Below are 45,503 nucleotides of genomic sequence, written 5' to 3'. Positions count from 1 at the left end.
AGGCGGAACGCCTCATCGCCCGCCGCGCCCCCGACTCCGGCCGACCGCCCCGGCCCGCCGAACCCCCCGCCCGTCCCGGCCGCCCGGGTCCCCCTCCGTCTCCCCGCCTCCGCCCCCCGCACCTCCGGTGAGCCCGGCGCCGCCGCCGGCGGCCGGCCGCTTCTCGCGCCCACGCCTCCCATGCTCCCGCGCCCGCTCGCCCTGCAGCGCGCCCTGCGCCCGCTGAAGCGGACGGTGCCCTCGGCGCGCGCCCGGCTCCTCGACGAGCGGGCCACGGCCGACCGCATCGCCCGGCTGGGCGCCCACCCGGACGTCTGGCTGCCCGTCCTGCGCCCCGCGCGCGACCGTTGGCTGCGCCTCAGCCTCGTCCACGACACGGGCCCGACGATGCCGGTCTGGCGGCCCCTCGTGCGCGAACTGCACACCGTTCTGGCCCAGTCGGGCGTCTTCCGCACGGTCACCCTGCATCCGGCGACGCCCGACGGCCGGGCCCGGCACGTCCCCGACACGGCGGACGGCCGGACGGCCACCCTGGTCGTCAGCGACTGCATGGGCCCGCAGTGGCGGCCCGGCCCGGCGGGCGACCGCTGGCACGCCACCCTGCGGCACTGGGCGGCCCGGATGCCGCTGGCCGTCGTCCAGCCGCTGCCCGAGCGCCTGTGGCCCACTACGGCCCTGCCGGCCCAGCCCGGACTGCTGACCTCCCCGACCACGGCGGCCCCGCTCAGCGCGCTGCGGTTCACCCCGTACGACCCCGAGGCCGAGCCGCCTCCCGCCGCGGCCCTTGCGCTGCCCGTCCTGGAACCGGGCGCTCCCTGGCTGGCCAACTGGGCGGCGCTGGTGGCCGGGCCCGGCGGCGGCCGCACCCCCGGCGCGGCGGCCTGGCTGACGACGACTCCCGCACGGTCCACCGACCGGGAGGCCCCCGACCCGGCCGCGCTGCCCGCCCAGGACCTGGTCCTGCGGTTTCGCGCCACCGCCTCCCCGGAGGCGTTCCGGCTGGCCGGTCATCTGGCCCTCACCGTGCCCTCGGTCCCGGTCATGCGGCTCGTCCAGCGCGCCGTGAACCGCGACCCGCGGCCCCAGCACCTCGCCGAGGTGATCCTCAGCGGCATGCTCACCACCGCCCCCGGTCCGCCCGGCTCCTACGACTTCCGGCCCGGCGTGCGCGAGCTGCTGCTGCGCACCCTGCCGCGCACGACCCGCGGCCGCACCCGCGAGCTGCTGGACCGCGTCGGCGCCCTGATCGACGAGCGGGCGGGTCTCACCACCGGAGAGTTCCGCGCCGAGGCGGCCGGCCCCGTCGCCGGCGGCCGCCCCGGCACCGCCGCCGCGCACCCGGCGTTCGCGACGGTGTCCGAGGAGACGGTGCGCCGACTGGGCGGGGACGCGCCCGCGCCGGACGCCCGGCCGGTGCTGCGCTTCGAGACCGACACCGACCTCGCCGCCCGACCCGAGGCCCGTATCACCCTCGAACTGGCCGTCCACGAGGTCCTCGCCCGCGGGGATCTGACGCCCCAGCAGTACGAGATCGGCGTCCGCGGGAGCGGATACGTCGTGGAGATCCAGCCCGACGCCTACCTCCTGCCGGTCCTCGCCGCCGCCCTGCGCTGGCTGCCCGGCCCCCTCGCCGGCCTGTCCGAGCCGCCCCGGCTGCGCGTGACGTTCCAGAACGGCCCGCCCGCCCCCGCACCCCCGGAGAGCACCGCGCCCGTCCTGCTCACCGTGGAGCCCGCCCTCTACGACGACTTCGCCCGCAGCTCCGCCGCGGCCGGCCCGCACCGCTTCCGCCCCCTGTACGGCGACGCCCCGGACGGACCGCCGCTCGCCTGGTACTGCCCGCTGCCCGCGCCGCGCGGGGCGGACGAGGAGCGGGACCTGGTGCGCGGCCCCCTGCTCACCCGGGACCTGGGCCAGCTCGGCATCCCCGAGCCGGGCCGCACCGCGATCGTCCACACCCGTCCCGACGGGCCGCTCACCCAGCTCAACCCCGCCGATCCGTACGGCGGCCGCCCCCCGCGCCCGGCGACCTACTACGAGGTCGACCTGGTCGCGCACCACGCCGTCCACCGGATCTCCCTGCCGAGCTCCGGCAAGGGCGAGTTCACCGCCGCCGTCGAGCTGACCTGGCGGGTGGCCGACCCGGTGGCTTTCGTGCGGGCGGAGACCGCCGACGTGGCCCAGCGGCTGCTGACGCATCTGCGGGAAGTGGGGGCCGGCATCACCCGTCACCACTCCGTGCGCCGGGCAGCGGGCGCGCAGCGCGCGGTCAACGCGCAGCTCGGCAGGTGGCCGGTGCCGGGGCTGGCGGTGGCCTGTGCGGTCACGCTCGCGCCGGACTACGCCCCGCCGCCCGAGGCGCCCCGCCCGGACGCCGGTCCCGCCCGGACGCTGGTGGAACTGCTCGCCGACGCCGAGACCGTGCTGTTCGGCTTCGACGGCCCGCTGACCCGCCTGTTCACGGCGGCGGCCGCCCGTGAGGCGGCCCTCGACCTGCTCGCCGTCGTGGCCGAGCACCGCCACCCCGAGGACGCTCTCGCGCGCCGTCCGCAGGGCGACCCGGGCGGGGCCGGCCGGGAGCTGTTCGCGCACCCGCTGGACGTGCTGCGGGCCTTCGCGCGGGACCCGCTGGGGCCTCTCCTGCGGGACCGTCTCGACGAACTGGAGCTGAGCGCCGTGCCGGACGCGCCCACGACGCACCACTCGGCCGTCCTCGTGCGCACCCTGCAGGGCGCGGGCCGCCGGGTCGGGGTCGCCACGGACGTCTGCGAAGGGGCCGTCCGCCGCCATCTGGAGTCCCACCGGCTCACGCCGGCGGCCGGGATCCACGGCCGCGCCGACGACCTGGGCCTGCTCATGCCGAACCCGCAGCGCCTGCTCCGCGCCCTGCGCCCGCTCGGGACGCCCGCCGCCGGCGTGCTGATCGGCTCCACGCTCGCCGAGCTCACCGCCGCGCGGGCCGCGGGCCTGCGGTTCGTCGGCCTCGCCCGCAACCCCACCGTGGCCCGGGACCTGGCGCGAGCGGACTGCGACGTCACGGTCCCCTCCCTCACCCCGGTCCTGGAAGCGGCCCGCACCCTGTAGCGCCCGCGCCCGCGGCCCGCCTCCGCGCCCGGGCCTGCGTCCACGTCCGGGCCCGCCTCCGCGTCCGCGCCCGGCCCGCGCGCACCGGCGAAAGGCGCACCGGGCAGGGCCGAACTGCCTTAGGCTGACGCACATTTGAAGATTTCGTGGAGATCGATAGGTGGAATCGCGCATGCCTCGCACACCGTCAAGACGCACCGTTCTGCGCGGACTCACGGTCACCGGAGCGACCGTGATCGGCTTCGACACCGCCGCCCGGAGCTGGGCCGCGACCGCACCGGAGTCGGGCGCCGACCTGGCCCGGGTCCCCCGGCTGGACGGAACGCTCGTCACGGACGACGCCTCGCTCACCGCCGCGGCCGACGACTACGGGCACATCGTGCACCGCCGCCCCGCGGCGGTCCTGCGCCCGGGCTCCGTCCGCGACGTCGTCACCATGCTCCGGTTCTGCAACGACCAGCGCCTGCCGGTGGCGCCGCGCGGCCAGGGCCACTCCCCGTTCGGCCAGGCGCAGGCACAGGGCGGGCTGGTCGTGGAGACCGCGTCCCTCGCGGACATCGGCCCCGTGGACACGTCCGGCAGGACGGTCACCGTCGGCGCCGGCGCCAAGTGGAGCGCGGTCGCCCGGGCCACGCTCGCCCACGGCCTCACCCCGCCCGTCTTCACCGACTACCTGGAACTCTCCGTCGGCGGCACCCTGTCGGTGGGCGGACTGGGCGGCCAGGCCCACCGGGTCGGCGCCCAGGTCGACAACGTCACCGAACTACGGGTCGTCACCGGAGCGGGCGAGCTGGTGCGCTGCTCGCCGACCCGGCGCGCAGACCTGTTCCACGCCGTCCTGGCCGGTCTCGGCCAGTGCGCCGTCATCGTCGAGGCCACCCTGCGACTGGTGCCCGCGCCGCAGACCGTGCGCCGCTACCAGCTGACCTACGGCGACCTGGAGACCTTCCTCGACGACCAGCGCGTCCTCGTCCGGGAGGGCCGCTTCGACTACGTCGAGGGCCAGGTCCACGCGGACGCGGCCGGCGCGTTCGGCGTCCACGTCCTGGAGGCGGTGGCCTACGGCCCGCCGGTCGGACCCGCCCCGGACGACACCGCCCTGCTGCGCGGTCTGCGCCACGACCCGGCGTCCACTCAGATCGTCGACCAGCCCTACTACGACTTCCTCGACCGGCTGGCCCCGCTGATCGCGGCCATGAAGGAGGCCGGGATCTGGACGTTCGCCCACCCCTGGCTCAACCTCATGCTGCCCGGCGGTTCCGCGGCGGCCCTCGGCGCACAGGTCCTGGGCGGGCTCACCCCGGCCGAGGCGGGCCCCGGAGCGGTCGTCCTGTTCTACCCGTTGCTGCGCGACCGCCTCACCGCCCCGCTGCTGCGCACCTCGGACGACGACGTGTCGTACCTCTTCGACGTCCTGAGCGCCGCCCCGGCGGACGACACCGCGGCCGTCGACCGCCTGCTGGCGTTCAACCGCTCCGCCTACGACGCCGCGGCCGCAGCCGGCGGCACCCACTACCCCGTCGGCAGCATCCCCCTCACACCGGCCGACTGGCGTGCGCACTTCGGCTCGGCCTGGGCGGCCCTGGCGTCGGCGAAGTGCACCTACGACCCCCGGGGAATCCTGGTCCCGGGCCAGGGCGTCTTCGGCTGACGGCCCGACAGGCGGCGTGCCCGGCGGGAAGAACCACCCGTTCGGCGGCACCCCGCCCGGCCCACCAGAAAAGGCGTGCCTCCCCGCGCCCCCGCACGATGCGTAGAGGGCCGACCGCACGGCGGCCGCCACGGTCTGTGCTCTCGGGAGGACCTGCCATGACCGCCAGTCTGGAGCAGCTGCGCCGCTGCCATTTCGCCGTCGACCTGGGAGCGGCGCGGACGCGGGTGTACGTGAAGGGGGCCGGGCTCGTCGTCGACCAGCCGTCGGCCGCCGCCGTGAACACCCGCACCGGCGCGCTGATCGCGGTCGGCGAGTTCGCCGAGAAGATGACCGGGCGCACCCCGCACTACATCCGCGTGGTGCGTCCGGTCTCCGGCGGCACGGTCGTCGACATCGAGATGGCGCAGCGCATGCTGCGCCATCTCATCGGCGACAAGATCCGCCGCCAGCTGCGCCGCAAGCCGTTCCTGCGCGCGGCCGCGTGCACCCCGCACGACGCCGACCCGCTCGCCCAGCGCGCCGCGATCGAGACCCTGGTGGGGCTCGGTTCCCGGCGCGTGGAGCTCGTCGACACCCTGATCGCGGCCGCCGTCGGCTGCGGACTGCCCGTCGAGCGCCCCGAGGCCACGATGATCATGGTGTGCGGGGCGGCCGCGACCCAGGTCGCCGTCCTCTCCCTCGGCTCGATCGTGACCGCCGAACGGATCCCGGTGGGTGGTGAGGCGGTGGATCACGCGATCGTCCAACACCTGCGCCACGAACATGAGTTGATGCTGCCCAGCCAGTCCGTGCGACCTCTGCAGCTCGCCCTCTCCGGCAACGGCCTCACCCCGCACGGGCCCGCGTCCACGGAGATCCACGGGCGGGACGTCGCCACCGGCCTGGCCCGCTCCGTGCAGGTCGACACCGCGGCCGTCCGCGACGCCATCGAGACCCCGCTGACGGCCGTCCTGGACGGCATCGGCCGGGTGCTGCGCGAGTGCCCGCCCGACCTGGTCGCCGACCTCGCCGACCGCGGGATCATGATGGTCGGCGGCTCCGCCCTGCTCCCCGGCTTCGACCAGATGCTGCGCCAGGCCACCGGCATGCCGGTGCACATCGCCGAGCGCCCCGACATCTGCGCCGCACAGGGCCTGGGCGCGATGCTGGAGGGCAAGATCGAGCCGCTGACCCTGAACCCGCTGGGCGCCTGAACCGACCCGGGTCGCCCCGCCGCGCACAGGGGCGGCCCACCACGAGCCGGCGCACCCGAGCCGAGCCGACGGCGCCCGGCCCGGGCCGCCTGCGGGAACACGGCCGCCTCACGGCTTTACCCACGTAACACGCTCGACACCTTGACGAGCACCTGGCCGGGTGCCACGATTCCGGCGCCGCCATGTTTACGTAAACATCAGCCATCGCGGGGCTTCGATGTTTACGCAAACATCAGAGCCGAAAGGGCAAGTCGATGCGCAAGTCCCCCGCCACAGCCTCCCTGTCCCCCCGCGTGCGCGCCGCTCTCGTCGCGGTCGCCGTGGCCGCGGTCAGCGGCACCACCCTCGCCGCCACCCCGGCGTCCGCCGCCGCCCCGGCCACCGACACGACCCAGTTCAAGGGCGTGAACTGGGCCGACCCGCGCGACAACTTCGCCGACGACTACCTCCAGCTGTCCGGCCTGAAGACGACCGACAGCTACAAGCAGACCTACGCCAAGGCGAGCCGGATCATCGCGGCCTTCCGCGCGAACCTCGGCGCCAACACCGTGCGGCTGCCGATCAATCCGTACACGGTCAACGGCGCCTACTGGAAGTCGTACCGCGGAGTCATCGACGCCGCCTCCGACCAGGGCTTCAAGGTCATCGTCTCCTACTGGGAGGGCACGGGCGCGCAGAAGGACGGCTTCATCGACGACGAGGCCGCGTACTGGCCGATGTGGAACACCGTCGTCAAGGCGTTCAAGAACGACAAGCGCGTCTACTTCGAGCCGATGAACGAGCCGCACGGCTACACGGACGCCCAGTGGGCCGACATCGCCGCGAAGTGGCTGTCGACGTACTCCACGGTGCCCCGCAACCGCGTGTTCGTCAGCGGCGCCGGCTACAACGACCACGTCACCTCGGTCTGCGCCGACCCGCGCCTGAAGGGCACCTACCTCTCCCTGCACCACTACGGGTTCTGGAAGGACTTCGCGACCTACGACCAGTGGGTGGCCGACCTGAAGGTGCGCATCGGCGACTGCGCCGGCCGCACCGTCGCGGACGAGTTCGGCGCGCCGATGACGACCGGCCTGAACTACGACGTGAAGACTCCGGACGACAACTTCGTCAACTACGTCCAGGCCGTCACCGACACCTTCCGCAAGCTGAAGATGGGCTCCGTTTACTGGCCGGGCCTGCGCACCGACGACATCTACTCCGTCCAGAAGCTCGTCGGCCCCGCAGACCGCCCCTGGCTGGCCACCACCAACCAGTCCGGCGCCGACCGCCTCGCCTGGGCCTGGGGCCGCGGCAAGCCGGTCAAGAACTGACGCCCGCTCCCTCCCGCCCTCTACCCCCCCCCACCCGCGGGCCCGCCGGCCCTGAATCCGGCGGGCCCGCGCGCTCGCACGGGACCTCCGGCCCGGCCCTGACGTCCGCCCGGGCGTCCCGCCCGTGCACCCGTGCGTCCGCGCGTCCGTGGGCGGCTCTCTGTACGCCGTCCGTCGGGCGGACCGCGACCGTCCTGAACACCCGGCCCCCGATGCCTTGTTGATCGCTTCGCCGTTCGCCGCATAGGTTCCGACGCATGACGAACGTGGCGAACGTACGGATCGGTGTCATGTACGACCGCGACTGGGCGCCGGAGGGCCTGCCCGGGTTCGCCCGGCGGGCCGAGGCGCTCGGGGTGGACGACCTGTGGGTGGTCGAGGACCTCGGATGGAACGGCGGGGTGTCGGCGGCGGCCGTGGCGCTGGGAGCCACGGAGCGCCTCACGGTCGGCATCGGCATCGCCCCGGCCCCACTGCGCAGTCCGGCACTGCTCGCGATGGAACTGGCCACGCTGGCAAGGGTGTTCCCCGGACGGCTGGTGGCCGGGATCGGGCACGGGGTACGGGAGTGGATGGAGACGGTCGGTGTCGCGCCCCGGTCGCCGCTGGCCCTCCTGGAGGAGACGATCACCTCCGTGCGCGCGCTGCTGCGCGGCGAGCGCGTCGAGCTGGACGGACGGGAAGTGCGCCTGGACGGGGTGCAGTTGGTGCATCCGCCGACGCAGGTGCCGCCGGTGGTCGCGGGCGTCGTCCGGCCCCGCTCGCTGGAACTGGCCGGACGGGTCGCTGACGGCACGCTGATCGCCGAGGGCCACGGGCCGGGCGACCTGGAGAACACCCGGGCCCTGACCGCCAAGGGCGGCGCGGGGCCCGAACACACCCTGACCGTGCTGTCCTTCACCTGCGTGGGCGACGACCCGGACGAGGTCGCCCGTACCCTGCACCCGCACACCGAGGGGCACGGCGCGTGGCTCGGCCGTCCGCAGGACGAGGTGTTCACCGTGTCCGGCACCGCGGCCCGGGCCGCCGACGACGTCCGCGCCCTGCGGGACGCCGGCGCCGACACGGTCGTCCTGCGCATCGTCGGCCCGGAGCCGCTCGGCCAGCTCGAAGCGCTGCTGGCCCGGGTCAGGGGCTGAGACCGGGGAACCGCGGGACGGCGTCCGGACGTTCTCCCGCGGGGCGTCGCGGGCAGGAAGGCTCCGTGCACGTCGGACGAATCCCTCCAGGGAAGAGCGGGTGAGGCATGGCGCGCGTACTGGTCGTCGGCGGGGGGATCGCCGGCACGGCGGCCGCTCTGGCGCTGCGGAAGGCGGGGCAGGAGGTCGCCGTGTACGAGGCGCATCCGGACTCGGCCGAGGACATCGGCGCGTTCCTCACCCTCGCGAGCAACGGGCTGCGGGCGCTGGCGCAGATCGACGCCTCGGACGCGGCGACCTCGATCGGGTTCCCGCTCACCTCGATGCGCGTCGTGGACGCGACCGGCGCCGAGTCGGCCCACGTGCCGCTCGGCGAAGCCGGCGACCCCCTGCTGCGGTACCGGTGTCTGCGCCGCGGTGAGCTGAACGCGGCCCTGCAGGCGGAGGCCGTCCGCCGAGGCGTCGAGATCGTCCACGGGGCACGCCTCGCCTCCGTCGAGCAGGCCCCGGACGGCGGCGCCGACGGCCCGGGCGCTCCCGGTGCGGTCACCGCGCACTTCGCGGACGGCGGCACCGCCACGGGCGACCTCCTGCTCGGCGCCGACGGCCTGAACTCCACTGTCCGCCGGCTGACCGCCCCCGCCGCACAGCCCTGTTACGCGGGGCAGCGCGTCTTCTACGGATACACCGCCGACGCACCGGTGAGCGACGTCGACGAGACGGGGTGCATCACGATGATCCGCGGCAGCACGGCCGCCTTCGGCCACATGACGTCCCCCGAGGGGGAGACGTACTGGTTCGCCCGCGTGAGCGCCGACGAGCCCCTGACCGCCGACGAGATCGCGCACGCGGGCCCCGGCCACTGGCGTGACCTGCTCGTTCCGCTGTTGCGCGCGGATCCCACGGCGGCCGCCGGCATCGTCGCGGCCACCAAGGCCCCCGTCCTGGTCACCAACGCGACCGAGATGCCCAACGGCGCCCCCTGGCGCTCCGGCCGCACCCTGCTGATCGGCGACGCGGCGCACGCGGCCTCCCCCGCGACCGGGCAGGGCGCGTCGATGGCCCTGGAGGACGCGGTGATCCTCGCGAAGTGCCTGCGCGACGCCCCGGACCTCGGGTCCGCGCTCGCCCTCCACGAAGCGCTCCGTCGTCCTCGCGTGGAACACAACACGACGGTCAGCGGCAACATCTCCCGCGGCGTGCACACCTCCCGCACCCGCCCGTCCGGCGGCCCGCCCCCGAGCCGTCCCGGCGACGACGAGCTCATCGGCCAGCTGGAGTGGAGCACGAGCCTCGGGTAGCGGGTCCGTCCCGCCGCCGGACCGGCCGCGTTCGCCGGGGTCGCGTTCCCGGACGGGTTCCCGCCCGGCGGAGGACGCATGAACAGCTCTCCCCGGCGGCCTCGCGGCGTCACCGTCCGCCCCGGTCAGGTGGGGGTCCAGGTGGTGTCGTCGGGGGCGGCGGGGCGGGTGGATCCGAGGTGGGCACGGAGGGCGGCGAGTGCGGGGTGGGGGTTGTCGCGGCGCCAGACCAGTGAGTGCGGGTAGACCGGTGTGGGGTCGTGCACGACGATCCGTCGCAGGTCGTAGTGGGCGGGCCAGACGAGCCGGTCGTGCTCACCGACGAAGGTCGCCAGCGTCGAGGACCCGGCGATCGACTCCAGGAGGGCGTCGGAGCCGAAGTTGGGACCGACCGCGTCGATGATCAGTCCGAACTCGGCGGCGAGCCGGTCGTAGTAGGCGGTCCACTCGGTTCCGGCGGCGTTGCCGGGCATCCAGATCCGCTGCCCGGCGAGCTCGGCGAGGGTGACGGCGCCGGCCCCGGCGAGCTCGTGGCCCGGTCCGGTGAGGAGGCGGAGGGGGTCGTCGAGGACGCGAGCGGTCCCGATGTCGTCGGGGGGCTGCTGCGGGGGCACGTCGACGGCCCGGAAGGACGCGTCGATCGTGCCCGCCCGGACGGCGGCGACGGCCGTGTCGGCGTCGAAGAGCGTCACGACGTCCAGTTCCGTCCCGGGATGCGCGTTGTGGAAGCCGCGGAGCAGGGCCGCCGGTGCGATGCGCCGGTTGATCACGTCGACGCGCAGGGCGCGGCGGCCGGGGCGCACGGAGTCGGCTGCCCGCTCTTCGGCCCTCAGGAGGTCGCGGGCGTGCGGCAGGAACGCCTGGCCGTCGATGGTGAGCCGGGCTCCGCGCGCCGAGCGGGTGAACAGCCGTACGGCGAGGTTCTTCTCCAGTGCGGCGATGCGCTTGGAGACGGCCTGCTGGGTGATCGACAGGTCGACGGCGGCTTCCTGGAACCGGCCCGCGTCCGCGACGGCGACGAAGGTGCGTACGGCTTCGAGATCCACGCCGACGCACCCTAGTTCACAACGCGTGGTTGTGCCCTGCGGGCGCCGCGGTTGTTTGACCTGCGGTTGTCCCGCTCGCTTAGCTCTCCCCCACGGGCCGGACCCGACCGGCGCCGCGGCGGAGCCCGGCCGCCGTCAGGGGCGGGGCCCGGTCGCGGTCAGGGGCGGGGCCCGGTCGCGGTCAGGGGCGGGGCCCGGTCGCGGTCAGGGGCGGGCGGGGCGCCGCCCGGGGGTTCGGACGGATACGGCAGAGGAGCGCGCTGAGCATGGTGGGCGGGAGGCCGTTGGGCCGGCGGTTCGGGTGGCTGTGGGCGGCATACGCGGTCAGCGCGTTCGGCACCCGGCTCGCGTTCGACGCGTTCGCCCTGATCGCGATCCTGGTGCTGCACGCCGGGCCGACCGAGGTGTCGGCGCTCGCCGCCGCAGGGCTCGCGGTGGGGGCCGCGGTCGCGGTGCCGCTCGGGCCGTGGGTGGAGTTCCGCCGCAAGCGTCCGGTGATGATCGCGATGGACCTGACGCGGTGCGCGGCGCTGCTGAGCGTCCCCGCCGCCTACGCGGTCGGTCTGCTGACCTTCGTCCAGCTCCTGGTGGTGTCCGTCGTCGTCGGGGCGGCCGACATCGCCTTCAACGCGGCGAGCGGCGCGTATCTGAAGGCGCTCGTGCGACCGGAGGACCTGGTGGTCGCGAACGGTCGGTTCGAGTCCACGAACTGGACCGCCACCGTGCTCGGACCGCCGGTCGGCACGGCCGCGATGGGGCTGTTCGGGCCGGTGACGACCGTCGTGGCGGACGCGGTCAGCTATCTGCTGTCGGCCGCGGGGATCCGCGCGATCGGCGGCGGCGAGCCCCGTCCCGTGCGCGCCGGCGGTCCGGGTGCACGGCTCCGCCCGGGCGATCTGCTCGAAGGGTGGCGGTTCGTCCTGGGCCACCCGGTCCTGCGGCCCCTGTTCTTCAACACGGTCCTCGTCAGCGGTCTGATCATGGCGACCTCACCGCTGCTGGCGGTCCTCATGCTCGGCGATCTCGGCTTCGCCCCCTGGCAGTACGGTCTGGCCTTCGGTCTGCCGTGCCTCGGCGGCATCCTCGGCTCGCGGCTGGCCCGCCCGCTCGTGGCGCGGTTCGGGCGGCACAGGGTCATGCTCACCGCCGGGACGCTGCGCGCGTGCTGGTCCCTCGGGCTGGCCTTCGTCCGGCCGGGGACGGCCGGGCTCGTCCTGGTCGTGGCGGTGGAGTTCGGGCTGATCGCCTGCATGGGCGTGTTCACCCCGGTGTTCGCCGCCTACCGGCTCGACCGGACACCGACGGACCGGGTCGCCCGCACCCTGTCTGCGTGGTCGGTCACCAGCAAGGTGACCATCGCGGCCCTGACCGGTCTGTGGGGGCTGCTCGCCGCCGCCGTCGGCCCCCGCACCGCGATCGCCGTCGCCGGTGTCCTCATGCTGGTCACCCCCGTCCTGCTTCCCCGGCACGACCTCGTCCCGCAGCAGGACTCCGAGCGGGATCCGGCCCGCAGCCGGACCTGACACGCCGGGTCGCGCCCACCACGTCACCCCGCCCCCCGTCCCGGCCCCGACGACCCGTTCCCACCCCGCTGCCACCCCGGCCGGAATCGACCCCGTCTCCCCAACCCCCGGCAATGTGAAGCGGGTTGCCATACCGTGGGCGTATGGCGCTGCATCACCACAGTGACCGCCCGTGGCGCGTGAGAGTGGACGACGCGGAAGGCGCGCCCTGCGGCGCGGGAGTGCTGCTCGACGACCGGCATGTGCTCACCTGCGCCCATGTGGTCCGGTACGCCGGGGCCGCGCCCGGGTCCGCGGCCTCTGCGGTACGGGTCAGCAGTGTGGCGTGCCGCCCGGAGTGGAGCCGCACCGCGCACGTGGCCCCGGGCACATGGGTGCACGACCATGACACGCAGCGCGGCGACGTGGCGCTGCTCGAACTCGACGAGCCGGCCGGCTGCGGCACCCGGACCACGCTGTGGAAGGCGCCCATCTCCGGCGGCACGGTCCAGGTGTACGGCTTCCCCCAGGACGAGCCGTTCGGCATGGGGGCGGACGCGCGGCTGGCGGGGTCCGGCCACCGGCAGGGCGAGTGGGGCCTGTTGAAGCGGATGCGTGAGGGCGACCCGTGGATCGAGCGGGGGTACTCCGGCGCCGGGGCGATGGCGGTGGGCGGCGAGTTCGACGGCCGGGTCATCGGCATCGTGGTGGCCGACTACGTCAACGGCGACGCGAAGGCGGCCTGGATGCTGCCGACGGAGACGATCCTTACGTATCTGCCGCGGATCGAGGAGTTCACCGGCGGCGACCGCAACGACGAACTGGGCCCCTCGCGCGGCGAGCTGAGCGGCGACGTGCTGGGCGATCCGCTGCGGCTCGCGCTGACGCAGGAGCTGACCCGGCTGCTGGACAGCGGCTGGTGCGGCACCGTGGTCGTGGGCACCGGCGGCACGACCGCGGTGGGCGACTCCTGGCTCGTCCGTCTGGTGCGCACGGCCGATCCGGCGGCCCGGGCCACCGTCAGCGACGCCGAGCTCACCGGCGCGCCCGGGGACACCGTCCTCGGGCTCGGCACCATCGACGCGGCCTACGACGCGCGCGGCCGGTCGGTCGCCGACCTCGGCGGATACCTCACGCGCCGGTTCGGGCTGCCCGGCGGTGACCCCGGCGAGGTGGCGCGGCAACTGCTGCGCCGCAGGCCGCCCGCCTGTCTGGTGGTGGGCGGCGTCGACCGCGCCCAGGACCCGGAGGCGCTCCTCGGGGAGCTGCTGGGGCAGCTGGCCGCCCGGGCCCGGTCCCGCGGCATCCGCCTGGTCCTGGGCTTCGAGGGCGTGACGCCGGCCGATCTGGCCCACGACGTGTGTCTGGACCCCGAGCCGCTGCGCGGGGACGCCACCCGGAACGTGACCGCCGCGGCGGTCCACACGGTCGTCGGACAGCTCGCGGCGGAGGAGGACGCGGCCGCGGCGCTGCACCGGGAACGGGGCGTGCGGTTCTTCGCCGCGCCCCGGCTGCCGCCCCGCGCCGCACCCCGGCTACGGGTCCGGCTGACCGTGGCCCGGGCGACGGAGCCCAACCCCGAACTCGCCGTGATCCACGAGCGGGCCGACGACGCACGCGCCGTGCTGGCCCGGTTCGATCACGACCTGCGCCGGCTGCTCGGGGCGCACGAGGACCTCACCGCCCGCCTGGAGCTGCATCGCGTGCGGGCCGCGCGCTACTTCGGCGACGAGGACCGGCTCCTCGCCGACCGGCACGCCCCGGCCTTCCGCGCGCTGAAGACCGAGCCGATCGACCTGGGGGCCGCCCGCACGCTGGTCAGGCGCTACATCGACGAGGTCGACCGCCGGTTGGAGGAAAGACGATCAGAGGAAAGGTGACCGCCGGGGATGAGCCCTCCCATGTGCAACCGCCCCGACTGCGGGCGCGGCCAGATCGACGACCAGGGCTTCTGCCCGGCCTGCGACCGGCCGCCGCTGCCGCAGGACGACGTCGCGCCGCCGCGGCAGACGCGGGAGCCGGATCCGCCGGCGCGGGTCACCGCGGGCGTCGGCGTGGCGCACGTACGGCCGGATCCCTGGTACGGCCTCGGCCTGGTCGACTCCGATCAGCCCCCGGACGTGCCGCCGAGCCCGTCGGGCCCCGTCGCCGAGGAGCACCGCTTCTGCTCCTCTTCCCCCTGCGGGCTGCCGGTCGGCCGCGGTCAGGGCGACGAGCCGGGCCGGATCGCGGGTTTCTGCGCCGCCTGCGGCCATCCCTACGACTTCACCCAGCCCAACGGCCTGGTCATCGCGGGCCGTTACGAGGTCGAGCGCGTCCTCGGCTCCGGAGCGTACGGCGCCGCCTATCTGGCCCATGACCGCAATCTGGCGACCCGGGTCGTCCTCAAGGCCCTGCACAGGTCGGTGGCCAAGACCGCCCGGCACGAGCGGGACGTCCTGGTCGGGCTCCGGCACGACAGCATCGTCCGCATCCTGGGCTACGAGCACGACGGGCCGCACCTCGTCCTCGAATACGTGCCGGGCGAGCCGCTCACGGCCCGCGACGGCGACCGCCTGGAAACCCTCCTCGCGCACGGCGTCCGCGTCCTGCAGGCACTCGACTACCTGCACGCGCGGGGCCTGCTGCACTGCGACGTCAAACCGCTGAACATCATCCGCTTCCGGGAGGAGGGTCCGGCGGGCGCGCTCGACCGGGTGCGGCTCATCGACTTCGGCGCGGTGCGCAGCCGGACGAAGGACACGGGGAAGGTCGTCGCGTACACGGAGGCGTACGCGCCGCCGGAGACCGACCCGGAGCATCTGCGCCCCACCCCCGGATTCGACCTGTTCGGACTCGGCATGACCCTGCGCGAGGTCTGCCGCTCCCGCTGGACGGACCGCTCCGCGCCGGGCGTCGACTCGCTGCACCTGCTGCTGGAGCGGGCCACGGACCCCGAGCGGCCGTGGTGGCGGTTCGTGTCGGCCCGGCAGTTCGCGGAGCAGCTCAGCGGTGTCATCCGGCAGGTCGTGGCGGCTCCGCCGACGCGCCGTCAGGTGGCACGTCCGTCGGCCCTGTTCGGGTCCATGGCCGGCTCGCTGCACGGCGGGCTGGGCGCGGCCCGGCCCCTCGGCCACTGGGTCGAGGCGCAGCCGGACGAGAGGGGGTCGCTGAGGATGCCCGCGCCGTTCTCCTCGCCGGATCCGGGCGCCATCGCGGCCGCCCTTCCGGCCCCGCTGTCCGATCCCGACCACCCGACGGTCACGGCTGCGGCCGGCGGCGCGCTGGCCGAGATCCGGCTCGCCCTGCGCGGAAAGGACGCGACGGCGGCGGCAGCGCACCTGCGGGCGGCGGGCCTGCCCGACTGGCACTGGCTGTCCGACTGGTACTGCGGCCTGATCGCACTGGCCGACGGCTCTCCCCGGCGGGCGGGCGTCGTGCTCGGCCAGGTGCGCAGGGCGCTTCCCGGCGAGCTGATCCCGCTCCTCGGCCTCGGTCTCTGCGCCGAGCTGCGGGGGGACCGCGCGCTGGCGCGGTCGCACTACGGGATGGTCTTCGACACCACCCCCGCGCTCGGTGCGGCCGGCTTCGGTCTGGCCCGCGTCCTGCTGCTGGCGGGCGAGCGGACGAAGGCGGTGGCCGTCGCCGAACAGCTGGCCGGGGAGTTCCGCTACGAGCGCGAGGCGCGTGTGGCGGCCGTACGCCTGCGGGTCATGGTCGTCCCGGAACGCGGCCACCCGGCGCCGACCGAGGACGACGTGGCGCGGGCCCGGGCGGACCTGCCCGGCCTCGACGTGGACGAGGCGGCGGCCGCCGCCCTGCGGGCCGAGATCCAGTACGCGGAGTTCCTGCGCACCCGCGACCGGCTGAAGCTGTCCGACGCGATCCGCGCGCTCGGCCGGCACGCCCCGACCGAGCGCGAGTACGTCGCACTGGTGGACCTGGCCAACCGGCTGCGTCCGGCGCTGACTTGGGGACGTCGCGGAAAGCGTGCAGAACGGGTCGTTCCCGTGTCGGGGCAACGCCCGGCAGGTTAAGCTCCCTTGCACGTTCCGTCGAGAAGGCCCGCACGCTCCGTAAGGAAACGCACAGCGACACGATCGGATGGTGGCGGTGGGGGACAGGTCGCCGTTAGGGCTCGGTTTCGCCCTGGAAGTGGACGCACCCTCGGATCTGCCCTACGACGAGCGACGCGCGGACGCCCTGATCACCGTCACGGCAGACGCCGTCGCGGGGCCGTCCGCGCAGACCCCGAACGCCGAGATCCTCATCATGGACCGCTCGCTGTCGATGACGGGTCACAAGCTGGACGAGGCGAAACGTGCGATGTGGGCGGCCATCGACACCTTGCGGGACGGAACCCTGCTGGCCGTCGTCGCGGGCAACCACGAGGCCGACGTGATCTTCCCGACGACGGGCGGCCTGGCCCGGGTCGACGCCCGCACCCGGGAGGACGCCAAGCTCCGGGTGGCCGGTCAGCTCGCCGAGGGCGGCACGGCGATCGGGAAGTGGCTGGCTCACGCCCGCCGCCTCTTCGCCTCGGTGGAGTCCCCCGGCACGGTGCGCCATGCGGTGCTGTACACCGACGGCAAGGACGAGCACGAGACGCCCGAACAGCTCGGTGAGATCCTCGCGTCCTGCACCGACCACTTCGTCTGCGACGCCAGGGGCCTGGGCGACGACTGGCGTTACACCGAACTCCTGCGCGTCACCGAGGCTCTGCACGGTTCCGCCGAGGCCGTCGTCACCATCTCCGACCTCACCGAGGACTTCGCCCGCCTGATGCGCGAGGCGCAGCGGATCGTCGTGCCCCGGGTGTATCTGGGCCTGCGCCTCAACAGCCGTTTCCAGCTCGCCTTCGTGCGCCAGACCCGGCCCGTGGAAGCCGAGTTGACGGCCCGTCAGCAACGGGGGGAGGAGACGCACGTCCCTCTCGGCTCCTGGCCCCCGGAGACCCGTCAGTACCAGATCTCCCTGCGCTTCGACCCCCGGAGCCTGACCGTGGACGAGACCCTGCGTGCCGCCCGCATCACCCTGCACGCCGAGTTCCCCGACGGAACCCGCCGGCCCTGCGCGGAGAGCGCCGCCATGGTCGTGCGCCGCCGCTCGACGCCCGGCTTCGGCATCGCCCGCTCCCCCGACCTGACCCGCGTCGAGAACGAACGCGAACTCGGCATGGCCATGCGCGCCTGCGCGGACGCCCAGCTGCGCGGGGACCTCGAACGCGCCGACCGTGAACTGCGCCTCGCGATCGGCCTCGCGGAATCCCTCCGGGACACCGCGCGCCTGCGGTCGCTGCGCGCGATCGCCGCGGACGGCCCCGACGGCCTGCCGCGGGTGCGGCGGGACGTCGCCCGGGGCCGGATACTGGGGATCGGCGTCGACTCGACGAAGACCGCGAGACGACCGGTGGACCCGCACGAGGACGACCGGCCGCTCCAGGACGCCGGGGCCTCCCATGTGTGCCCCCGGTGCGGTACGAGGTCCTCGTCGCCGAGGGCCAGGTTCTGCGAGGAGTGCGGGCACCGGCTCGGGGACGCGGGCGCGGCCGACGGGCCGAGGGACGCGCTGTGACCGGGAGACGGCTGCGCGCATCCCATCCGGTCGTGGTGCTGCGCCGGCTCAGGGCGGGCGTGCTGGCCGTGCTGGCCGTGACCACGTTGCTGTGTCTGGTGGCGGCCGACCGGGCCGAGGAGCAGATCGACGCCTCCCGACGCACACAGGAGGCCGTGGAAGACATCCGGCAGGCGCACGAGCAGGCCATCAGAGCGAGGGCCGCGCTCGAAGCCGTCTCCCGGATCGAGGACCCCGTGTCGATCTCCCTGACCGGCGCCGGCGCCGACTTCGCCAACGCGGCCGCCCGCATCAGCTCCCATCTCACCTCGGCGACGGAGGGCAACGGGGCCGGCAAGCGGGGACTGAGCCATATCCAGTTCGTCCAGGGCCAGTTGGCCACGAGCGTGCAGATGGCCAACGCGGCGGTCCTCGAGGGGGCCCCGGCCGTCGGCAAGGTCGGCGAGTCGCTGCACGCGGAGCGCGAACACCAGGGCAGGGAATCCGTCCGGTTCACCGGCGGCCTCGAACAGTCGCTCCTCGATCTCCAGCAGGTGGAGAGCGACGCCAAGCAGGTCCAGCTCGACTCGGACTGGCGCGACCGCCGTCTGCTGTGGCCGCTGTTCACGGCGCCTCTGGCGGTCATGCTGCTGCTGGTCTGCGCGACCGTACGCATCCTCGCCCGACGCTTCCGGCGGTATCCCAGCCCCGCGCTCATCCTCGCCCTGATGGCCACCGCTTCGGTGGACGTCCTGATGTGCGTGCTGCGCCCGCTCGACGTGGCGATCGCGCTGCCGGTCCTCGCCGCCGCGGGCGCGCTGACCTATCTGGCCTACCGTCCCCGTCTCGCCGAGTACAGGTTCCCCCGCTCATGAGAAGCACGCGAAGACTGACGGCACCCCTCGTCCGCTGCGCCCTGGTCCTCGGGCTGCTCCTGGCGCCGGTCGCCTGCGGCGAACCGGCGGACAGCAAGGTGACGATCATGGTGCCCTGGTCCGGCAAGGAGTTCGAGGCCTTCTACGCGGTCGTCGAGGCGTTCGAGCGCAGCCATCCCGGCATCGACGTCGAGCCTCAGGTCACCCGCGCCCTGACCCAGCAGCTCGACGCGGCGGTCGCCGCGGACGCCGAGCCCGACCTGGCGGTGCTCCCCAGCGTGGGGGCGATCGCCAAGTACCAGCAGGAAGGCGCGCTGCGCAGACTCGACGTCGACACGAGCGACTACGTGCAGCCGTTCCGCGGGCTCGGCATGCACAGCACGAGCGCCACGACGGGCACGGGCGACGTGTACGCCGTCCCCGTCAAGGCCGACGTCAAAAGCCTCGTCTGGTACGACGCCACCGCGACTGCGAAGCCGCCCGCGGACTGGGCCGCTCTCCGGTCCCGCCACTACACCTGGTGTCTCGGGCTGGAGTCGGGTCCGACCTCGGGCTGGCCGGGCGCCGACTGGATAGCGGACCTCCTGCTCGCCGGGAAGGGCGTCGACGCCTACACGGCATGGGCGTCGGGAGACGCGCAGTGGGACAAGGGACCCGTCCACGGCGCGTGGATCGCGTGGGGGGACCTCGTGGGCAACGCCGTCAAGGGTGCGGCCAGGACCGACTTCAGGGCTGCCGTCAGGCAGATGCCCACGTGTTCCCTGGGCCACGGCACCCTGTCCGCGATGGACTTCGACGCGGCGCAGGTGAGGAAGCGCCGATACCTGTACGTGTCGCCTCCCGGCAGAACCCTGCAGGTCTCGGCGGACTTCGTCGGGAAGTTCACCGGGAACGAGAGCGCCGACGAGTTCATCGCCTACCTGGCGAGCACCCCGGCCCAGCGGATGTGGGTGAACCGGCCCGGCTTCGCGCTCTCCGCCGACCGGCAGGTGGCGGTGGCGGACTACGACGACCCCGTCCAGGGCGGGATAGCAGGGATGTTCCACACCTCCGCGTACACCCTCTGCTTCAGCGCGGCCGACGCGATGGATCCCGACGTCTCCGCGGCCTTCTACCGGGCGGTCCTGGAGTACGCGGACGGCGCGCCGGAGGGTCCGCTGCTGAAGGCGCTCGACAAGGTGCAGGCCGCGCTCGGCCTCGCACGCTCCAAGTCGCCGCCCCTGTGCGCCGCCCCCTGAATCCTCCCGCCCCTTCCGCATCCCCAGGAGCCCGCCATGCCGGACGCCGTCCAGTTCACCCTCGACGACGGCACCGTCGTCCTCGTGGCCCCGCCCTCCCGCACCGGCACCGGGGCAGTGGGCCTGGGCAGCCGTCTGGAGAGCGCGGCGACCGGTCTCAGGGAGGCGCTGGGGCCGATCACCGCCGCGGCCTCCGAGGTGATCGGTCAGTTCCGCAGCGCCGCCCAACGGCCCGACGAGGTCGAGGTCACCTTCGGCGTCGTCCTGGACGCCAAGCTCGGCGCGATCCTGACGAGCGCGAGCGCCAGCGCACATCTCGACGTCACCCTCCGCTGGAGCGGCACGGAACCGACACCGCCGAGCTGAGTCCGAGGCGGGCTCGAGCGGGCTTTGCGACACGGCGGCCCGACGCTGGGTGTTTCCTGCACCCGCTTTTGCCGACGCGTTACCGGGAAACGACCGGACTGCTGGCGAAGTACGGCCGGGTGCGGGGTATTTCAGCAGGTCACCGGCTCAACTGCCGCCGGGGCTTCTCCCGTTCCCGCAACGTTCAATTCACCGTTCCCGCCGGCGCTTCATGCAGTCCCTAAGGTCCCTGGAGGCTTCGAAAGAAGGGACCCATGAACACACGCCTTTCGGTCCGGGCCCGCGGGATCGGCAAATGCTTCGGGGACGTCGTCGCCCTCGACGGTATCGACCTGGACGTGGCGCCGGGCCGTGTCCACGGCCTGGTCGGACCGAACGGCGCCGGCAAGACGACGCTGCTCGGCCTGCTGCTGGGCCTGGCCGCCGCCGACAGCGGCACGCTGGAGATCCTGGGCACGCCGGTCGGACGGACACTCGACGCCCCCGGCGGGGTCGCCGGCTTCGTGGACGGCCCCGGGCTCTACCCCTCGCTCACCGCCCGGCAGAACCTCGCCGCCCTGGCCGCCCTGCGCGGCGACGTGCGGGCGAACAGGGTCGACGACGTCCTCGACGAGGTCGGGCTGACCGACGTCGCCGACGACCGGACCCGCGGCTTCTCCCTGGGCATGCGTCAGCGGCTCGGGCTCGCCGCCGCCCTGCTCGCCGAGCCCCGGCTGCTCGTGCTCGACGAGCCGTCCAACGGCCTCGATCCGGCGGGCAAGCGGCATGTGCACGGTGTCCTCGGCCGGCTCGCCGCCGACGGCGCGACCGTCGTCCTGTCCAGCCATCGCATGGACGACCTGGAGGCCCTGTGCGACGAGGTCACGATCCTGGCGACCGGACGCGTGGTGTTCTCCGGGCCGTTGGACAAGCTGGCGGGCGAAAACCGTGAGCTGGACTACCGGTTGCGCACCTCCGACGCGTCCGCCGCCCGCCTGCTGGCCGCCGACACGGCCGGTGTCCGCCTCGTCGACGACGCCGGGTCGCGGCCCGGCGCCGCCGAGGCGACCGTCGTCCGCGCGGCGACGCCCGCTCTCGACGACTTGGTCGCGCGACTCGTCCGCGCGGGCGTCGCGGTGCGCGAGCTCACCCCCGTGGTGTCGCCGCTGGAGGCCGCGTTCCTCGCCCTCACCACACCACAGGAGGACGGCGGATGACCGCCACGCTCGCCGGCGACCGCAGCGCCGCCGCCCGCCGGGTCACGGTGGTGCGCGGCTACCGCTTCGAGCTGGTCAAGCTGTTCTCGCAGTGGCGGGTCCGGCTGCTCGTGCTCGCCTGCTGGATCGCCCCGGCGCTCTTCGTCGCCGCGGTGAGCGAGCAGAGCACGCTGCCCTCCGACACCCTCTTCGGCCGCTGGATGCACACCACGGGATGGGCCGGACCGCTGGTGACGCTCGGTTTCGCGGGCGCCTGGGCGCTGCCGCTGCTGGCTCCCGTGGTCGCCGGTGACGTCTTCGCCTCCGAGGACCGGCTGGGCACCTGGCGTCATCTCCTCGTCGCGGTCCGCTCGCCGCGGCGGATCTTCGCCGCGAAGGCGCTGGCCGGCTTCAGCGTCGTCCTGCTGCTCGTGACGGGGCTGGCCTGTTCCGGCACGGTCGGCGGGCTCCTGGCGGTCGGCGACCGGCCCCTGGTCGGCCTCGACGGCCGCCTGCTGACGCCCGCCGACGCCGGCGGGAAAGTCCTCCTCGCCTGGGTCTGCGTACTCGCTCCCACCCTGGCCCTCGCCGCGCTCGGGATCCTCGGATCGGTCGCGCTCGGACGGTCCCCGACGGGGCTGCTGCTGCCGGGCCTGGCCGCGCTCGGAATGCAGGTCGCCCAGGCGCTGCCGCTGCCCGTCGCCGTGCGCCTCGCCCTGCCGGGATACGCCTTCACCGCCTGGGACGGCCTGTTCACCTCGCCGGCGCAGACCGGCCCGCTGCTGATCGGCGTCGCCGTCAGCCTGGTGTGGGCCGTGGGCGCGACCGTGCCGGCGTATCTGCTCTTCGTGCGGCGCGACTTCACCGACACGGCCTACGACGGCTCGGGCCGCCGCACGATCGCCCTCGGGCTGCTGCCGCCGGTCGCGCTGGTCGCGTTCACGGCCGCGCTGGCCGCCGTGGCGACTCCGGCCGCGGGTTCCGGGCTCCGGCAGGACAAGGTGCAGGGATCCCTCGCGACCGCGTTCGCCCACCTCTACCGCCTCCAGACCGAGCAGCTCCACCGCCCCACCGTCACGGAGGCCCGGCTGCGGGCCACGGCGGCGTGCACCAAGAGCGCCGGCCGCGGCGCCCAGGAGGGGCCCGGCAACGACTGGCGTTGCGTCGTGACGTGGCGTCTGCCCGGCGTCCCGGTCGCGGGGACCGCCGTCTACCAGCTCGACGTCGGCTCGGACGGGCGGTTCGTGGCCGACGGCGACGGTCCGAAGGAAGTCAACGGCTATTTCCTGGTGCGCACACCGACCGGGGACGCACCGAACCCCCTCTGGCAGTTCGACGGCCAGGTCGACCTGCTCGACACCACCTCGAAGGGATGAACTCCATGCAGGTGACACGGCAGCGCCGGGTCCACGGCAACCGGCCCATCGCCCTCTTCGGCAGACGCGTCGGCCGGCGGGCCACGCTGGTCACGGCGGGCATCGCCGTCGCGCTCGGCGTCACGGGCACCGCGGTCGCCTCGACGTACCGGTTCGGCACCGAGCAGGTCGGCCAGAACACCGCCGACGGCCAGGTCGTCTCCAGCGACCAGCACATCAAGCCGTACGGCAACCGCACCGTCATCGACGACGGCAAGATCATGTCGTCCTCCGTCAGCCCGGACGGCCGCCATCTCGCGGCCGCGATCACCGACGGCGACGCGTCGCTGGTCATCGTGGACCTGAAGACCGGGCAGGTGAAGCAGAAGGTCGGCACCAACGCGGCGGACGGCCTGCGCATCAAGAGCGGGTCCGTCGGCCAGGAGGGCCCGTCCTACTCGCCCGACGGCAAGCAGCTGTGGCTGGGCCAGACCGACGGCTACACCAGGTTCACCGTGAACGCGGACGGCACCCTCGCCGACCCGACGGCCGTCCCGATAGCGGCCGACGGCGCCAAGCACGCGCTGGTGGGCGCCGCGGTCTTCTCCGCCGACGGCTCCACCGTGTACGCAGCGGTCAACGGCCAGAACAGGGCGGTCGCCATCGACGCGGCCACCGGCGCCGTCGAGCGGAGCTGGGCCGTGGGCAACGCGCCCCGTGGACTCGCCCTGGCAGGGGGCAAGTTGTACGTCGGCAACGAGGGCGGGCGTCCGGCGAGGCCCGGCGACACGACCATCAACTCCTACGGCACCCAGGTGGTGGCGAACCCGGACACCGGCGCCGCCACCACCGGCACGGTCAGCGTCATCGACCTGGCGCACCCGTCCGCCGCCGTCGGCAGCATCGACGTCGGTCTGCACCCGACCGCGGTGTACGCCAAGAAGGGCGCGGTGTTCGTCACCAACACCGCCGACAACAGCGTGTCGGTCATCGACACCGCCCGCGGCAAGGTCGTGCAGACCATCGCCACCCGGCCGTGGCCGGAGGCGAAGGTCGGCTACGAGCCCGACGCGGTGACCCTCACCGACGACGGCCGTCTGCTGGTGACGCTCGGCCGTGCGAACGCGGTCGCCGTCTACCGTTACAAGTCGCCGCAGGAGCCCGCCAGTTACATCGGCCTGCTGCCCACGGACTACTTCCCTTCGGAGATCACCACCGTGGGCAGGAACGTGGTCGTCTCCCACACCCGTGGCATCGACGCCCGTCGGCCCTCCACCACCGGCAGCCACGGCACCCACGACACCACGTCGAGCCTGACGCAGTTCACGCTGCCGAGCGACGGCGTCATCAGGGCCCGGACGGCGGAGGTCTTCCGGCAGAACGGCTGGACCCCCGGCTCGGTCAGGACGTCCGAGGGCAGGAGCCACGCGAAGCCCGTACCGGTCCCCGCGCGGCTCGGCGACCCCTCGACGATCAAACACGTCTTCCTGCTGGTGAAGGAGAACCGGACCTACGACCAGGTCTTCGGTGACCTGCCGCAGGGCGACGGCGACGCCTCGCTCACCCAGTTCGGCGAGAACGTCACGCCCAACCAGCACGCGCTGGCGCTCCAGTTCGGGCTCTACGACAACTTCTACGACATCGGCACCAATTCGGCCGAGGGCCACAACTGGCTGATGCAGTCGGACAACCCGGAGTACACCGAGTCCTCCGCCGGTGAGTACGCGCGCAGTTACGACACCGAGGACGACGTGCTCGGCCACCAGAAGTCGGGTTTCCTGTGGACCGGCGCCCAGGCGGCCGGCAGGTCCGTCAAGGACTTCGGCGAGTTCCAGTCGGTCGAGACCAAGCCGTCCGGCGCGACCTGGCAGAACCTGTACTGCGACGCCAGGAACATGGCCGCGACCGGGCAGCCCACCGCCTACCCCATCCGGACGGGCTCGGCGATCCCCTCGCTGAACAAGGTGTCGGTGCAGGGCTTCCCGCTGTTCGACCTCGCCGTCCCGGACGTGTACAAGTACCAGATCTGGAAGCAGGACTTCGAGAAGAACGGTCCGGCGAACCTGAACATGTTCTGGTTCTCCAACGACCACACCGGGGGCCCGGCGAGCCCCGCCGCGGAGGTCGCGGACAACGACCTCGCCGTCGGCAGGATGGTCGACGAGATCTCGCACAGCGCGTACTGGAAGGACTCGGCGATCTTCGTCGTCGAGGACGACTCCCAGGCCGGTCTGGACCACGTCGACGGCCACCGTGCGCCGGTGCAGATCATCAGCCCCTGGGCGCAGCGCGGCAAGGTCGACGCCCGCTACTACTCGCAGATCACGATGATCCGCACGGTCGAGCAGATCCTCGGGATCCACCCGATGAACCAGAAGGACAGCGCGGCCACCCCGATGTCGGGGGCCTTCACCCGCAAGGCGGACGACACGCCGTTCAAGGCGGTGGCGAACCGGGTCCCGCTGACCGACGGCCTGAGCACCCAGCCCGCGTGCGGCGCGGACGTCCCGGCGCCGCAGGACCCGGCCGCGGCTCCCGTGCCGATGACCAGGAAGGCGCCGGCGCGGCAGCAGGAGGTCGCGGCGCAGTGGAAGACCTGGGAGGCGCACCAGCGGCTGACCGGCCCCCACGCCGTGCCCGACTACGCCAACCCGGTCCAGATGAACCGGCTCACCTGGTACGAGACCCACAACTGGACCAAGCCGTACCCCGGCGACACCAAGATCTACGCCCCGGACGACGTACCGGGCGCGTACCTCCCGTCCCCGGAGTCCGACGGCTGACGGCTGACGGCTGACGGCTGGCGGCTGGCGGCTGGCGCAGAACGGCACCCCGCCCGCGCTGCTCGGACGTTGTCCAGCGTTCGGCGTCGCGCAGCGGATCCCGCAGTTCCGGGTAGGTGAGGCGGCACAGGACGAGTGTGTCGGGGACGGCGGCGTCTCGGACGGCGACTTCACCGCGGCGGTGGGGTGTCCCGCCCTGGGCGGCCGGGGCGCGTACGCGTACCGCGTCGCGTACGTCCGGGTCGCGCGGGTGGTTCCCCGCACCCGTCTACAACGGCGGCCCTTCGGCGTCTCGCACGCCCGGCACCAGCAGGACCGCCGTGTCCCCGGGCCGGGGCTGCGGGGCGCCGCCTTCCGTGACCGGATCGAGGCGGCCGTCCCGGCGCACGAGGAACAGCAGCTCGCTGCCGGGGCGCGGGGCGTCGTCGGCGGGGCGGCCCAGGACGGCCGCCCCCTCCTGGTATCTGCGGGCGAACACCGGCCAGGTCAGCTCCGGGCCGAACAGCACCTCGCCGCCGATGAACGGCGCCACCACGCCCTGGCTGTCGGCCGGTGCGTCGAGTCGGTGGACCGTGCCCTCCACGCTGCCGCGCAGCAGCACCGCCGCCAACGCGTTGAAGTCGTCCTCGGCGGTGAGGAGGTACACGGCCGTGATGCCCTCCAGCCCGGCGGCCCCGCCCGTGGCGGCGCCCAGCAGTTCACCGGGCGCGAGCTCGATCCCGGCCCGCCGGACGCGTTCACGCTGTTCCTCTTCCCCCGCCCACATCAGCACCTCCAGCCCGGCGGCCTTCAGGGCCACGCCCAGGTCGACCACCCAGGGGTCGCCGCCGACCAGCAGGGGCCGTGAGCGGGACGGGCGCACCACGCCGAGACGCCGGGCGACGGGAGCGGCGGTCAGCCCGTAGAGCGTCACGGTGGCCGTGATGACGACGAACGTGGCAGGAAGGATCTTCGCCGCGCCGCCGATGCCCTCGGCCACCAGAGCGGCCGAGAACGTCGAGGCGGTGGCGGCCGCGACGATGCCGCGCGGCGCCATCCAGCCGATGAAGCCGCGTTCGTCGCGGGTCAGTTCGGTGCCGAGGGTGGACACCAGCGCGACCAGCGGCCTGACGACCAGCACCAGAAAAGCGGTGAGCCCGAGCGCGGGCAGCCACACATGGCGCAGCGACTGCGGGGTGACGGTGGCCGAGATCGAGACGAAGAGCAGGCCGAGGATCAGGCTGACCAGGGTCTCGAAGAAGGGCCGGCGCGCGGGGACGTCCATGCCGCGCAGGTTGGCGGCGGCCAGGCCCATCATCACGGCGGCGATGAGTCCCGTGTCGTCGCGCAGGACGTCGCAGAACGCGGACACCCCGATCACCGCCGCGAGCTGCGCCGTGGTGCCGAGGACCTCTCCCGGCCGCAGCACCCGGAACAGCACCCACAGCAGAGCCGCGCCGACCGCCCCGCCTGCCACACCGATGCCCATGCTGGCGAGGAAGTGCTCCATCCCGCTGCCGAGGTGACGGCGCGAGCCGGCCAGGACCGCGTGGAAGACCAGTGCTCCCAACACGCCCCCGACCGGGTCGATGAGGGAGCCCTCCCAGATCAGGATGTGCTGGAGGCGGTCCTTCGGCCGTACGAAGCCGAGCAGCGGCCCGACGACCGTGGGGCCCGAGACGACGAGGATCGCGCCGATCATGACGGCTGCCCGTGCGGACATCCCGAGCAGCGGCGCGGCGAGCAGCGCGCCGAGCAGACCGGTGACGGGCACGCCGACGCAGATCAGCCGGACGACGACCCGGCGGGTGTGGCCCTTCAGCCGGGACAGGTCCAGCCCGAGGCCGGCGTCGTAGAGGATCACGGCGACGGCCATCGACACCAGCGGTGAGAACGCCGCTCCGAGCAGCCGCGCGGGCGCGACGTCGTCGATCAGCGCGCCGGCGGCGAAGCCGACGGGCAGCAGGACGATGAGCGCGGGAATGCGCAGCCGGGCGGCCACAAGCTGCGATCCGACGGCCAGGACCAGGATCAGGCCCATGCCGGTCAGCACCTGATTCGTCGTCACGAGCGGCCTTTCGAAGCGAGGTGGTGGGACGAGCGGGTGCCCACGCCGGCCCGCGCGCCCGGCCGGACCGGATGGGCGCCCGGCGCCTCACTCCCCCGGGGCGTGATCCCCCAGCGGACGGTGTGCCGCTCGACGGGGCCGGGGCCGACGTGCCCGGTACCGCTGCGGAAGGGTGTCTTCGGTGAAGAGCTGCACGTGGTCCCGTCGGGAGCGTGCGGCCCCCCGGGGATCCGGTCAAGCACGACACGTCCCCGTCGGCGTGATCGCCGGGCAGGTTCGCCCGCCGAGGCCACAGGGGGTGCGTCGGTGCGTGCGCCGCCGCACGCGGTGACACCCTCGGCCGGAGACGGCGGCGTCGTCCGCGGTGACGCCGGAGTCCCACCGCACGCGGCCCTCCGGCTCGGGTCGGCGACGCCCCGCGGGAGGCGAAGGGCGGGCCGGGACGCGCTGCCCGGGCGCTCCGGAGAACCCCGGCCCGCTCCGGTCGCCTCCGGCGCGCAAGCGGCGCCGGAGTGGCCGATAGTGGACTCAGGGCTTCTCCCCGACCCTCGGAGCTCTCATGGATCGCCGCCCGCCCCCCGCCGGACGGAGCCTGGTGGGCCACCTGCGGACCGCCGCGCCCGGCCGCCCCCTCGACCGGGCGCCCGACGCGGGACGAGGTCGCTGACCCATGGCCGGCCGTGCCCGACCGACGCGACCGACGGAACCGCCCCGGCTGACCGAGGCCGCGTTCGGCGAGCTGTACCGGCGTCTGCTCGGGCGCTCCGCCTGGGCCTCGGGCGAGCGGGGCGCTCTGGCTGCGCTCACCCCCGCCCGGGTGGCGGCCGCCGCCCGGGAGGTGCGGACCGGCCGGACGGTGACGCTCGCCGCGCCGGTGGAGACCTGGCCCGGCCCGGACAATCCGACACCCGCGAAACACCGGATGAACGGACGGCCCGGTGAAGACGCCCCCGGCGGACTGCACTTCGCACGGGACAGCTTCGCGATGAACGTGCACGGCGACGTCGACAGCCACCTCGACGCCCTGTGCCACGTCGTCTACGACGGCACCCTGCACGGCGGAGTGCCCGCGAGCAGCGTCACCGCGAGCGGAGCCACCGCCCTTTCCCTGGAGGCCGCACGCGACGGGATCGTAGGTCGCGGAGTGCTGTTGGACGTTCCGCGGCTGCGCGGCGTGCCCTGGCTCGAACCGGGTGATCATGTGACGGCCGGCGACCTCGCCGCGGCCGAGACCGCCCAGCACGTCCGCGTGCAGGAGGGCGACCTCCTCTTCGTCCGGGTGGGCCACCGCCGGCGCCGCGCCGAGTTGGGAGCGTGGCATGCGGCGAGCAGACGCGCCGGACTCCATCCGTCGGCGCTGGAGTTCCTCGCGGACCGGCGGGTCGCCCTGCTCGGCGGCGACGGCAACAACGACACGGCCCCGAGTTCCACCGACGGCGTCGACTTCCCCGTGCATGTGCTGGCGATCCACGCCATGGGCCTTCACCTGCTGGACTACCTGCAGTTCGAGGACCTGGCGCCGGTCTGCGAGACGGCGGACCGGTGGTCGTTCCTCTGTGTGACCGCCCCGCTGAGACTGCCGGACGCCACCGGCTCACCGGTCAACCCGATCGCCGTCCTCTGACCCGGGATCCGGAGGTTCACCATGAGCACGACCGACCCGAGGCCACCGGTCGTGGTCGTCATGGGCGTCTCGGGTTCGGGGAAGTCCACCGTGGGGCGACTGCTCGCGCAGCGGCTCGGCGTCCCTTTCCTGGAGGCGGACGACGTCCACTCGGCCGCCAACCGCGCCAAGATGACCGCGGGCCGTCCCCTCGACGACGTGGACCGCCGGCCGTGGCTGCTGGCCCTCGCCGCCCTGATCCGCGAGGCGACCGACAGCGGCCGGGGCGCGGTGATGGCCTGCTCGGCCCTCAAGCACGAGTACCGCGAACTGTTCCGAAGGGCAGGCGCGGGCACATGGTTCCTGTATCTGGCGCTCGACGGGGAGACGGCCGCGCGAAGGGTCGCAGGCCGTGTGGACCATTTCATGCCGGCCCTGCTGGTGGACTCCCAGTACGCCGCTCTCGAACCGCTGCGGCCGGACGAGCCCGGCCTGACCGTCGACGCGGGGGCCGACCCGCGGACGATCGTCGACGAGGCGGCGCGGGCGCTGCGGAAGGCCGGGGGGCCGGTCGGCCGGTGACCGGCCGGAGTCCGGGTCGCCGCCGCCGCACCCAGCCGTTACGTTGGAGATCGGGATGGAACATCCCGTTTGTCGCGTGCTGGCCCGGAACGAAGCGGGGCGGCGGTCCCCTCCGGGCGCTGCGCGCAGGACAGCCGACGACTCCTGGAACGGGACGGTCATGGCCGACGCTCAGCACTACGACGTCATCGTCATCGGTACGGGAGCCGGCGGCGGCACGCTCGCCCACCGGCTGGCCCCCACCGGCAAGCGGATCCTGATCCTGGAGCGTGGCGGCTATCTGCCGCGGGAGCGCGACAACTGGGACTCGACCGCCGTGTTCGTCAAGGGCAAGTACCGCGCCCCGGAGTTCTGGTACGACCGGCACGGCGACCGGTTCGCCCCCGAGGTCAACTACTACGTCGGCGGCAACACCAAGTTCTACGGCGCCGCGCTCTTCCGGCTCCGGCCCGAGGACTTCGGCGAACTGCGTCACCACGACGGCGTCTCCCCGGCGTGGCCGATCCGCTACGAGGATCTGGAGCCGTACTACACCGAGGCGGAGCACCTCTACCTGGTGCACGGCCGGCACGGCGAGGACCCCACCGAGGGGCCGGCCGGTGCGCAGTACGCCTACCCGCCGGTCGAGCACGAGGCACGCATCCAGCAGCTCAGCGACGATCTCGGCAAGGCCGGCCTGCATCCCTTCCATCTGCCGATCGGCGTGAACCTCGTCCAGGACGAGCACGGCCGGGCCGCCCACGACAGCGTCTGCATCCGCTGTGACCGCGTCGACGGCTTCCCGTGCCTGGTCGGCGCCAAGTCGGACGCGCAGGTGATCTGCGTCGACCCGGCGCTCGGGTACGACAACGTCACCATGGTGACGGGTGCCCATGTGCGGCGCCTGGAGACCGACCCGACCGGACGCACCGTCACCAGGGTCGTCGCCGAACTCACGAACGGAGCGACCGAGGAATTCGGGGCCGACATCGTGGTGGTCTCCGCGGGAGCGGTCAACTCCGCTGTGCTGCTGCTGCGTTCGGCCGACGACAAGCATCCGCGCGGCCTGGCCAACAGCTCCGACGTGGTGGGACGCCACTACATGCGTCACAACAACCTGGCCCTGATGGCGGTGTCGAAGGAACCGAACCCGACCAGGTTCCAGAAGACCCTGGCGCTGAACGACTGGTACCTGGGCGCGGACGACTGGGACTATCCGCTCGGCGGCGTCCAGATGCTCGGCAAGTCGGACGCCGACCAGATCCACGGCGAGGCGCCCCGCTGGGCCGGCGCCGTCACGCCCGAGATGCCCTTCGAGGTGCTGGCGCACCACGCCGTCGACTTCTGGCTGTGCGGGGAGGACCTTCCGCTGCCCGAGAGCCGGGTCACCCTGGACAGGGACGGCGGCGTGCACCTCGCGCTCGACGAGAAGAACAACGTCGCCGGGCTGCACCGCCTCCAGCACAAACTGCGGGGCATGCTGGGGCAGTTGGGCATGCACGAGCACCACCTGCTGGACCACAGCATCTATCTGCACAAGGGCATGCCCATCGGGGCCACGGCGCACCAGGCGGGCACCGTGCGGTTCGGCGACGACCCCCGCAGTTCGGCGCTCGACGTCAACTGCAAGGCCCACGACCTCGACAACCTCTACGTCGTGGACACCGGTTTCTTCCCGAGCATCGGCGCGGTGAACCCGTCGCTGACCGCCATCGCCAACGCGCTGCGGGTCGGCGACCACATCGCCGGCCGGCTGCGCTGACCGCGGGTCCCGCTCGCCCACGGCGACCGGCCGGTGCGACGGCCGGTGCGACCGGCCGGTGCGACGGCCGGTGCGACCGGCCGGTGCGGCCGCCCGTCTAGACGTCCTCCCCGGGCGCCGGGGCGGCCCGGGTGTCGGCGTCGGTGAGCTCCTCCAGCTCGCCCATCGTGTCGAGCCGGTAGAGCAGCACCAGCGCCGGTCCCACCAGCACGATCGCGATGGCGGTGACGATCATCAGCCAGCGCATGGCGGGGGCGGCCCCGGCCGCGTCGGTCACCGTCAGCGTGGTCGGCAGCGCGTAGGGCCGCTGCGCCAGGCCCCAGGCGCCGACGGTCAGCGCGACGCTCGCCACCGACGTGTACCGGGACCAGCCGAACGACCGTCGCCACACGAGCACCACCGTGGCGACGCCGCAGACCGCGGCGACGACGATCAGCAGCAGGCCAGGCCCCGAGGTGAGGCCGTCCCAGACATGGCGGGCGTCGTCGCGGGTGACGGGCAGGGCGACGAGCGCGAGGACGACGACCGCGGCGAAGGCGATCACCGCCCGCAGCCGGAAGTAGTCGACGAGGTCGTGCGCGCCGAACCGCCGGGCGTCGGAGCAGAGGAAGACCGCGCCCAGGAACGCGGTGGCGGCGATGGCCAGCAGGCCGGTGAGGACCGACGTCGCATTCGCCCAGGCGTCCGCGGAGGCGGTCGTGCCGACCCGGACCCGGCCGGAGGCGACGCCGCCGAGCACCGCCCCGAGGAAGAACGGCGTCACGAGGGACGAGACGGCGAACATCGCGCCGTAGATCCGTCGTCGGGCCAGGCGGTGGGCGGGCTTGCGCAGCGCGAACCCGGCGCCGCGCAGCACCAGCCCGACGGCGGCCAGGGCGAGCGGCAGCCACATCGCGGAGAAGACGGCCTGGAACATCGTCGGGAAGCCGGTCCACATGACGACGAGGACGAAGATCAACCAGACGTTGTTGGCCTCCCAGACCGGCGCCATGGCCTGGTCGATCAGCCGGCGTGGCCGCCTGCCGCGGTCGGCGCCGCCGGCCATGAGGTCCCAGAAGCCCGCCCCGTAGTCGGTGCCTCCGGCGCAGGCGTAGGCGGCGATCGCGAGCACCATCACCCAGGCGACGAGGTCGGCCGTCACGACGCGCCCCCGGAGCTGCCGCCGGGCCGGCCGCCGGGCGCGGTCGCGGCGGTGGGAGGATCGGGCTCGCTTCTGGGCCCGTAGGGGGTGTCGCTCTCCGGCGGCAGGTCCGCGTGCGGGCCGGCCGAGCCCTCGTCGGCGATACGCCAGCGGGTGCGCATCTTCAGCACGACGGCGAGGAACGAGGCGAAGACGGCCGCGTACACGACGACGACGATGCCGAGCATCGCCCACAGCGCCCCGGCGTGGGTGTCGGTCAGCGCCTCCGAGACCCGCATCCGCCGGTAGACGATCCAGGGCTGACGGCCGACCTCCGTGGTGATCCACCCGCACTCGACGGTGACCAGACAGGCGACTCCGGCGAGCGCGGCGCAGCGGTAGAACCAGCGGCTCGCGGGGTTGTCCCGGCGTCGCCACCAGGACCAGGCGTACCAGAGCGCGAGGAGGATCAGCAGGCTGCCGACGGTGACCATGACGTCGAAGGCCCAGTGGGCGATGGTGGCCTGGACGACGGTGGGGCGGTCGGCGGCGGACACCGAGGTCAGCCCCGTCACCTTCGTGCTCGGTGAGAACCCGGCGAGGATCGAGTCCAGTTGGGGGATCCTCAGGCCGCCGGAGATCGTGCCGTCGCTGTTCAGCCGCCCGAACATGTACTCCGGCACATGAGTGTCGGTCTTCCAGACGATCTCCGTGGCGGCGAACTTGACCGGCTGCTTGTGGAAGACGGCGCGAGCGGTGGAGTCCCCGATCATGAACTGCACCGGCGTCAGGATCGCGGCGACCGTGAACGGCACGGTGAAGCCGAGCCGGTGGTAGCGGTCGCGGCGCCCGCGCAGCCAACCGACCGCGTACACCCCGGCGACCACGTATCCGGCGGTCAGGAGCATCGCGACGACGAAGTGCCAGTACTCCGGTCCGAACATCGGCGTGAAGATCGCCTGCCGCACGTCGACGTCGACGGGCCCGCCCTGGGCGTCCGGACGGAACCCCTGCGGGGTGTTCATCCAGGAGTTGGCCGCGATGATGCCGAACGCCCCCATCAGGGCGGCCAACGGCAGCGGCACGGCGAGCCAGAAGTGGGTCCAGGGCTTGAGCCGGCGCCAGCCGTAGAGATAGATCGCGATCAGGACGGCCTCCAGGAAGAACGCCCATGCCTCGACGCCGAACCCGAGGCCGAAGACGTCTCCCCAGCGGCCCATCATGCCGGGCCACAGCAGGCCGAACTCGAAGGACAGCACGGTGCCGGTGATGATGCCGATGGCGAACTGGACGGCCATCACCGCCGACCAGCGCCGGGCGAGGGTGAGGGCGACGGGGTCGTCGCGGCGCAGCGCCCGGTGGTGCATGAGCAGCGTGATGAACGGCAGGGCGACGCCGAAGGGGACCAGCAGGATGTGCGAGGCCAGGGTGAAGGCCATCAGCTCCCGCGCCGGCAGGAGTCGGTCCGGTGTGCTGTTCGCGAGCAGAGCGACGGTGCTGAGCATGTGCGCCTCGATGGTCTGCCCTGCGAAGCGGCGGGGCTGAGGAGGGACGGGACGGGGAGGAGGGCCCGCGGACGACGGGCCGGGGCCGTCCCCGGAGCGGCGGAGGCGTCTCAGCCGCCCGCGCGGGCCGCCGGCACGGAGGTGCCGGCCGGGGCCCGGTCGAGGGAGGGCCGGCCCCGTCGGCGCATGACGTCCGGCGGAGGCGGCGGGCCGGCCTCGACCACCCGCCGGCCACGGGCGATGCGGGCGGCGCCGCCGAGACCCGCGCGGACGTCCTGTTCGACGCCGGTCGCCCGGGCCGCCGTGGCCGCGACGGGCGGCGCCCCGGCGTCCCGCCGTCCACCGGTCGATGCGCGCCGTGCACGGGGTCGTCCCTGCGGCGTCGGAGGGGAAGGGAGCGGGCGCGGCGGGGCGTCGGGCGCGGCCGGTCGTCGTGAGCGGTGCCGTGCGCACGGCGCGAGCGGCGACCGGCCCCGGGAACCCTGCGCCGGGAATCGCCGTCCGGCGGGGCGTGACGCGATGCCGCACCGGGGATCAGCCCCCGGTGGCGAAGCCGGGGAAGAGGGTCATCCCGCCGTCGACGTACAGGGTGGTGCCGACGACGTAGTCGAGGAGGTCCGAGGCCAGGGCGACGACGGCGTTGGCGATGTCGTCCGGGTCCCCCACGCGGCGGTACGGGATCAGGCGCAGAAGGTCGGCCTCGGCCTCGGGGGTGGACCAGGCGTCGCGGTTGATCGGCGTGCGGATCGCTCCGGGGGCGACCGCGTTGACCCTGATCCGCTTCGGGGCCAGTTCCTGGGCGAGGGTCTGCATCAGCATGCCCACACCGCCCTTGGAGGAGGCGTAGTTCACGTGCCCCGCCCACGGGATGATCTGGTGGACCGAGCTCATACAGATGATCTTCCCGGCCGAGCGGGAGACCTCTTCGACCACTCCGCGCCGGAGGAACTCCTTGGCGGCCTCCCGCGCACACAGGAACTGGCCGGTGAGGTTGACGTCGATGACCTTCTGCCACTGGGCGAGCGTCATCTCCGTGACGGCCGAGTCCCGTTGCAGGCCCGCGTTGGCCACCATGACGTCGATCGTGCCGAACTCCTCGACCATCCGCGCGACCATGGCGCTCACCTGGTCCTCGTCGGACACGTCGGCCTGGTGGGCGTAGGCGCGGACCCCGAACGCCTCGATCTCCTTCACCACGTCCTCGGCCTCGCTCGCGCCGGCGACGTAGTTGACCACGACGTCCGCCCCGGCCCGGCCCAGGGCGACCGCGGTCGCCAGGCCGATGCCCGAGTTGGCGCCGGTCACCAGCGCCTTCTGCCCCTTGAGAAGCTGTGCGGACAGCGGCCCACTGCTCTTGTCGACGTTTCCTGCCACCACGATCTCTCCTTCTGCCTTGCGGACGGCCGCCCTCGGGATCCGGACGACGCGCAGGAGAACGGCTGGACGCCGGCCGGCCCGTCAGGACAAGCCACAGGAGCCGTCGCGTACCCGGCTCCCCGACGAAAGCACCCCGCACCGCGAGGGGAACGGACCGGCGCGCAAAGCGGCCGCACTTCGGCCGTGCACGCCACACGGCCGGGCTAGGAGGTCCTGGCGATCCGAGCCGGCGAACGAGCGTCGGACCGGCGCACGGCTGAGGGAACGTGGAGGCCGGCGGTGCGGGCGTCAACGCCTCGCGCGAATGCTTGTCGAAGGTATTGACGCCTCCAGGCGCACACATTTACCGTCTGCCCGACCTTACGAACAGCGTTCTGCATTTCGAACAATCCACCTCGGCTGACGGTCAACGGACCGCAGACCGTCCTGCCGCACCACCCCGGACCGGCCGACCGCACCGACCCCCTCCGCGTCACGACCGCCCCGCCCGGGCGACCACCGCCACCCCGCCCTCACCCCCCTCGCGCGGCGGCCGCGCCCGTCCCGCCACCCCTCCGGCCCCCTCACCCGACGGTGGCACTCACAGAACGACAGGAGACGTAGATGTCCGCGCTGCGCGCACGGCTGTCGGCGATATTGCTCGCCGCGTGCCTCCTCCTCACGGGCCAGGCCCTGGCCCCGCCGCAACCGGCGGCCGCCGCCGACCCCGGGTACCTGATGGTGCACTTCACCGGGGAAGGGTCGACCAACCAGCAGATGTACCTCTCGCACAGCACGGACGGCGTGCACTGGAACGACCTCAACGGCGGCGGGATGGTCCTGCGCTCCACGGTCGGCACGAAGGGCGTGCGCGATCCGGCGTTCGTGAGGTCCCCCGACGGCAGCAAGTACTGGATCATCGCCACCGACCTGTGCATCTCCTGCGGGCAGAGCTGGAGCCAGTCCATCAACGACGGCAGCCGCAACCTCGTGGTGTGGGAGTCGACGGACCTGGTCACCTGGTCGCAGCCGCGGCTGCTGAACGTCGCCGGCGCCATCCCCGACGGGCGCAACGCGTGGGCGCCGGAGGCGATCTGGGACCCGGCCGGCAACGACTACATCCTGTACTGGGCGACGAACGTGCCCCTCAACGGCGCGACGAAGCACCGCATCTTCTACGCCCACACCAGCGACTTCCGCACCATCTCCACCCCGCAGATCTACATCGACCGCCCCGGCGCCCAGGAGATCATCGACACGCAGATCATCGCGGTGCCGCCGGGCGTCGGCGCCTACCGCTACGTGCGGGCCTCCGGCGACGGCCAGATCACCCTCGAGGGCAGCAACTCGATCCTCGGGACGTGGACGAACCTCGGCGACCTCTCCGGCATCGGCCTCACCGGGTCCCAGGTCGAGGGCCCGATGTGGATGAAGTTCAACGGAACGAACAAGTGGGGCCTCTACCTCGACCAGTACGCCTCGGGTGGCGGCTACATGCCGGTTCTGACGACCGACCCGTCCGATCCCGCCTCCTACCAGAAGCTCGCGTCGAGCAGCTACGACATGGGCGGGACGAAGAAACGCCACGGCTGGATCCTGAACCTGACGGCCGCCGAGGAGAGCCGCGTCCTCGCCCGCTGGCCCAGCACCCCGGCCCAGCGGCTGCAGTCGTACAACTTCCAGGACCGGTACGTACGCCAGACCGGCTTCGACGTGCGCATCGACCCCGCCGTGAGCCCCGCCGAGGACGCCCAGTTCCGCCTCAGGCCCGGCCTGGCAGGCACCGGCACCGTCTCCTTCGAGTCGGTGGAGTTCCCCGGACACTTCCTGCGGCACTCCGACTTCGACTTCCAGCTCGCCCACAACGACGGCAGCACCCAGTTCGCCGCCGACGCCACCTTCCGCAAGGTCGCCGGCCTCGCCGACTCCACCTGGTCCTCCTTCCAGTCGTACAACTACCCCGACCGCTACATCCGCCACTACGCCTACGAACTGCGGCTCGACCCGATCACCAACGCGACCGGCCGCAGCGACGCCACCTTCCGTGTGACGAGCTGATCACCGAACCCGGCCGACCGGGGTGCCGGCGCCTCCAGGAGGGGGCGCCGGCACCCCTTGGCGTCCGCCGACGGGCACGACGGACACGACGGGCGCATAAGTGAACCAAAGGGGAGTATCGGACGTATTGAACTATGGACCCGCTCCAGGGTGGGCCCCTGGACCAGACCTGCCGCACGTGTCGCGGCAGGAGGTCCCAGCGGAAAGAAGAACCTCATGCACCGCGCCGCCACCATCGCAGCGGCTGCGACCGCCGTCGCGGCCTTCGCCGCCGGATGCGGAAGCTCCGGCACCTCCGGCTCATCGTCTCCGTCCGCCGGATCGTCGTCTCCGTCCAGCAGCTCGGCGCCCGCCACCGGCGGATCCGGCACGCTGCAGGCGCACAGCTCCGCGCTCGGCCGGATCCTCGTCGACGGATCGGGCCGGACCCTGTATCTGTTCCAGGCCGACAGCGGCACGACCTCGCACTGCTACGGCGGCTGCGCCCAGGCATGGCCGCCCGACACCACCACCGGACGGCCCAGCGCCCAGGGAGTGAACGACGCCCTGGTCGGCACCACCCCCCGGAACGACCACACCACCCAGGTCACCTACAACGGCCATCCCCTCTACCGCTTCGCCCAGGACGCCAAGCCGGGCGACACCACGGGCCAGGGCAGCACGGCCTTCGGCGGCGCCTGGTACGTGCTCGACCCGAGCGGCGCCCCGATCACCGGCACCGCGCCCGGCCCCTCCCCCAGCGGGTCGGGAGGCGGCAACGGCTACTGACCCCCCACGTGTCCGCCGAGGACGCCGCCGCACCTTCGCAGGAAACCATGTCAGGGCGGTCCCCCGCGGTCCCTGACGTTGCCTCGGCGGAGTGGGGGACCGGCGCGGTGGCCGATGCTCCGTTTCCGGTCCCCCGGCCTGTTCAGGAGGGCTGTGTGCCCGGCATCGTGTCCCAGAACGCGCACTGGTGTTCCGTCGCGTACTGGTCGTCGCCGATCAGGGCACTCCTGCCCCCCCGCCCGCAGCGACAGCATCAGGCCCTCGCCGCTGTGATAGGCGGGCCAGACCGTCTGCCGGGCGGCGGACGGCCGGCCGGTCTTCGCGAACGCGCCCCAGTCGCGCGTCATCTCGTGGGCGAGCCGGCGCTCGTCGGCGTTGAACAGCGGAGCGATGGGTGTGCCGTTGTTGAAGCTGGGCCAGATGTAGGCGAGTTCGGCGGCGTGGCCGGCCCCCCAGACGTAGCCGGGGATCTGCGTCAGGCCAGGGCCGGTCCGGTGGTCGAACTCGTACGCATAGGTGGGGGTGTACCGCTCGAGGGTCCGGGCGAGCGAGCGGAGCCCGCACCCGCCGATCCCCGAGATCATCCCCGAGTCGGTCATGATCGCGCCGATGAGGTACGCCGCGGTGTACCGGTCGGACGTGTCGGGCCAGGGGTAACGGGCGAGGACCTCGTCGGCGCGGACGCCGCCGATTCCCCGGACGAAGGCGAGATAGGCCTCCTTGCCCGCGCCTATGTACCCGGCGGCGAAGGTGCGTCCCTCGTCACGGTTGGCGCCGACGACCACGGGCACACGAGCGAATCGCCCGCCGTCCAGCGCCTCGCGTGCCGCGGTCGGAAACGTCTCGGTCCCGTCCACGAAGCCGGACGAGAAGGTCCGGCTCGCGTCGAGGAGCGTGCCCACCGAAGCCGACCGCAGACAGTCGAGGACGGCCGCCTGGTCCGTGCCGTCGCAGCCCGCCTGCCGGGCGAACGCCGTCCCGGCGGCCTCCGACCGGGCCTGCGGTCCGCTGACACAGGAACCGCTCTGGATCATGGCGCGGGCGAACAGCCCGCGCGAGCCGGGCGACACCAGATGACCGCAGACGGACCAGCCGCCCGCGGACTCGCCGTCGATGGTGACCTCACCGGGGTTCCCGCCGAAGGCGGAGATGTTGCGCTGCACCCAGCGCAGCGCGGCCTGCTGGTCCATGAACCCGTAGTTGCCGGACTCGCCGCCCTCCGCGGTGAGGGCGGGCAGGCCGAGGAAGCCGAAGACGCCGAGCCGGTAGTTGACCGAGACGCCGATGACACCCGTCTCCTTGACGAGCTTCGACTCGTCGTTCTGCGAGCCGCTGCCGTTGGTCAGGCCTCCGCCGTGGACGAAGACGTGCACCGGAAGACGGGCGCCGGCCCGGACGCCCGACGGCCGCCACACGTTGACGTCGAGGCAGTCCTCGGTCTCGCTGCGTGGTCCGTTGCCGCTGGGCAGTACGGGGCAGGGACGGCCGAAGTCGGCCGCCTCCCGCACGCCGGTCCACCGTGCCGCGGGCCGCGGCGGCTTCCAGCGCAGGGAGCCGGTGGGCGTCGCCGCGTACGGGATGCCGAGGAACCTCTCTACGCCGTTCGAGGTGGCGCCGCGCACGGCGCCCTCGTCGGTGGACACCACGGTCGGCGCACTCGCGGACGCCGTCGCGGGCAGCAGCCCGACGACGGCGAGGGACATGGCCAACGCGCCGCCCAGGGCAGTACGGATTCTGCTGGCAGTCATGGAGGGGGGCCTCTCTCGCCGGGCGCCGGCCGCGGCGGTGCCGCCGGCGCCCTCGGTGGTTGGGGGGAAGGGAGCCGGGCCTGCCTGGGCGGGCCCGGCATCGGACGCGGCTCGTCACCCGGCCGATGGTGCGAGCCGGGAGTCAGCGGGTGACGTCGACGCCGCCGTGCAGCGGGAGCGTCCGCGCCGAGGAGCCGACCCACACCTCACGGTGCCCGGTGCCGAGCACCCAGGCGTGGGCGGACGTGCTCCAGTACTTCAACTGCCGTGCGTCGACCCGGATGCGTACGGTCCTCGACTCACCGGCGCGCAGGTGCACCTTCCGGTAGCCGCCCAGCGAGCGCACCGCCTGCGGCGCGTTGGTCCTCGGGCTCGCACCGACGTAGACCTGGGCGACCTCGTCTCCGTCGCGGGTGCCGGTGTTCTTCAGGGTGAACGAGACGCTCACCCCGCCGTGACCCTGCCGTACCGCGAGGTCGCGGTAGGCGAAGGACGTGTACGACAGGCCGTAGCCGAAGGGGAACAGCGGGGCGGCCTTCTCCTTGTCGTACCAGCGGTAGCCCACGTAGACGCCCTCGGAGTAGTTCTCCTGGTCGTTCACTCCCGGGTACCTGAGCGGGTCGCCGGCGACCGGTGTGGCGGACTCGCTCGCGGGGAACGTCTGGGTGGTCCTGCCCGACGGGTTCACATCGCCGTAGAGCAGCCGGGCGGTGGCCTCGGCCCCGTTCTCCCCGGGGTAGTAGGTGTCGAGCACCGCCTTGACCTTGGACAGCCACGGCATGGTGATCGACGATCCCGTGTTCAGGACGACGATCGTGTTCGGGTTGGCGTCGGCGACGGCGGAGATGAGCCCGTTCTGGTCGGCAGGCAGGGAGAGGCTCTTCCGGTCGAAGCCCTCGGTGCCGTCGTCGTAGGCGAAGACGACGGGGGTCTTCACCTGGCGGGCCAGGGCCACGGCCTGCTCCCGGGCGGTCCGCGCGGCCTGCGGGGTGACCCAGTTCAACCGGATCTTGGTCGGTGCGCCCTGGATCGCGAGGGCGCCGGCCGCGACGCTGTGCGTTCCCGCCGCGAGGTGCACCGTGGCGCTGCTGGAGCCCAGGAAACCGGTGATGACGCTCCTGCCGTCGATCTTCAGCATGCCGTACGCGGCGGGAAGGTCGTAGACGAAGGAGTAGTCGCCGGCAGCCGGCACGGTGAGAGTGCCGCTGTAGTCGAAGGAGGCGTCCGGTGTGACGGGGATCGTGCCGTCCGGGCCGACCGGCAGGGCGGGGCTGAGGACCGTCGCGGGGATGGGGGCGCCCGTGTTGTCACCGCCGGCCGCATAGCGCACCGTGGCCTTCCGGCCGGCCCGCTGCGTGATGGTGGCCAGCGGCGAGGACGCGGAGTCCGGTACGACGTAGGAACTGCCGCCGCCGGTGACCTTCGGCGTCTTCGCGGTCGGGCCGATGAGTCCGATGCTGGTGTCCGCGCCGGTCAGCGGAAGTGCCTTGCCGGTGTTCTTCAGCAGGACCGAGCCGGCCTCGGCCACCTTCTGCGCGATCCTGGCGCCGCCCTTCGGGTCGCGTGCGGGCCGTCGGCCCGCGGCACCGGCGAGGAGACCGAATTTCCTCATCTGGCCCAGGATGCGCGCGACCGCGTCGTTCAGCTCCGAGACCGGGATGGTGCCGTTCTTTATCGCGGTCTTCAGTTCGTCGCCCAGAAAGACGCCGCTCGGCATCTCCTGGTCGAGGCCGTTCACGATGTCGGTCGTCGCGTGGGCCGCGCCCCAGTCCGACATGACCCAGCCCTTGAAGCCCCACTGCTCTTTGAGGATCGAGTCGAGCAGTTCCTCGCTGCCGCAGCCGTGCCTGCCGTTCACCGAGTTGTACGAGCACATCACCGCACCGGCACCGGCCTTGACGGCGGCCTCGAAGGCGGGCAGCTCGATCTGACGCAGGGTCTGCTCGTCGACTCCGACGTTCACGCCCATGCGGTTGTCTTCCTGGTTGTTCTCCGCGTAGTGCTTGACGGTGGCGATCAGGCCCTGGCTCTGGACGCCCCCGATCTCGCCGGACACCATGCGGGAGCTGAGCAGCGGGTCCTCGCTGAAGGTCTCGAAGTTCCGCCCCGCGTACGGCACCCGGATGATGTTCGTCATCGGTGAGAGCAGCACGTCCTGGCCGAGCGCGCGGCCGTCGCGTCCGATGACCTGGCCGTACGTACGGGCCAGCCGGTCGTCGAAGGACGATGCGAGCGCGACCGGCGCCGGCATCGCGGTGGCGTGCGCGTTGACCCGGACGCCCGCCGGACCGTCGGTGAGCCGCAGTTCGGGGATGCCGAGGCGGGGAACCCCGGGGATGTATCCGGCCTGGCCGAGCGCACGGGGATCGGTGCTTCCATGGACGAAGGACAGCTTCTCGTCCAGCGACATCCGCGCGATGAGGGCGGCGACGCGGTGCGACGCGGCGACGGTGACCCGGGCGTCGGCCGCGTCCGCGCCCGAGGCGCCGGGGGCCGGGGCCGTGCCCGCGGCAAGGAGCATCGCGCTCGCTCCCGCGATCAGAGCCGTGCGGCGTAACCGGCCTTTCCTGCGACGTCGTACTGATGTGCGGTCGAGCTCCATGCGGGCTCCTCACCGGGAAAAGTGTTCGACGGTCCGTGCCGGATCGGGTGGTGTCCGCCACGGTGGTGGACACGGGTGGCCCCCGTGGGCGGCCTGCTACCGGGACTGTGCGAAGAGCCAGTCGACGACCACGTCGTTCTCGTACGTCTGGGCCCATGCGAAGTGCGGGCTCACCGGTGTCGTTCCGGGGGTGTAGCTCGTGAACAGGACGTGGCTGCGCGTGGCCCGGGCCTGCCGCAGGAGTTCCCGCGACCGGGCCTCGAACTGCGCCTTCGGCAGATCGTTGGCCCACTCCCCGCGGGTGACCGGTGCACCGGCGGTCTCCAGGGCGTTCATCAGGGTCCAGGTGCCGGGTTTGCCGAACCGGCCCTCCCGGTAGGGGACGACCGGGTCGTCCACGGAGTGGTCGGCCCAGATGGGGATGTGCGTGATCCTGTCCATGGTGGCGGCGTCGCCCCAGCCGGCCGTGGGCAGGGCGGCCGCGAACATGTCGGGTCGCTTCGCCAGGAGGCTGTAGATGCCGCGCCCGCCTGAGGACAGGCCCACGACATAGAGCCGGTCCGTGTCCACGGCACGGGAGTGCTCACGCACGAAGGCGTCGATGAGTTCGATCAGCGCGGCCCGGACTTTTGCGTCGGTCCAGTCCGTGCCGTCGGGTCCGTCCATGGGACGGGGCAGGGGAATCTGCGGAGAGAGAACGAACGCGGGGTTGCGACGTTGTCGTTCCGGTTTGGCGAACGTGACCGCGATCCGGTTGGAGGTGAGCTGAGTCGTGTTGTTGTCCGCGACTTCGCCACCGCCGTGCAGGGTGACGACGAGCGGGTACCTCGTGCGGGTCTGCGGGTTCCGTATGAATCCCGCCGGCTGGTACAGCCGGAAGGCCAGCTCGAATCCTGTGGAGTCGGTGAAGGAGCCGGCGGTGAAGTCATCGACCACGGGAGTGATGACGTCGTCGTTCCGGTTCGCGAACGGACCGGCCTTGAGCACCAGTTCGCCTTGCGGGGTGCGCACGTCCGCGATCTGTCTGACGGAGTAGGCGCGGTCGAGCGGAAGGGGATCGGCGCCGGCGGCCCGTGCGTCGAGGTCGTTCGGGTCGAGTTCGATGATCAGGCGGTCCCCCGGCCGTCCTGGCCGGGATCGGTCGTCCACTTCAGCGCTGGCGTTGGAGTAGATCCGGGTCACCGTGCGAGCCGCTGTCCGTCCGCCCACGGTGGCCTGCACCCGGAAGGCGGTGGGCGGGACCGTCCCGCCGCGTAGGTCGATGCGCTGCGAGTACTGGAGGGCGACGGCCGTCACCAGCCAGTTGTTCCTCGGCGTCACCTGCGTGAGGAGGTCCGTCCGCACGACCGGATCGGGTCCGGATGCCGTATGCCGTACTTCGGAATGTCGTCCTTCGGGGTGTCGTGCTCCGGAGGTGACTGTCGTGGTGTCGGCGGCCGTGGCGGTCGCCGTGCTCACGGCCGGCGCCGTGACCGCACCCGCGGTGGCGGTGAGCACCGTGCGTCTGGTGATCCCTCTCATGAGCCCTCGTCTCGGTCGGTGGGGGCACCCGGACCGGGTGCCGCGGTGCGTGGACCGGTCGTCCGCCTGCGAACTCCCCAGCGGGTGGCGCGTCAGGGGGCTCTGGCGCGGTAGGTGCGGTGGCAGCCGGGAGTGGTGCGGCCGGCGGGGGCTCCGCTCGGCCCCGGGGCGCCGGTCACAGCGAGAAGGCGCCGGTCAGCAGGGCGGCGGCGGTCATGACGAGGGTGGTGGCGAAGGCCCAGCGGAAGACGAAACGCTGGTGCTCTCCGAGCGACACACCGCTCATGCCGACCAGGATGAACGTGGACGCGGTGAGCGGACTGAGCGGGAACCCCGTGGTCATCTGGCCGAGAATGGCCGCCCGTGCGACCTCGGCCGGATCCGTGCCGAACCCGCTCGCGGTCTCGGCCAGTACGGGCAGCACCCCGAAGTAGTAGGCGTCCGGGGTGAAGAGCAGGCTGAGGGGCATGCCGGTGACGGCCACGGCGACGGGCAGATGCGAGCCGAACGAGTCGGGGACGACGGAGACGAGCGTCTCGGCCATCTCGTCGAGCATCTTGGTGCCGCTGAGGATCCCGGTGAGGACGCCGGCCGCGAAGATCATCGTGGTGACCAGGACCACGCTCTTGGCGTGCTTGTCGAGCAGCGCCTGCTGCTGTTCCCAGGTGGGGTGGTTGACCAGCACCGCGATGGCGAAGCCGAGGACGAACAGCACCGGAAGCGGCAGCACTTCCCGGATCAGGCAGACCACGAGGACGATGGTGAGCAGGAGGTTGAAGATGTTCAGCCAGGTCCGCGGCGGCGGGACCCGGACGGTACCGGGCCCGTCCCCGGGGGATCGCAGGACCGGGCGGTCGTGACCCTCGGCCGCCGGCGGAGCGGCCCGTTCACTCGACTCGGCAGTCGTGGCAGTCGTGGCAGTCGTCGAAGCGGCGGGTTCGCGGTCGTCCACGTTGTCCTCGACGCCCTTGAGCACGGCCGTGGCCGGACCTCGCGGGGACAGCGCGCCGAGACGGTCGCGCTCCCTGCGGCCGAGAAGGTACGAGGCCAGCAGCACCCAGGCGATGCCGAAGCCCATCGCCGGCAGTACGGGGTTGAAGACCTCGGAACTGTCCAGTTTCAGCGCCGCCATGGCGCGTACGGTCGGGCCGCCCCAGGGGATCATGTTCATCACGCCCGCGCCCAGGCAGACCACTCCGGACAGCACCAGGGGGTTCATTCCGAGTCTCTTGTAGACCGGCAGCAGCGCGGAGACGGTGATGAGGAAGGTGGAGGCGCCGTCGCCGTCCAGGGCCA

Annotated in this window: 30 protein-coding genes (1 of these 30 cut by a window edge); 21 read left to right on the top strand and 9 right to left on the bottom strand. The window is 73.1% G+C overall.

Going from position 1 to position 45,503, the window contains the following annotated elements; genetic code table 11:
- From BG482_RS06155 to BG482_RS06130, 6 genes are all read left to right on the top strand, one after another.
- Positions 1-3,084, top strand: a 3,084-nt coding sequence (locus BG482_RS06155) for an SAV_2336 N-terminal domain-related protein (RefSeq protein ID WP_218108771.1), incomplete at its 5' end; no start/stop codon positions are given.
- A 172-nt stretch (positions 3,085-3,256) separates the two neighbouring features.
- Positions 3,257-4,735 (top strand): FAD-binding protein, encoded by a 1,479-nt coding sequence (locus BG482_RS06150; RefSeq protein WP_069767820.1) that lies wholly within the window; start codon positions 3,257-3,259, stop codon positions 4,733-4,735.
- A gap of 158 nt (positions 4,736-4,893) precedes the next feature.
- The gene (locus tag BG482_RS06145; protein ID WP_069767819.1) at positions 4,894-5,931 is read left to right on the top strand and encodes a rod shape-determining protein; all 1,038 of its coding nucleotides are present in this window, start codon (positions 4,894-4,896) and stop codon (positions 5,929-5,931) included.
- Positions 5,932-6,185: 254 nt separating this feature from the next.
- Positions 6,186-7,244 carry a glycoside hydrolase family 5 protein gene (locus BG482_RS06140; protein WP_069767818.1) on the top strand — a complete coding sequence of 353 codons (1,059 nt, stop codon included), beginning with the start codon at positions 6,186-6,188 and terminating at the stop codon, positions 7,242-7,244.
- A 266-nt stretch (positions 7,245-7,510) separates the two neighbouring features.
- Positions 7,511-8,383 carry an LLM class flavin-dependent oxidoreductase gene (locus tag BG482_RS06135; RefSeq protein WP_069767842.1) on the top strand — a complete coding sequence of 291 codons (873 nt, stop codon included), beginning with the start codon at positions 7,511-7,513 and terminating at the stop codon, positions 8,381-8,383.
- 107 nt (positions 8,384-8,490) lie between these two features.
- Positions 8,491-9,684 carry an FAD-dependent oxidoreductase gene (locus BG482_RS06130; RefSeq protein WP_069767817.1) on the top strand — a complete coding sequence of 398 codons (1,194 nt, stop codon included), beginning with the start codon at positions 8,491-8,493 and terminating at the stop codon, positions 9,682-9,684.
- Positions 9,685-9,809: 125 nt separating this feature from the next.
- Here BG482_RS06130 and BG482_RS06125 read toward each other — a convergent pair whose 3' ends face one another.
- Positions 9,810-10,730 carry a LysR family transcriptional regulator gene (locus BG482_RS06125; protein ID WP_069767816.1) on the bottom strand — a complete coding sequence of 307 codons (921 nt, stop codon included), beginning with the start codon at positions 10,728-10,730 and terminating at the stop codon, positions 9,810-9,812.
- Positions 10,731-10,996: 266 nt separating this feature from the next.
- Between BG482_RS06125 and BG482_RS06120 the strand changes: the two genes are divergently transcribed.
- From BG482_RS06120 to BG482_RS06075, 10 genes are all read left to right on the top strand, one after another.
- On the top strand, positions 10,997-12,253 hold the full coding sequence (locus BG482_RS06120; protein ID WP_069767815.1) for an MFS transporter: 1,257 nt from the start codon (positions 10,997-10,999) through the stop codon (positions 12,251-12,253).
- A gap of 143 nt (positions 12,254-12,396) precedes the next feature.
- Positions 12,397-14,112: a trypsin-like peptidase domain-containing protein gene (locus BG482_RS06115; protein WP_079141624.1), complete on the top strand. Its 1,716-nt coding sequence runs from the start codon at positions 12,397-12,399 to the stop codon at positions 14,110-14,112.
- A gap of 9 nt (positions 14,113-14,121) precedes the next feature.
- A complete protein-coding gene (locus tag BG482_RS06110; protein ID WP_079141623.1) occupies positions 14,122-16,248 on the top strand; it encodes a tetratricopeptide repeat protein in 2,127 nt (708 codons plus the stop codon).
- 118 nt (positions 16,249-16,366) lie between these two features.
- Positions 16,367-17,785 (top strand): VWA domain-containing protein, encoded by a 1,419-nt coding sequence (locus tag BG482_RS06105; protein WP_069767812.1) that lies wholly within the window; start codon positions 16,367-16,369, stop codon positions 17,783-17,785.
- Positions 17,782-18,639, top strand: a complete 858-nt coding sequence (locus BG482_RS43785; protein ID WP_069767811.1) for a hypothetical protein — start codon at positions 17,782-17,784, stop codon at positions 18,637-18,639. Before BG482_RS06105 ends, BG482_RS43785 begins: the two co-directional genes overlap by 4 nt.
- Entirely contained in the window at positions 18,636-19,877 is a 1,242-nt protein-coding gene (locus BG482_RS43780; RefSeq protein WP_069767810.1) for an ABC transporter substrate-binding protein, read from the top strand. Before BG482_RS43785 ends, BG482_RS43780 begins: the two co-directional genes overlap by 4 nt.
- A gap of 36 nt (positions 19,878-19,913) precedes the next feature.
- Positions 19,914-20,243, top strand: coding sequence for a CU044_2847 family protein (locus BG482_RS06090; protein WP_069767809.1), 330 nt, complete (start codon positions 19,914-19,916; stop codon positions 20,241-20,243).
- Positions 20,244-20,497: 254 nt separating this feature from the next.
- On the top strand, positions 20,498-21,439 hold the full coding sequence (locus BG482_RS06085; protein ID WP_069767808.1) for an ABC transporter ATP-binding protein: 942 nt from the start codon (positions 20,498-20,500) through the stop codon (positions 21,437-21,439).
- Entirely contained in the window at positions 21,436-22,794 is a 1,359-nt protein-coding gene (locus BG482_RS06080; protein WP_069767807.1) for an ABC transporter permease, read from the top strand. The genes BG482_RS06085 and BG482_RS06080 overlap by 4 nt, the downstream gene beginning before the upstream one ends.
- Positions 22,795-22,799: 5 nt before the next feature.
- Complete coding sequence (locus BG482_RS06075; protein ID WP_069767841.1) at positions 22,800-25,556, top strand: alkaline phosphatase family protein; 2,757 nt, start codon at positions 22,800-22,802, stop codon at positions 25,554-25,556.
- A gap of 268 nt (positions 25,557-25,824) precedes the next feature.
- Here the strand turns inward: BG482_RS06075 and BG482_RS06070 are convergent, their stop codons facing one another.
- On the bottom strand, positions 25,825-27,603 hold the full coding sequence (locus BG482_RS06070; RefSeq protein WP_069767806.1) for a sodium:proton antiporter: 1,779 nt from the start codon (positions 27,601-27,603) through the stop codon (positions 25,825-25,827).
- Between the two features lie 670 nt (positions 27,604-28,273).
- On the opposite strand from BG482_RS06070, the gene BG482_RS06065 reads away from it, so the two are divergent.
- The 3 genes from BG482_RS06065 to BG482_RS06055 all read left to right on the top strand — a co-directional run bounded on the left by BG482_RS06065 (position 28,274) and on the right by BG482_RS06055 (position 31,529).
- Positions 28,274-29,227 carry a cyclase family protein gene (locus BG482_RS06065; protein ID WP_079141621.1) on the top strand — a complete coding sequence of 318 codons (954 nt, stop codon included), beginning with the start codon at positions 28,274-28,276 and terminating at the stop codon, positions 29,225-29,227.
- Between the two features lie 21 nt (positions 29,228-29,248).
- Positions 29,249-29,788, top strand: coding sequence for a gluconokinase (locus BG482_RS06060; protein ID WP_069767805.1), 540 nt, complete (start codon positions 29,249-29,251; stop codon positions 29,786-29,788).
- 160 nt (positions 29,789-29,948) lie between these two features.
- Complete coding sequence (locus BG482_RS06055; protein WP_069767804.1) at positions 29,949-31,529, top strand: GMC oxidoreductase; 1,581 nt, start codon at positions 29,949-29,951, stop codon at positions 31,527-31,529.
- A gap of 97 nt (positions 31,530-31,626) precedes the next feature.
- Here BG482_RS06055 and BG482_RS06050 read toward each other — a convergent pair whose 3' ends face one another.
- The 3 genes from BG482_RS06050 to BG482_RS06040 form a co-directional block, all read right to left on the bottom strand.
- The gene (locus BG482_RS06050) at positions 31,627-32,670 is read right to left on the bottom strand and encodes a cytochrome d ubiquinol oxidase subunit II (RefSeq protein WP_256096278.1); all 1,044 of its coding nucleotides are present in this window, start codon (positions 32,668-32,670) and stop codon (positions 31,627-31,629) included.
- Positions 32,667-34,154, bottom strand: coding sequence for a cytochrome ubiquinol oxidase subunit I (locus BG482_RS06045; protein WP_069767803.1), 1,488 nt, complete (start codon positions 34,152-34,154; stop codon positions 32,667-32,669). The genes BG482_RS06050 and BG482_RS06045 overlap by 4 nt, the downstream gene beginning before the upstream one ends.
- Positions 34,155-34,688: 534 nt before the next feature.
- Positions 34,689-35,528 carry an SDR family oxidoreductase gene (locus BG482_RS06040; RefSeq protein WP_069767802.1) on the bottom strand — a complete coding sequence of 280 codons (840 nt, stop codon included), beginning with the start codon at positions 35,526-35,528 and terminating at the stop codon, positions 34,689-34,691.
- Positions 35,529-36,134: 606 nt separating this feature from the next.
- On the opposite strand from BG482_RS06040, the gene BG482_RS06035 reads away from it, so the two are divergent.
- Together BG482_RS06035 and BG482_RS06030 are read left to right on the top strand one after the other, a co-directional pair.
- Positions 36,135-37,568 (top strand): glycoside hydrolase family 43 protein, encoded by a 1,434-nt coding sequence (locus tag BG482_RS06035; protein WP_069767801.1) that lies wholly within the window; start codon positions 36,135-36,137, stop codon positions 37,566-37,568.
- Between the two features lie 216 nt (positions 37,569-37,784).
- Positions 37,785-38,336 carry a hypothetical protein gene (locus BG482_RS06030; protein WP_069767800.1) on the top strand — a complete coding sequence of 184 codons (552 nt, stop codon included), beginning with the start codon at positions 37,785-37,787 and terminating at the stop codon, positions 38,334-38,336.
- 50 nt (positions 38,337-38,386) lie between these two features.
- Here BG482_RS06030 and BG482_RS06025 read toward each other — a convergent pair whose 3' ends face one another.
- The 4 genes from BG482_RS06025 to BG482_RS06010 form a co-directional block, all read right to left on the bottom strand.
- Positions 38,387-40,084: a carboxylesterase/lipase family protein gene (locus tag BG482_RS06025; RefSeq protein WP_256096277.1), complete on the bottom strand. Its 1,698-nt coding sequence runs from the start codon at positions 40,082-40,084 to the stop codon at positions 38,387-38,389.
- A 142-nt stretch (positions 40,085-40,226) separates the two neighbouring features.
- The gene (locus tag BG482_RS06020; protein ID WP_069767799.1) at positions 40,227-42,686 is read right to left on the bottom strand and encodes a glycoside hydrolase family 3 C-terminal domain-containing protein; all 2,460 of its coding nucleotides are present in this window, start codon (positions 42,684-42,686) and stop codon (positions 40,227-40,229) included.
- Positions 42,687-42,782: 96 nt separating this feature from the next.
- Positions 42,783-44,030: a prolyl oligopeptidase family serine peptidase gene (locus BG482_RS06015; protein ID WP_256096276.1), complete on the bottom strand. Its 1,248-nt coding sequence runs from the start codon at positions 44,028-44,030 to the stop codon at positions 42,783-42,785.
- A 352-nt stretch (positions 44,031-44,382) separates the two neighbouring features.
- A protein-coding gene (locus tag BG482_RS06010) for a CitMHS family transporter (RefSeq protein WP_069767797.1) crosses the window boundary here: on the bottom strand, positions 44,383-45,503 show its 3' portion. 322 nt of this gene lie beyond the right edge of the window; 1,121 of the gene's 1,443 nt are visible here — the last part of the coding sequence; its start codon lies beyond the right edge, outside the window — the gene reads right to left on this strand; its stop codon occupies positions 44,383-44,385.

The organism is Streptomyces sp. LUP30 (assembly GCF_001746365.1).
Lineage (GTDB): Bacteria > Actinomycetota > Actinomycetes > Streptomycetales > Streptomycetaceae > Streptomyces.
The sequence above is the reverse complement of the archived record's forward strand: the minus strand, read 5'-3'. Positions and strand labels throughout refer to the sequence as shown.

Bases quoted from the DNA above. Each gene is read 5' to 3' on its own strand.
- BG482_RS06150 (WP_069767820.1), top strand. From the start codon at position 3,257: ATGCCTCGCACACCGTCAAGACGCACCGTTCTGCGCGGACTCACGGTC.
- BG482_RS06145 (WP_069767819.1), top strand. From the start codon at position 4,894: ATGACCGCCAGTCTGGAGCAGCTGCGCCGCTGCCATTTCGCCGTCGAC.
- BG482_RS06140 (WP_069767818.1), top strand. From the start codon at position 6,186: ATGCGCAAGTCCCCCGCCACAGCCTCCCTGTCCCCCCGCGTGCGCGCC.
- BG482_RS06130 (WP_069767817.1), top strand. From the start codon at position 8,491: ATGGCGCGCGTACTGGTCGTCGGCGGGGGGATCGCCGGCACGGCGGCC.
- BG482_RS06120 (WP_069767815.1), top strand. From the start codon at position 10,997: ATGGTGGGCGGGAGGCCGTTGGGCCGGCGGTTCGGGTGGCTGTGGGCG.
- BG482_RS06115 (WP_079141624.1), top strand. From the start codon at position 12,397: ATGGCGCTGCATCACCACAGTGACCGCCCGTGGCGCGTGAGAGTGGAC.
- BG482_RS06110 (WP_079141623.1), top strand. From the start codon at position 14,122: ATGAGCCCTCCCATGTGCAACCGCCCCGACTGCGGGCGCGGCCAGATC.
- BG482_RS43780 (WP_069767810.1), top strand. From the start codon at position 18,636: ATGAGAAGCACGCGAAGACTGACGGCACCCCTCGTCCGCTGCGCCCTG.
- BG482_RS06090 (WP_069767809.1), top strand. From the start codon at position 19,914: ATGCCGGACGCCGTCCAGTTCACCCTCGACGACGGCACCGTCGTCCTC.
- BG482_RS06085 (WP_069767808.1), top strand. From the start codon at position 20,498: ATGAACACACGCCTTTCGGTCCGGGCCCGCGGGATCGGCAAATGCTTC.
- BG482_RS06080 (WP_069767807.1), top strand. From the start codon at position 21,436: ATGACCGCCACGCTCGCCGGCGACCGCAGCGCCGCCGCCCGCCGGGTC.
- BG482_RS06075 (WP_069767841.1), top strand. From the start codon at position 22,800: ATGCAGGTGACACGGCAGCGCCGGGTCCACGGCAACCGGCCCATCGCC.
- BG482_RS06065 (WP_079141621.1), top strand. From the start codon at position 28,274: ATGGCCGGCCGTGCCCGACCGACGCGACCGACGGAACCGCCCCGGCTG.
- BG482_RS06060 (WP_069767805.1), top strand. From the start codon at position 29,249: ATGAGCACGACCGACCCGAGGCCACCGGTCGTGGTCGTCATGGGCGTC.
- BG482_RS06055 (WP_069767804.1), top strand. From the start codon at position 29,949: ATGGCCGACGCTCAGCACTACGACGTCATCGTCATCGGTACGGGAGCC.
- BG482_RS06045 (WP_069767803.1), bottom strand. From the start codon at position 34,154: ATGCTCAGCACCGTCGCTCTGCTCGCGAACAGCACACCGGACCGACTC.
- BG482_RS06035 (WP_069767801.1), top strand. From the start codon at position 36,135: ATGTCCGCGCTGCGCGCACGGCTGTCGGCGATATTGCTCGCCGCGTGC.
- BG482_RS06030 (WP_069767800.1), top strand. From the start codon at position 37,785: ATGCACCGCGCCGCCACCATCGCAGCGGCTGCGACCGCCGTCGCGGCC.
- BG482_RS06025 (WP_256096277.1), bottom strand. From the start codon at position 40,084: ATGACTGCCAGCAGAATCCGTACTGCCCTGGGCGGCGCGTTGGCCATG.
- BG482_RS06020 (WP_069767799.1), bottom strand. From the start codon at position 42,686: ATGGAGCTCGACCGCACATCAGTACGACGTCGCAGGAAAGGCCGGTTA.